This window comes from Tepidimonas sediminis (assembly GCF_007556605.1).
Lineage (GTDB): Bacteria > Pseudomonadota > Gammaproteobacteria > Burkholderiales > Burkholderiaceae_C > Tepidimonas > Tepidimonas sediminis.
The window spans coordinates 54343-109133 of the sequence record NZ_VJND01000001.1 but is presented as its reverse complement, the minus strand read 5'-3'; the positions used below and the strand labels follow the sequence as shown (position 1 = coordinate 109133).

Annotated in this window: 55 protein-coding genes and 1 riboswitch (2 of these 56 only partly in view); of the genes, 7 read left to right on the top strand and 48 right to left on the bottom strand. The window is 72.9% G+C overall.

From position 1 onward, the window contains the following. The 20 genes from Tsedi_RS00535 to Tsedi_RS00440 all read right to left on the bottom strand — a co-directional run. A protein-coding gene (locus tag Tsedi_RS00535; RefSeq protein ID WP_143892547.1) for a PLP-dependent transferase crosses the window boundary here: on the bottom strand, window positions 1-247 show its start. 935 nt of this gene lie to the left of the window's left edge; only the first 247 of its 1182 coding nucleotides appear in the window; the start codon lies at window positions 245-247; the stop codon falls past the left edge of the window. Continuing rightward, on the bottom strand, window positions 235-759 hold the full coding sequence (locus Tsedi_RS00530) for a phosphoribosyltransferase (RefSeq protein WP_143892545.1): 525 nt from the start codon (window positions 757-759) through the stop codon (window positions 235-237). Before Tsedi_RS00530 ends, Tsedi_RS00535 begins: the two co-directional genes overlap by 13 nt. Before the next feature lie 33 nt (window positions 760-792). Further along, on the bottom strand, window positions 793-2181 hold the full coding sequence (locus tag Tsedi_RS00525) for an adenylosuccinate synthase (protein ID WP_143892543.1): 1389 nt from the start codon (window positions 2179-2181) through the stop codon (window positions 793-795). Between the two features lie 70 nt (window positions 2182-2251). Further along, window positions 2252-3427, bottom strand: coding sequence for an ATP phosphoribosyltransferase regulatory subunit (locus tag Tsedi_RS00520; RefSeq protein WP_143892541.1), 1176 nt, complete (start codon window positions 3425-3427; stop codon window positions 2252-2254). A gap of 76 nt (window positions 3428-3503) precedes the next feature. Next, entirely contained in the window at window positions 3504-4412 is a 909-nt protein-coding gene (hflC, locus tag Tsedi_RS00515; RefSeq protein WP_143892539.1) for a protease modulator HflC, read from the bottom strand. A gap of 20 nt (window positions 4413-4432) precedes the next feature. Then, entirely contained in the window at window positions 4433-5806 is a 1374-nt protein-coding gene (gene hflK / locus Tsedi_RS00510; RefSeq protein WP_143892537.1) for an FtsH protease activity modulator HflK, read from the bottom strand. A 15-nt stretch (window positions 5807-5821) separates the two neighbouring features. Then, window positions 5822-7003 (bottom strand): GTPase HflX, encoded by a 1182-nt coding sequence (gene hflX / locus Tsedi_RS00505; RefSeq protein ID WP_246099124.1) that lies wholly within the window; start codon window positions 7001-7003, stop codon window positions 5822-5824. A gap of 5 nt (window positions 7004-7008) precedes the next feature. Beyond that, window positions 7009-7257, bottom strand: coding sequence for an RNA chaperone Hfq (gene hfq / locus Tsedi_RS00500; protein WP_143892535.1), 249 nt, complete (start codon window positions 7255-7257; stop codon window positions 7009-7011). A gap of 82 nt (window positions 7258-7339) precedes the next feature. Beyond that, a complete protein-coding gene (der, locus tag Tsedi_RS00495; protein WP_143892533.1) occupies window positions 7340-8692 on the bottom strand; it encodes a ribosome biogenesis GTPase Der in 1353 nt (450 codons plus the stop codon). After that, window positions 8689-9837: an outer membrane protein assembly factor BamB gene (gene bamB / locus Tsedi_RS00490; protein ID WP_143892531.1), complete on the bottom strand. Its 1149-nt coding sequence runs from the start codon at window positions 9835-9837 to the stop codon at window positions 8689-8691. The genes der and bamB overlap by 4 nt, the downstream gene beginning before the upstream one ends. Beyond that, entirely contained in the window at window positions 9834-10499 is a 666-nt protein-coding gene (locus tag Tsedi_RS00485) for a YfgM family protein (protein WP_143892529.1), read from the bottom strand. Before Tsedi_RS00485 ends, bamB begins: the two co-directional genes overlap by 4 nt. A gap of 55 nt (window positions 10500-10554) precedes the next feature. Continuing rightward, window positions 10555-11859 (bottom strand): histidine--tRNA ligase, encoded by a 1305-nt coding sequence (hisS, locus tag Tsedi_RS00480; protein WP_143892526.1) that lies wholly within the window; start codon window positions 11857-11859, stop codon window positions 10555-10557. Next, window positions 11856-13166, bottom strand: coding sequence for a flavodoxin-dependent (E)-4-hydroxy-3-methylbut-2-enyl-diphosphate synthase (gene ispG / locus Tsedi_RS00475; protein ID WP_143892524.1), 1311 nt, complete (start codon window positions 13164-13166; stop codon window positions 11856-11858). Before ispG ends, hisS begins: the two co-directional genes overlap by 4 nt. Before the next feature lie 7 nt (window positions 13167-13173). Next, the gene (locus Tsedi_RS00470) at window positions 13174-14097 is read right to left on the bottom strand and encodes a helix-turn-helix domain-containing protein (RefSeq protein WP_143892522.1); all 924 of its coding nucleotides are present in this window, start codon (window positions 14095-14097) and stop codon (window positions 13174-13176) included. Continuing rightward, window positions 14090-14902 carry a type IV pilus biogenesis/stability protein PilW gene (pilW, locus tag Tsedi_RS00465; protein ID WP_143892520.1) on the bottom strand — a complete coding sequence of 271 codons (813 nt, stop codon included), beginning with the start codon at window positions 14900-14902 and terminating at the stop codon, window positions 14090-14092. Before pilW ends, Tsedi_RS00470 begins: the two co-directional genes overlap by 8 nt. Then, window positions 14899-16053 carry a dual-specificity RNA methyltransferase RlmN gene (gene rlmN / locus Tsedi_RS00460; RefSeq protein WP_143892518.1) on the bottom strand — a complete coding sequence of 385 codons (1155 nt, stop codon included), beginning with the start codon at window positions 16051-16053 and terminating at the stop codon, window positions 14899-14901. The genes pilW and rlmN overlap by 4 nt, the downstream gene beginning before the upstream one ends. An 8-nt stretch (window positions 16054-16061) precedes the next feature. Beyond that, the gene (gene ndk / locus Tsedi_RS00455; protein WP_143892516.1) at window positions 16062-16487 is read right to left on the bottom strand and encodes a nucleoside-diphosphate kinase; all 426 of its coding nucleotides are present in this window, start codon (window positions 16485-16487) and stop codon (window positions 16062-16064) included. Between the two features lie 33 nt (window positions 16488-16520). Next, window positions 16521-17555: a pseudouridine synthase gene (locus Tsedi_RS00450; RefSeq protein WP_185970527.1), complete on the bottom strand. Its 1035-nt coding sequence runs from the start codon at window positions 17553-17555 to the stop codon at window positions 16521-16523. Continuing rightward, on the bottom strand, window positions 17552-18127 hold the full coding sequence (scpB, locus tag Tsedi_RS00445; protein ID WP_143892513.1) for an SMC-Scp complex subunit ScpB: 576 nt from the start codon (window positions 18125-18127) through the stop codon (window positions 17552-17554). Before scpB ends, Tsedi_RS00450 begins: the two co-directional genes overlap by 4 nt. A gap of 3 nt (window positions 18128-18130) precedes the next feature. Beyond that, a complete protein-coding gene (locus Tsedi_RS00440) occupies window positions 18131-19156 on the bottom strand; it encodes an RluA family pseudouridine synthase (RefSeq protein WP_246099123.1) in 1026 nt (341 codons plus the stop codon). A 44-nt stretch (window positions 19157-19200) separates the two neighbouring features. On the opposite strand from Tsedi_RS00440, the gene Tsedi_RS00435 reads away from it, so the two are divergent. Continuing rightward, the gene (locus Tsedi_RS00435; RefSeq protein ID WP_143892509.1) at window positions 19201-20022 is read left to right on the top strand and encodes an outer membrane protein assembly factor BamD; all 822 of its coding nucleotides are present in this window, start codon (window positions 19201-19203) and stop codon (window positions 20020-20022) included. Window positions 20023-20141: 119 nt separating this feature from the next. Here the strand turns inward: Tsedi_RS00435 and rplI are convergent, their stop codons facing one another. From rplI to Tsedi_RS00410, 5 genes are all read right to left on the bottom strand, one after another. Next, window positions 20142-20594 carry a 50S ribosomal protein L9 gene (rplI, locus tag Tsedi_RS00430; protein ID WP_143892507.1) on the bottom strand — a complete coding sequence of 151 codons (453 nt, stop codon included), beginning with the start codon at window positions 20592-20594 and terminating at the stop codon, window positions 20142-20144. 14 nt (window positions 20595-20608) lie between these two features. Next, window positions 20609-20887, bottom strand: coding sequence for a 30S ribosomal protein S18 (gene rpsR / locus Tsedi_RS00425; protein WP_143892504.1), 279 nt, complete (start codon window positions 20885-20887; stop codon window positions 20609-20611). Between the two features lie 9 nt (window positions 20888-20896). Beyond that, window positions 20897-21214, bottom strand: a complete 318-nt coding sequence (gene priB, locus Tsedi_RS00420; protein WP_281280117.1) for a primosomal replication protein N — start codon at window positions 21212-21214, stop codon at window positions 20897-20899. Then, window positions 21211-21579: a 30S ribosomal protein S6 gene (gene rpsF, locus Tsedi_RS00415; RefSeq protein ID WP_143892500.1), complete on the bottom strand. Its 369-nt coding sequence runs from the start codon at window positions 21577-21579 to the stop codon at window positions 21211-21213. The genes priB and rpsF overlap by 4 nt, the downstream gene beginning before the upstream one ends. A 64-nt stretch (window positions 21580-21643) precedes the next feature. After that, window positions 21644-23731, bottom strand: a complete 2088-nt coding sequence (locus Tsedi_RS00410) for a sodium:solute symporter family protein (RefSeq protein WP_246099122.1) — start codon at window positions 23729-23731, stop codon at window positions 21644-21646. Window positions 23732-23820: 89 nt separating this feature from the next. Here Tsedi_RS00410 and Tsedi_RS00405 point away from each other — a divergent pair, with 89 nt between their 5' ends. Beyond that, window positions 23821-25275 (top strand): DUF294 nucleotidyltransferase-like domain-containing protein, encoded by a 1455-nt coding sequence (locus tag Tsedi_RS00405; protein ID WP_246099121.1) that lies wholly within the window; start codon window positions 23821-23823, stop codon window positions 25273-25275. Between the two features lie 18 nt (window positions 25276-25293). Here the strand turns inward: Tsedi_RS00405 and Tsedi_RS00400 are convergent, their stop codons facing one another. The 5 genes from Tsedi_RS00400 to ppsA are packed head-to-tail and all read right to left on the bottom strand — an operon-like array spanning window position 25294 to window position 33286. Beyond that, complete coding sequence (locus tag Tsedi_RS00400; protein ID WP_143892494.1) at window positions 25294-27477, bottom strand: 3'-5' exonuclease; 2184 nt, start codon at window positions 27475-27477, stop codon at window positions 25294-25296. Then, on the bottom strand, window positions 27474-27851 hold the full coding sequence (locus Tsedi_RS00395; RefSeq protein ID WP_143892492.1) for a response regulator transcription factor: 378 nt from the start codon (window positions 27849-27851) through the stop codon (window positions 27474-27476). The genes Tsedi_RS00400 and Tsedi_RS00395 overlap by 4 nt, the downstream gene beginning before the upstream one ends. 57 nt (window positions 27852-27908) lie before the next feature. Beyond that, window positions 27909-30638: a sensor histidine kinase gene (locus Tsedi_RS00390; RefSeq protein WP_143892490.1), complete on the bottom strand. Its 2730-nt coding sequence runs from the start codon at window positions 30636-30638 to the stop codon at window positions 27909-27911. A gap of 25 nt (window positions 30639-30663) precedes the next feature. Next, window positions 30664-30873, bottom strand: coding sequence for a hypothetical protein (locus Tsedi_RS00385; RefSeq protein WP_143892488.1), 210 nt, complete (start codon window positions 30871-30873; stop codon window positions 30664-30666). A gap of 16 nt (window positions 30874-30889) precedes the next feature. After that, window positions 30890-33286 carry a phosphoenolpyruvate synthase gene (ppsA, locus tag Tsedi_RS00380; RefSeq protein ID WP_143892486.1) on the bottom strand — a complete coding sequence of 799 codons (2397 nt, stop codon included), beginning with the start codon at window positions 33284-33286 and terminating at the stop codon, window positions 30890-30892. Between the two features lie 200 nt (window positions 33287-33486). Between ppsA and ppsR the strand changes: the two genes are divergently transcribed. Continuing rightward, the gene (ppsR, locus tag Tsedi_RS00375) at window positions 33487-34305 is read left to right on the top strand and encodes a posphoenolpyruvate synthetase regulatory kinase/phosphorylase PpsR (protein ID WP_143892484.1); all 819 of its coding nucleotides are present in this window, start codon (window positions 33487-33489) and stop codon (window positions 34303-34305) included. Window positions 34306-34353: 48 nt separating this feature from the next. Here the strand turns inward: ppsR and Tsedi_RS00370 are convergent, their stop codons facing one another. The 18 genes from Tsedi_RS00370 to Tsedi_RS00285 form a co-directional block, all read right to left on the bottom strand. Further along, window positions 34354-34719 carry a hypothetical protein gene (locus Tsedi_RS00370; RefSeq protein ID WP_143892482.1) on the bottom strand — a complete coding sequence of 122 codons (366 nt, stop codon included), beginning with the start codon at window positions 34717-34719 and terminating at the stop codon, window positions 34354-34356. A gap of 82 nt (window positions 34720-34801) precedes the next feature. Then, window positions 34802-36655, bottom strand: a complete 1854-nt coding sequence (locus tag Tsedi_RS00365; protein ID WP_143892480.1) for a sodium:solute symporter family protein — start codon at window positions 36653-36655, stop codon at window positions 34802-34804. 16 nt (window positions 36656-36671) lie between these two features. After that, window positions 36672-36932 carry a DUF4212 domain-containing protein gene (locus tag Tsedi_RS00360; RefSeq protein ID WP_185970526.1) on the bottom strand — a complete coding sequence of 87 codons (261 nt, stop codon included), beginning with the start codon at window positions 36930-36932 and terminating at the stop codon, window positions 36672-36674. A gap of 195 nt (window positions 36933-37127) precedes the next feature. Further along, entirely contained in the window at window positions 37128-37679 is a 552-nt protein-coding gene (locus tag Tsedi_RS00355) for a histidine phosphatase family protein (protein WP_143892478.1), read from the bottom strand. Window positions 37680-37682: 3 nt separating this feature from the next. Next, window positions 37683-38558 carry an adenosylcobinamide-GDP ribazoletransferase gene (locus Tsedi_RS00350; RefSeq protein WP_143892475.1) on the bottom strand — a complete coding sequence of 292 codons (876 nt, stop codon included), beginning with the start codon at window positions 38556-38558 and terminating at the stop codon, window positions 37683-37685. Window positions 38559-38570: 12 nt separating this feature from the next. Next, a complete protein-coding gene (gene cobT / locus Tsedi_RS00345; protein ID WP_143892473.1) occupies window positions 38571-39644 on the bottom strand; it encodes a nicotinate-nucleotide--dimethylbenzimidazole phosphoribosyltransferase in 1074 nt (357 codons plus the stop codon). A gap of 33 nt (window positions 39645-39677) precedes the next feature. Next, entirely contained in the window at window positions 39678-41147 is a 1470-nt protein-coding gene (locus Tsedi_RS00340) for a cobyric acid synthase (protein ID WP_143892471.1), read from the bottom strand. After that, window positions 41144-42262 carry an aminotransferase class I/II-fold pyridoxal phosphate-dependent enzyme gene (locus Tsedi_RS00335; RefSeq protein ID WP_143892469.1) on the bottom strand — a complete coding sequence of 373 codons (1119 nt, stop codon included), beginning with the start codon at window positions 42260-42262 and terminating at the stop codon, window positions 41144-41146. The genes Tsedi_RS00340 and Tsedi_RS00335 overlap by 4 nt, the downstream gene beginning before the upstream one ends. After that, window positions 42259-43242, bottom strand: coding sequence for an adenosylcobinamide-phosphate synthase CbiB (cbiB, locus tag Tsedi_RS00330; RefSeq protein ID WP_143892467.1), 984 nt, complete (start codon window positions 43240-43242; stop codon window positions 42259-42261). The genes Tsedi_RS00335 and cbiB overlap by 4 nt, the downstream gene beginning before the upstream one ends. Window positions 43243-43259: 17 nt before the next feature. Beyond that, complete coding sequence (gene bioB / locus Tsedi_RS00325; RefSeq protein ID WP_143893021.1) at window positions 43260-44291, bottom strand: biotin synthase BioB; 1032 nt, start codon at window positions 44289-44291, stop codon at window positions 43260-43262. 72 nt (window positions 44292-44363) lie between these two features. Next, the gene (gene cobO, locus Tsedi_RS00320; RefSeq protein ID WP_143892465.1) at window positions 44364-44933 is read right to left on the bottom strand and encodes a cob(I)yrinic acid a,c-diamide adenosyltransferase; all 570 of its coding nucleotides are present in this window, start codon (window positions 44931-44933) and stop codon (window positions 44364-44366) included. After that, window positions 44923-45771 carry an ABC transporter ATP-binding protein gene (locus tag Tsedi_RS00315; protein ID WP_143892462.1) on the bottom strand — a complete coding sequence of 283 codons (849 nt, stop codon included), beginning with the start codon at window positions 45769-45771 and terminating at the stop codon, window positions 44923-44925. The genes cobO and Tsedi_RS00315 overlap by 11 nt, the downstream gene beginning before the upstream one ends. Further along, window positions 45768-46829 (bottom strand): FecCD family ABC transporter permease, encoded by a 1062-nt coding sequence (locus Tsedi_RS00310; protein ID WP_143892459.1) that lies wholly within the window; start codon window positions 46827-46829, stop codon window positions 45768-45770. The genes Tsedi_RS00315 and Tsedi_RS00310 overlap by 4 nt, the downstream gene beginning before the upstream one ends. Next, complete coding sequence (locus Tsedi_RS00305) at window positions 46826-47752, bottom strand: ABC transporter substrate-binding protein (protein ID WP_143892457.1); 927 nt, start codon at window positions 47750-47752, stop codon at window positions 46826-46828. Before Tsedi_RS00305 ends, Tsedi_RS00310 begins: the two co-directional genes overlap by 4 nt. Next, entirely contained in the window at window positions 47752-48315 is a 564-nt protein-coding gene (locus Tsedi_RS00300; RefSeq protein WP_143892455.1) for a bifunctional adenosylcobinamide kinase/adenosylcobinamide-phosphate guanylyltransferase, read from the bottom strand. The genes Tsedi_RS00305 and Tsedi_RS00300 overlap by 1 nt, the downstream gene beginning before the upstream one ends. After that, on the bottom strand, window positions 48308-49171 hold the full coding sequence (locus Tsedi_RS00295) for a cobalamin-binding protein (RefSeq protein WP_143892453.1): 864 nt from the start codon (window positions 49169-49171) through the stop codon (window positions 48308-48310). Before Tsedi_RS00295 ends, Tsedi_RS00300 begins: the two co-directional genes overlap by 8 nt. After that, complete coding sequence (locus tag Tsedi_RS00290; RefSeq protein ID WP_143892451.1) at window positions 49168-50517, bottom strand: cobyrinic acid a,c-diamide synthase CobB; 1350 nt, start codon at window positions 50515-50517, stop codon at window positions 49168-49170. Before Tsedi_RS00290 ends, Tsedi_RS00295 begins: the two co-directional genes overlap by 4 nt. Window positions 50518-50561: 44 nt before the next feature. After that, window positions 50562-52406, bottom strand: a complete 1845-nt coding sequence (locus Tsedi_RS00285; RefSeq protein ID WP_143892448.1) for a TonB-dependent receptor domain-containing protein — start codon at window positions 52404-52406, stop codon at window positions 50562-50564. Window positions 52407-52483: 77 nt separating this feature from the next. Beyond that, window positions 52484-52733, bottom strand: a riboswitch (cobalamin riboswitch). Window positions 52734-52770: 37 nt separating this feature from the next. Here Tsedi_RS00285 and Tsedi_RS00280 point away from each other — a divergent pair. The 4 genes from Tsedi_RS00280 to Tsedi_RS00265 form a co-directional block, all read left to right on the top strand. Then, window positions 52771-52980 (top strand): DUF904 domain-containing protein, encoded by a 210-nt coding sequence (locus Tsedi_RS00280; RefSeq protein ID WP_143892446.1) that lies wholly within the window; start codon window positions 52771-52773, stop codon window positions 52978-52980. A 14-nt stretch (window positions 52981-52994) separates the two neighbouring features. Then, a complete protein-coding gene (locus Tsedi_RS00275) occupies window positions 52995-53348 on the top strand; it encodes a cell division protein ZapA (RefSeq protein WP_143893019.1) in 354 nt (117 codons plus the stop codon). Window positions 53349-53637: 289 nt separating this feature from the next. Next, complete coding sequence (locus Tsedi_RS00270) at window positions 53638-54459, top strand: sulfite exporter TauE/SafE family protein (RefSeq protein WP_143892443.1); 822 nt, start codon at window positions 53638-53640, stop codon at window positions 54457-54459. A gap of 129 nt (window positions 54460-54588) precedes the next feature. Then, window positions 54589-54791: the beginning of an SWIB/MDM2 domain-containing protein gene (locus tag Tsedi_RS00265; RefSeq protein WP_425472706.1), read on the top strand. It continues 208 nt past the right edge of the window; the window shows 203 of its 411 coding nt (coding positions 1-203); the start codon lies at window positions 54589-54591; its stop codon lies beyond the right edge, outside the window.

Sequence of the window (54791 nt, the reverse complement as noted above, 5' to 3'; positions counted from 1 at the left end):
CGCTGGGCGCCAGCACGCAGTGGCGCGCGCCCTCCAGCGTCGCCAGCCGCTCCTCCAGCGTGAAGGTGGTGGGCGTGCCGTGCAGGCCGTAGGTATAGCCGCTCTTGTCCTGCCAGCGCCGCGTGCGCAGCGCCGCCACGTTCGGGAAGAAGACGGTGGAGGCCTTGTGCACCGCCACCGGCGCAGCGTCGAAGCCGTCCGGCGCGCGGTACGGGTGGTGGATCAGGCGGGTGCTCAGACCTTCCATTTGGCCAGCAGCTGCTCGGGCCGCAGGTTGTCGTAGCACTCGAACGGCTGGTGGATCCAGGGGTTGGTCGGCAGGTATTCGACCGAGTAGTCCGGCGTGAAGATCGACACCGCCTTGGTCCAGATGACGGCGGTGCGCAGCTCGGTGATCGGCGCGTAGTGGGTGCGCAGCAGCTCCACCACCGCCTTCAGCGTGTGGCCGGAGTCGGCCAGGTCATCGACCAGCAGCACGCGGCCGGCGATCTCGCCCTTGGGCGTGGTGATGTAGCGCGCGATGTCCAGCTGGCCGCGCACCGTGCCACCCTCGGCGCGGTAGGAGCTGGTGGACATGATGGCCAGCGGCTTGTCGAAGATGCGGCTGAGGATGTCGCCCGGACGCATGCCGCCGCGCGCCAGGCACAGGATGGTGTCGAACTGCCAGCCGGACTGGTGGATCTTGATCGCCAGCTTCTCGATCAGGTTGTGGTATTCGTCGTACGAGACGTACAGGTGCTTGCCGTCTTCGGTGAGCATGGCGCAGAGTCCTTGGCGGCCACGGGCCGGGGTTCAGGCGGCGAACGGATGCCGCAGCAGGATGGTATGGTCGCGGTCCGGGCTTGTCGAGATGACGTGGATCGGCACGCCGGTGGTGGCCTCGATCCGCTCCAGGTAGCGGCGCGCGTTGGCCGGCAGGTCCTCGTAGCGCGTGATGCCGGCGGTGGGCTCGCTCCAGCCCGGCAGCGTCTCGTAGATGGGCTCGCAGCGCGCGATCTCGTCGGCGCCGAGCGGCAGCAGGTCGATCTCGCGCCCATCCAGGCGGTAGCCGACGCAGAGCTTGAGCTCCGGCAGGCCGTCGAGCACGTCCAGCTTGGTGATGCACAGGCCCGAGAGGCCATTGACCTGCGCCGAGCGCTTCAGCAGCGCGGCGTCGAACCAGCCGCAGCGGCGCGCGCGGCCGGTGGTGGTGCCCTTCTCGGCGCCGACGGTGGCCATGTGCCAGCCGGGCGTGCCCTCGGTCTGCCAGTCGAGTTCGGTCGGGAACGGCCCGCCGCCGACGCGCGTGCAGTAGGCCTTGGTGATGCCGAGCACGTAGTGCAGCAGCCCCGGGCCGACGCCGGAGCCGGCGGCGGCGTTGCCGGCCACGCAGTTGCTGGAGGTGACGAAGGGGTAGGTGCCGTGGTCGATGTCCAAGAGCGTCCCTTGCGCGCCCTCGAACAGCAGGTTGGCGCCGGCGCGGTGCGCGTCGTTGAGCTCGCGCGAGACGTCGGCCACCATCGGCCGCAGCTGCTCGGCCTGGCGCATCGCTTCCTCGTACACCGGCTCGAAGCGCACGCGCCCGCGCTCGATGTAGGGCGCCAGCGCCGGGCTCCACTCCAGCGTCTCGGAGCCCAGCAGCGTCACCAGCACGTGGTTGTGCAGCTCCAGCAGCTCGCGCAGCTTGGCGGCGAAGCGCTCGGGATACTGCAGGTCCTGCACGCGCAGCGCGCGGCGCGCCACCTTGTCCTCGTAGGCCGGGCCGATGCCGCGGCCGGTGGTGCCGATCTTGGCCGCGCCGGCCTTTTCCTTGGCGGCCTCGCGCGCCACGTCCAGCGCGGCGTGGAACGGCAGGATCAGCGGGCAGGCCTCGCTGATGCGCAGGCGGCTGCGCACCTCGACGCCCGCACGCTCCAGGCCCTCGATCTCCTCCAGCAGCTTGGCCGGCGACAGCACCACGCCGTTGCCGATGTAGCACTTCACGCCCGGGCGCATGATGCCGCTCGGGATCAGGTGCAGCGCGGTCTTGACGCCACCGATGACCAAGGTGTGGCCGGCGTTGTGCCCGCCCTGGAAGCGCACCACGCCGTGCGCGGTCTCGGTCAGCCAGTCGACCAGCTTGCCCTTGCCCTCGTCACCCCACTGGGTGCCGACCACCACCACGTTGCGCCCCGGCTGGGGCTGGAAAGCTCGGTTCGTCATCACTCGTAGGTCCGTCTCAGGCCGCCAGGGGGCGCTCGTCTGCATGCGTGCGGGGATGGGAGGAATCTCGTCAGGGAGCGCCCAGCGGCTGCACCACCCAGGCACCATCGCGCTGCACCAGTTCGCGGTCACAGGCGAATTCGTCGACCTCGTGCTCGTGCCCGGGCAGCACGCTGACCACCGTCTCGCCCTGCGCGCGCAGCGCCGCCACGGCGGCACGCAGCGCGGCGTCGTCATGCCGCCACGGCGCCCGGATGGCGGCGCGCAGCGCCGGGGCGGGCACCAGACGCACGAGCTGCTTGACGTCGAGGCTGAAACCCGCCGCCGGGCGCTGCCGCCCGAACACCGCGCCGACCGCATCGTAGCGGCCACCGCGGGCGATCTCGTGGCGCGCCGACGCCCCTCCCAGTACCGAAAAGCGCACTCCCGTGTAGTAGGCGTAACCGCGCAGATCGGCGAGGTCGAAGGTCACCTGCACCGGCAGACCGAGTTCGCCCAGGCGGTCGTGCAACCAGCGCAGATCGGCCAGCGCCGAGCGCAGCGCCGCGCTGGGGGGCAGGCGGCGCGCGGTTTCGTCCAGCACCGCCACGTCACCCCAGAGGTCGGGCAGCGCCTGCAACGCCGCGCGCACGGCCGCCGGCAGGTCCACGGTCAGCGCCTCGAGCCCCGCGGCGTCCTTGGCTGCCAGCGCCGCGTGGATCGCGGCCACCCGTGCCGGCGTCAGCTCGCAGCCGGCCAGCACCGCATCGACCACGCGCACGTCACCCAGATCGACCTGCAGGCCCGGCAGGCCGGCGGCGCGCAGGGCATCCAGCGCCAGCTCCAGGATCTCGAGGTCTGCCTCCAGTCCGGCGTGGCCGTAGATCTCGGCTCCGAACTGCAGCGGCTCGCGCGTGCCGTGCACGCCGCCGGCGCGCGTGTGCAGCACCGGGCCGCAGTAGCACAGACGCGCCACGCCCTGGCGGTTGAGCAGATGGGCATCGATGCGCGCCACCTGCGGCGTGGTGTCGGCGCGCAGCCCCAGCATGCGGCCCGAGAGCTGGTCGACCAGCTTGAAGGTCTGCAGCTCCAGCGCCTCGCCGGTGCCGGTCAGCAGCGACTCCAGGTGCTCCAGCAGCGGCGGGATCACGAGCTCGTAGCCGTAGCGCCGCGCCGCCTCCAGCAGGCTGCGGCGCAGGTCCTCCAGGTGGCGCGCCTCGGAGGGCAGGACATCGGCGATGTGATCCGGCAGCAGCCAGGCGGACATGGCACTCGGGGCTCGGGCAGCGGGCAAAGCCGCGATTGTAGCGCGCGACCTGCCTGCGCCCGGGGCGCGCGAGGCTTCAGCGCCCGCCGGCGCCGCCACCCGCGCCGGCCGAGCCCCGGAAGGCCTTGAAGAACTCCGACGACGGGTCGACGACCAGCACGTCGCCCTTGCCGCTGAAGGTGGCCTTGTAGGCCTCCAGACTGCGGTAGAACTGCGCGAACGCCGGATCGCGCCCGAACGCCTGGTTGTAGATGCGCGCCGCTTCGGCGTCGCCCTCGCCCTTGATCTTCTGCGCCTGGCGATAGGCCTCGGCCAGGATCACCTCGCGCTGGCGGTCGGCCTCGGCGCGGATCTTTTCGCCTTCGGCAAAGCCGGTGGAGCGCAGCTCGTTGGCCACGCGCTTGCGCTCGGCTTCCATGCGGTCATAGACCGAGCGGGTGATCGACTCGGCGTAGTCGATGCGCGAGATGCGCACGTCCACCACGTCGATGCCCCAGGGCTTTTCGGCGCCGCGCACCGCGGCCAGCACCTCGCGCTGCACCGCGGCCATCAGCTCCTCGCGCTTGGTGGACAGCAGCTCGCGCAGGGTGCGCTTGTTGACCTCCTGCTGGAAGGCGTTGCGCACCACGCGGTTCAACTGGGCGGCGCCGGCGCGCTCGTCCAGTCCGACGTTGCGGATATACGCCGACGGGTCGGAGATGCGCCAGCGCACATACCAGTCGATGACGACGCGCTGCTTCTCGGCGGTCAGCGTCGGCTCGGTGTCGGTGCTCTCCAGGGTCAGCAGCCGCTTGTCGATGTAGGACACGTTCTGGAACGGCGGCGGCAGCTTGAAGTTCAGGCCCGGCTCGGTGACGACCTTGCGGATCTGCCCGAGCTGGAACACCACGCCGAACTGGCGCTGGTCGACGACGAACATGGTGGAGCTCAGCACCGCCAGCAGCACCAGCAGCGACGAGACGAAGAATCCAATGCGGTTGGCCATGGCTTTGCGCTTCCTCTCCGTCAACGCCCTTCACGGTCACGGCTGCGCGCGTCGTCGCGCGAGCGCGTGTCGCGGCCGCTGCCGCCGGCCGCGGAGGCGGCGCCGGCGGCCAGCGGCGGCGCCACCGCGGTGGCAGCGCCGCCAGCCTCGCCGGCGCTGACCTGCTGCATGATCTTGTCCAGCGGCAGGTACAGCAGGCTGGACTGCGCGCGCGTGTCGACCAGCACCTTGGTCACGTTGGCGTAGATCTGCTGCATGGTCTCCAGGTACATGCGCTCGCGCATGACCTGCGGCGCCTTGGCGTACTCGGCCTGCACGAGGGCGAAGCGCTGCGCGTCACCCTGGGCCTGCGCCACGATGCGCGCCTTGTAGCCCTCGGCCTCCTCCAGCAGGCGCGAGGCCGCGCCGCGCGCGCGCGGCACGACGTCGTTGGCGTAGGCCTCGGCCTCGTTCTTGGCGCGCTCGCGCTCCTGGCCGGCCTTGAGCACGTCGTCGAAGGCGGCCTGCACCTGCTCGGGCGGGCGCACGCCGCCGGCCTGCAGGTTGATGCCGACGATCTCGATGCCGACGTTGTAGCGGTCCAGGATGGTCTGCATCAGCGTGCGCACGCGCGGCGCGATCTGCTCGCGCTCCTCGGCCAGCGCGGCATCCATCTTCATCTTGCCGACCACCTCGCGCACCGCCGTCTCGGCGGCCTTGACCACCGCGGCGTCCGGGTCGCGGCTGTTGAAGAGGTAGGCACGCGCATCGCTGAGGCGGTACTGCACGGCGAACTTGATCTCGACGATGTTCTCGTCCTCGGTCAGCATCGCCGACTCGCGCAGCCCGGTGGCGCGCACGATGGCGTCGCGGCCGATGTCGACCGAGCGGATCTGGGTCACGAACACCGTCTCGTGGCGCTGGATCGGGTACGGCAGCCGCCAGTTGAAGCCGGCCCCCACCGTGCTGTGGTAGCGGCCGAACTGGGTGATGACGGCCTGCTGGCCCTCCTGCACGACGAAGAAACCGGTGCCGAGCCAGATCAGCACCGCCACGCCGGCGATGAGGCCGATACCGATGCCGGTGCCCTTCGGGTCGGGGCGGCGCAAGGGCTCCTCGCCCCAGCCGCCGCGTCCGCCGTCGCCGCCCTGCCCGCGTCCGCCACGGCCGCCGAACAGGCCGCCCAGCTTGCGGTTGAAGTCGCGCCAGAGCTCGTCCAGATCCGGCGGCTGCTGGGCCCCGCCGCGCGGGCGCCGCGGCTCGTCTTGGCCGCCGCCGTCGTCGCCCCGTCCCCAGCGCGGATCGTTGAGGTTGAAGACACCGCGCAGCCCGCGCCACCAAGCGCGTACGCGGCCGCCGCCACGCTGCGACGGCACGCCACCTGGCTCAAGCCCCGCCGGGGTCAGGTCGTTCATCGGCTTTCGTTCCTCTCAAGGGTACGTCAATTGTGCCCCATCGCCGCCTTCGCCGGCGGCCGCCAGCCGATGCGCCCGTGCCGCCTCGGCCAGCACCGCGCGCAGCTCGGGCAGCCCCTCACCGGTCAGGGCGCTCACGAAGACCCGAGTCACGACGCGGCCGTCGAGTTCCATCTGGTCGCGCAGCGCGTGCGGCCGCTGCGCTGCGGGCAGCGCGTCGAGCTTGTTGGCCACCAGCACCTGCGGAATGTCGCCGGCACCGATGTCGCGCAGCACGCGCAGCACGTCCTCGATCTGCTCGGGGTGCTGCGGATTGGCCACGTCGACGACGTGCAGCAGCAGGTCGGCCTCGCGCGCCTCCTGCAGCGTGGCGGAAAACGCCTCCACCAGCGTGTGCGGCAGGTCGCGGATGAAGCCCACCGTGTCCGACAGCGACACGTGAGCGGCCTCGGGCCCCAGGTAGAGCTGGCGCGTGGTGGTGTCCAGCGTCGCGAACAGCTGGTCGGCCGCGTAGGCGCGCGCCTTGACCAGGGCGTTGAAAAGCGTGGACTTGCCGGCGTTGGTGTAGCCCACCAGCGAGACGTCGAACGTGCCGCGGCGCTGGCGCTGGCGGCGCTGCGTGTTGCGCTGGCGCTTGACCAGCTCCAGCCGCTTGCGCGTGCGCTGGATCGCCTCGGCGATCATGCGGCGGTCCAGCTCGATCTGCGTCTCGCCCGGGCCGCCGCGCAGGCCGATGCCGCCGCTTTGCCGCTCCAGGTGCGTCCAGCGGCGCACCAAGCGCGTCTGCAGGTACTGCAGGCGCGCCAGCTCCACCTGCAGCTTGCCTTCGTGGCTGCGCGCGCGCTGCGCGAAGATGTTGAGGATCAGCAGCACGCGGTCGTTGACAGGCAGCTTCAGGTGCCGCTCGAGGTTGCGCTGCTGCGCGGGGCTGAGCGCCTGGTCGAACAGCACCTCGCGCGCCCCGTGCGCCGCCGCCAGCGCCTGGATCTCGTCGGCCTTGCCCTTGCCGACGAACAGCGCCGCATCGGGGGCCTTGCGCCGGCATACGACGCGGTCCAGCACGACGAAGCCGGCGCTGCGCGCCAGCTCGGCCAGCTCGGCCAGCGTCGGATCGAAATGCGGCTGCCCGAGATCGACCCCGACCAGGATCACCCCCGGCGGGGTCGCCCCGGATTCGGCGTTGGCCGCCGCGTGCACGGCGCTCAGGCGTTGCCCTCGGCGCTGGCCGCCGGCGTGAACTGCACCGGACGGCCGGGCACGATGGTCGAGATGGCGTGCTTGTAGACCATCTGCGTCACCGTGTTGCGCAGCAGCACGACGTACTGGTCGAACGACTCGATCTGGCCCTGCAGCTTGATGCCGTTGACCAGGTAGATCGACACCGGCACGTGCTCGCGGCGCAGCTGGTTGAGAAACGGGTCCTGAAGGAGTTGGGCCTTGTTGTTGCTCACGATATCTTCCGTGTTCGTGGGGGGTGAAAAAAGAAAACCGAACGGCGAAGTTACCACAATCGCCACCTGTGCGCCGGCGCGCTCAGGCGTAGGGGTTGTCCTGCGTGCGCAACTCGATGCGCAGCGGCGTGCCGACGAGGTCGAACGCCTTGCGGAAGCGCGCCTCGAGGTAGCGCCGATAGGCGTCGCCGACATGCTCCAGCGCGTTGCCGTGGATGACGATGACCGGCGGGTTGTGGCCGCCCTGGTGGGCGTAGCGCAGCTTGGGGCGGACGTTGCCGGCGCGCTTCGGCGCCTGGTAGGCCACCGCCTCGTGCAGCAGACGGGTCAGCAGCGGCGTCGGCATCTTGATCATCGCCGATTCATAGGCGCGCACGATCGAGCCCCACAGCGCCTGGATGCCCTGGCGCTGACGCGCCGAGATGAAGTGCAGCGGCGCGTGCTTGAGGAAGCCCAGCCGCGCCTCGATCGAGCGCTGCACCAGCTGGCGCTGGTAGTCGTCGGCGGCGTCCCACTTGTTGACCGCCAGCACCACCGAGCGGCCGCTGTCGAGGATGAAGCCGGCGATGTGCGCGTCCTGCTCGGTGACGCCCTCGGTGGCGTCCAGCAGCAGCAGCACCACGTGCGCGCCCTCGATCGCCTGCAGCGTCTTGACGACCGAGAACTTCTCCACCGCCTGGAAGACCCTGCCCTTGCGGCGCAGGCCGGCGGTGTCGATCAGCTCGAAGCGCCGGCCCTGACGCTCGAACGGCACGCGGATGGCGTCGCGCGTGGTGCCCGGCAGGTCGAACGCCACCAGCCGCTCCTCGCCCAGCCAGGCGTTGATCAACGTCGACTTGCCAACGTTGGGCCGGCCGGCCACCGCCAGCCGGATGACCCCCTCGTCGTCGCGTGCCTTGGCTTGCCCGGCCGCCTCTTCGTCGTCCTGCGGCAGGTCGAGCCGCGCCAGCGCCGCCTCCACCAGCGAGCGCAGCCCCTGTCCGTGCGCCGCCGACACCGGCACCACGTCGCCCAGCCCGAGCTCGTAGAACTCGGCCCACTGACCGCTTTCGCGCATGCCCTCGGCCTTGTTGGCCACCAGCACCACCGGCTTGCCGAGGCGGCGCAGATAGGCGGCGATGTCGTGGTCCTGCGCCGTCAGCCCGGCACGCGCGTCGACGACGAACAGCACCACGTCGGCCTCGGCCACCGCCTGCCGCGTCTGCTTGGCCATCTCGCGCACGACGCCCTGCTCGGCGCTCGGCTCGAAGCCGCCGGTGTCGACGACGATGAAGTCGCGTCCACCCCAGCGCGCCTGGCCGTAGTGGCGGTCGCGCGTCAGGCCCGGCAGGTCGGCCACCAGCGCGTCGCGGCTGCGCGTGAGGCGGTTGAACAGCGTGGACTTGCCGACGTTGGGCCGCCCGACCAACGCCACCACCGGCGTCGGGCGCGTCATTGCGGCCGCCAGGCGTAGACGCCGCCGTTGCGCGTGACGGCGATCAGCGTGTTGCCCACCGCCAGCGGTCCGTCGACGATCGCCGAGCCGTCGGTGGGCAGGCGGTTGAGCATGGCGCCGTCGGCGCGGGCCAGCAGGTGCACGTAACCCTGCGCATCGCCGATGGCCAGCGAGCGGCCGATCGCCAGCGGGGCGGTCAGGCCCCGGTGCAGCAACCGCTCGTTGACCCACAGGCGCGCGCCGTCGCGCCGCGCCAGCGCGATGACGCGACCGTTGGCCTCGGCCCCGTAGACACGGTCGGCATCGGCCTGCACGCCGGTGGCGCCATCCGCCGGCTGTGTCCACAACAGGCGCCCGCTGGCGGCATCCACGCAACCGATGGCGGCCTGGAACGCGCGCGCACAGAGCACGTCGCCGTCGCGCCCGGCGCGGCCGACGAGATCGACCAGCCGCTCGATCTCGGTGGCACCGCGCGTGCGCCCGATCACCGCGTCCCAGCGCACGCGACCGTCGTCCGGATCCAGTCCCACGAGGCGACCGCCGATGCCGGCCACCAGCGTGTTGCCCACCGCGGTCAGCAGCCCGGTCTGCTGCAGCACCAGCGGCTCGGTACCGCGGCTGGTGTACTGCCACAGGCGCGCGCCGGTGCGCGCGTCGAACGCGCTGACACTGCGGTCGCCGGCCAGCACGAAGACACGCTCGCCCGCCACCAGCGGCGCGGTGTAGACGCGTGCCGACAGGCGCTGGCGCCACGCCACGCCGGCTGGCGTCAGCGCCACCAGCTCGCCGTCACGCGTCACCAGCGCGGCGCGGCGGCCGTCGAAGCCGACGCCGGCGGCCATCGGCGCGCCGGCCGCGGCGCGCCAGCGCAGGCTGCCGCCCTCGCCGTCGAAGACGCTGACCTCGCCGGCCGCGTTGGCCACCGCCAGCTGGCCGTCACGCACCACCGGCACCAGCAGCGCATCGACCGGACCGACCTGCTGTCGCCAGACCTGGCGCGCCTCCACCAGTGGCACCACCGGCTCCAGCGGCGCCGGTTGCGGCTTCTTGGCGCCAGAGGCACACGCCCCCAGCAGCACGACGCCGGTCAGCAGCGCGGCCACGGCCTGCCAGCGCCGCCTGCCCCCACGTGCGAGCATGGTCATGGCTGCTGCCCTCCCTGACTGGCGCCCGGATCGACGCCGAGCGCGTTGAGCTTGGCTTCGACGATGCCGCGCCAGCCGACGTCACCGTCCAGGCCGCGCCAGGCCTTCAGCCAGGCCTCGCGCGCCGCCTCGGCCTGGCCCTGGCGCTGGCGCAGGTCGCCCAGCCGGTCGGCGCGCCACGGCTCGAAGGCCGCCGGCACCGGGGCATCCAGCAGGCGCTGCGCCTCCTCCAGCTGACCGGCATCGAGCGCCAACCCCGCCAGGCGCAGCCGCGCCACCGCGGCGATCTCGTCATCGTCGCGCCGCCCGATCACGAAGCGCAGCGCCGCGCGCGCCTCATCGGCCCGTTCGGCCTCGGCCAACGAGCGCGCGGCCACGAGCGCCCCCAGGCGCGCCTGCGCGGTGCGCCCGGCCTGGGCCTGCAGGTCGGCCAGCGCGCGCTGCACGCGCGCCGCGTCGCCCGCCTGGGCGCCCTGTTCCAGCTCGTCCAGCAGCGCCGCGGCCTGCAACGCCTGCCGGTTCTGCCAGTATTGCCAGCCCTGCCAACCGGCGTAGGACAGCAGCGCGGCCGTCAGCGCCCAGGTGATGAGGCCACCCCACCGGGCCCAGAAGGCCTTGAGCTGGGCGAGCTGTTCCTGTTCTTCGAGATCGTAGGCGGCCATGGATCGTCCGTCACGTGCGTTGGCGCCGCATTGTAGGGGGTGCGCGGCGCGCCGCTCAGGCGCCGCGGCTGAGCAGCTCGCCCGCCCAGGCGGCCACGCCGTCCAGCGGGCGCAGCACCTGCTGCACGATGGCGCCCGCGGCCTCGGCGCGCAGCGGCTTGACCGCCACCATGCCCTGCGCCAGCTCGTCGGCGCCGAAGATCAGCGCGTAGCGCGCACCGCTGGCGTCGGCCTTCTTGAACTGCGCCTTCATGCTGGCCAGCCCCTCGGGGGTGCTGGCGTGCATCAGCACCTGCACGCCGGCGGCGCGCAGCGCGCGCAGCGCCGGCAGCACGCGCGGCCAGGCCGCCGCATCCGGCACGATCGCGTAGGCATCGGGCACCGGCGCCGCGGGCAGGCGCTGCTGCGCCTCCAGCAGCGCCAGGATCCGCTCCACGCCCATCGCCCAGCCCACCCCGGGCGCGGGCTTGCCGCCCAGCTCGGCGATCAGCCCGTCGTAGCGCCCGCCGGCGCAGACCGTGCCCTGGGCGCCCAGCGACGTGGTGACGAACTCGAACACCGTGTGCTGGTAATAGTCGAGCCCGCGCACCAGCCGCGGGTTGACGCGGTAGCCGATGCCCAGCGCCTCCAGCAGCGCACAGACGGTCTCGAAGTGTGCGCGCGAGGCCGACCCCAGGTGGTCCAGCAGCCGCGGCGCGCCCTCCACCAGCGCCTGCATCGCCGGGTTCTTGGTGTCGAGGATGCGCAGCGGGTTGGTGTGGAGGCGACGGCGCGCGTCCTCGTCGAGCTGATCGCGGTGCCGCTCGAAGTAGGCGATCAGCGCTTGCCGGTGCGCGGCACGCTCGGCCGGCTGGCCCAGCGTGTTGAGCTCCAGCGTGACGTCCTGCAACCCGAGCTCGCGCCACAGGTCGGCCGCCATCGCGATCAGCTCGGCATCCACCTCCGGCCCGGCCAGGCCCAACGCCTCCACCCCGATCTGGTGGAACTGGCGGTAGCGCCCGCGCTGCGGCCGCTCGTGCCGGAACATCGGCCCCATGTAGTAGAAGCGCTTCGGCCCGTCGTAGAGCAACGAATGCTCCACCACCGCGCGCACCACGCCGGCCGTGCCCTCCGGCCGCAGCGCCAGCTGCTCGCCGTTGAGCCGATCCTCGAAGGCGTACATCTCCTTCTCGACGATGTCGGTGACCTCGCCCAGCCCGCGCACGAACAGCGTCAGCGGCTCCACGATCGGCGTGCGGATGTTGCGGTAGCCGTAGCGCTGCAGCACGGTGCGCACGCGCGCCTCCAGCCACTCCCAGTGCGCCGACTGCGGCGGCGCGATGTCGTTCATGCCCTTGACGGCGGTGATGCGTTCGCTCATGCGTTGCCTTGTGCCTCGGCACGCCGGCCCCAGCGGCGCGCCACGTAATCCTCGACGATCTGGCGGAAGTCCTCGGCGATGCGCTCGCCGCGCAGCGTGGCCACCTTCTGGCCGTCGACGTACACCGGAGCGGCGGGCGCCTCGCCGGTGCCGGGCAGGCTGATGCCGATGTCGGCATGCTTGCTCTCGCCCGGGCCGTTGACGATGCAGCCCATCACCGCCACTTTCAGGTTCTCGACGCCGGGGTAGCGCCGGCGCCATTCGGGCATGGCGGCGCGCAGGTGGTCGTCGATCTGCTTGGCCAGCTCCTGGAACACGGTGCTGGTGGTGCGGCCGCAGCCCGGGCAGGCGGTGACGCTGGGCACGAAGGCGCGCAACCCCAGCGCCTGCAGGATCTCCAGCGCCACCACCACCTCCTGCGTGCGCGGCTCACCGGGCTGCGGCGTGAGGCTGACGCGGATGGTGTCGCCGATGCCCTGCTGCAGCAGCACCGCCAGCGCCGCGGTGGAAGCCACCACGCCGCGCGCGCCCATGCCGGCCTCGGTCAGACCCAGGTGCAGCGGGTGGTCGCAGCGGCGCGCCAGCTCCTGATAGACCGCGATCAAATCCTGCACGTGCGACACCTTGCACGACAGCACGATATCTTCGGGCTTCATGCCGAGCTGCTGCGCGCGCTCGGCCGAGGCCAGCGCGGAGGTGATCAACGCCTCGTACATGACCTGCCGCGCATCCCACGGCCGCGCGCGGCGCGCGTTGGCGTCCATCAGCTCGGCCAGCAGCTCCTGGTCCAGGCTGCCCCAGTTGACGCCGATGCGGATCGGCTTGCCCCAGCGCAGCGCCGCCTCCACCATCAGCGCGAACTGCCGGTCCTTCTTGTCGCCGCGGCCCACGTTGCCGGGGTTGATGCGGTACTTGGACAGCGCCTGCGCCATGTCCGGGTGATCGTGCAGCAGCCGGTGGCCGTTGAAGTGGAAGTCGCCGATCAGCGGCACCGGCACGCCCATGCGGTCGAGCTGCTCGCGGATGTGCGGCACCGCGCGCGCGGCCTCGTCGTGGTTGACGGTCAGGCGCACCAGCTCCGAGCCGGCCTGCGCCAGCTCCTTGACCTGGATCGCGGTGGCGATGGCGTCGGCGGTGTCGGTGTTGGTCATCGACTGCACGCGCACCGGCGCATCCCCCCCGAGGGTGACGCGGTGCGCGCCCCAACTCACCACCCCCTGGCGCGAGCGGCGCGGCGCGGCGGCCGGCAGCGGGATCGGGCGATCGTCGGCGGCCGCTCGATCGGCGGCCCTGGTCTTGGCGTCCATGGATGCGTCAGCGAACCTCGAAGCGGGCCACGTTGTTGCGCGCCAGTGCCGCCAGATCCAGCGGCCGGCCGCGCACCTCGGCCTGCGTGGCGTCGGCCCGCCCGACCACCACCGCCAGCGGCAGATCCTCATCGAAGCGCAGCGTCTCGCCGGGCGCCACGTTGCGCTGCAGCAGCACGCGGCCGGAGGCGCCGGTGACCTGGATCCAGCTGGAAGCCGACGCGCGCAGCAACAGCGCAGCCGGCGCCGCCTCGGCGGTCTGCCCGCCGGCAGGGGCGGCGGCGCCGGCCGCGCCCGGCGCTGGCTCACGGGCGGCGGGCTCCGATGCGGCTGGCGCAGGGGCCGAGGAAGGGAGGGCGTCGGACACCGCCACGCCGCCGGCCACGGTGCCACTCGGCCCGGAGCCGGCCGGCGCAGGCTGGGCCGGCATGGCCGCGGGGGACGTGGCCACCGGCTCGGCCACGGAGGACGCGGCGGGTGCCGGCACCGGGTCGAGCAGCCCGGCGGGCAGACCCCACCACGCCAGCGCCGCCGCCAGCAACAGCAGCAGGGCCAGCAGCAACGGGCCGCGCCGCGCCGTGGCGGCGGCCGCATCGGAGAAGGCCGGCACCGCCCCCTTGCGCGGCATCGGTGTGTCCAGATCGCCGCTGGAGGGTGTCAGCCGGGGCGCCTCACTGGTCGGCAAGGCCGCCAACACCGGCGCCGGATCGATCTTGAGCGCCCGGCACACCGACAGCGCCAGCGCGCGCGTGAAGGTGGCGTCGGGCAGCGCGTCGTAGGCACCGTCCTCCAGCGCCTGCAGGCGCTGCACCGGCACCTTGAGCATGCCGGCCAGCGTGGCGATGTGCACGCCGGCGCGCTCGCGTGCCTGGCGCAGCAGCGCGCCGGCGTCTTCGGCACGAGCCGGCGGCGACACCTCGGGTTCACTCATCGAACGCCCCCCGCTCCAGCGCGCCGGCCTCGCGCGAGGCCGGGAAGCGCCGCCGCAGCTGCTCACCCAGCTGCGCGGCCGCCTCGCGGTTGCCCAGCCGCCGCTCGATCTTGACGCCGAGCCACAGCGACTCGGCGTTGGCCAGCTCCGAGTTGTTGAGGCGGCGCGCGTAGAACTGCGCGCGCGCGTCGTCGCCGCGCTGGTGCAGCAGCAGCGCCAGGTTGTACATCGTGATCGGGTTGCCGGGGTCGAGCTCGAAGGCGCGCGCCAGCGTGCGCTCGGCTTCGGCCGGCTGACCGGCGCGCGCCTGACACACGCCCCAGGCCAGCCAGGTGCGTGGCTGCCCCCGGTAGGCGGGCGCCTCCAGCGCACGGCGGAAGGCGTCGAACGAGGCCGGGTAACGCCCGTCCTGGCAGTACATCCAGCCCAGGTTGTGCCACGTGTCGCCATCGCGCGGGTCGAGCCGCAGCGCCTGCTGAAAGCTGTCCTCGGCCAGACGCTGGTCACGCAGCGCGGTGTAGATCAGGCCGCGCAGGTTGAAGGCCGCGGCGTAGGTGGGATCGATCTGGATCGCCTGCTTGACCTCGTCCAGGGCCACCGTCAGCTGCCCTTGCTCGAAGTAGCCGGCGGCCAGCTCCACGCGCGTGCGGGCACGCTTGCGCTGCGGCGGCTCGTCGGATTCGGTGATCCAGTCCTGCCCTGCCCCGCCCGGACGCGGTCCGCCCGCGCAGCCGGCCAGCACCGCCGCCAGCAGCAGCGTCAGCAGCCACGGCACGGTGTGCCGCCCCGTCGGCCCGACGATCATGACGACGCCACCTCCGGCGCGGACGTGCGCCCCCGCTCCGGGCGCAGCGGCAGCACACGCCGCCGCGCCAGCCGCTCGGCGGCGCGCGTGCGATCGCGCACGTCGCCGGCCAGCTGGCCGCAGGCCGCATCGATGTCGTCGCCGCGCGTCTTGCGAATCGTCGTGACGATGCCGGCGGCGTTGAGCCGGTCGGCGAACGCCTTGACTGCCTCCCGCGGCGAGCGCCGCAGGCCCGACTGCGCAAAGGGGTTGAACGGGATCAGGTTGACTTTGCACGGCACGCCGCGGCCGCGGTGGCCGCGCAACAGCGCGATCAGCCGCTCGGCGTGCGCCGGCGTGTCGTTGACGCCGTCGAGCATGCAATATTCGAACGTGATGAAGTCGCGCGGCGCCGCCGGCAGGTAGCGCAGGCAGGCGTCCAGCAGCTCGGCCAGCGGGTACTTGCGGTTCAGCGGCACCAGCTCGTCGCGCAGCGCATCGTCGGGGGCGTGCAGCGACACCGCCAGCGCCACCGGACAATCCTGCGCCAGGCGCTCCATCATCGGCACCACGCCGGAGGTGGACACCGTCACGCGCCGCCGCGACAGGCCGTAGCCGTGGTCGTCCAGCATCACGCGCAGCGCCGGCACCAGTGCGGCGTAGTTCTGCAGCGGCTCGCCCATGCCCATCATCACCACGTTGGAAATGACGCGCTCGGAGGTACCGAAGCGGCGCCGCAGCGCGTGCTCGGCGTGCCACAGCTGGGCGATGATCTCGCCGGTGGTGAGGTTGCGGCTGAAGCCCTGGTGCCCCGTGGAGCAGAAGCGGCAGCCGACCGCGCAGCCGGCCTGGCTGGACACGCACAGCGTGCCACGGTCGTCCTCGGGGATGTAGACCGACTCGACGGCGTTGCCGTCGCCGACGTCGAACAGCCACTTGATGGTGCCGTCGGCCGAGACCTGCTCGGCCAGCACCGGCAGCGCGCGCACCGTGGCCACCTCAGCCAGCTGCTGGCGCAGGTCGCGCGCCAGGTCGGTCATGTCCTCGAAGCGCGCCACCCCCTTCTGGTGGATCCAGCGAAACAGCTGCACCGCGCGGAAGCGCTTGTGGCCCAGCCGCTCGCAGAAGGCGGCCAACCCCTCGAGGTCGAAGTCGAGCAAATTGGCCGTCATGACATGGTTCAGCGCGAGTAGATCGCCATGCCGGGGAAGAAGAACGCGATCTCGGCGGCGGCGGTTTCCGGCGCGTCGGAACCGTGCACCGCGTTGGCGTCGATGCTCTCGGCGAAGTCGGCGCGGATCGTGCCGGGGGCGGCCTTCTTCGGATCGGTGGCACCCATCAGCTCACGGTTCTTCGCGATGGCGTTCTCGCCTTCCAGCACCTGCACCATCACCGGACCGGAGACCATGAAATCGACCAGGTCCTTGAAGAACGGACGCTCGCGGTGCACGGCGTAGAAGGCTTCGGCTTCACGGCGCGACAGGTGCACCATCTTGGCCGCCACGATCTTGAGACCGGCCGCCTCGAAGCGGCTGTAGATCTGGCCGATGACGTTCTTGGCGACGGCGTCGGGCTTGATGATGGAAAGGGTGCGTTCGATGGCCATGGTATTCGTTCAAGGATTACAAAACCCGGCATTTTAGCCTTTGCGGCGCTTGCGCGGTGCAACCGTCGCTGCGGCGGCGGGTGCCGCCGCCCGTCTGCCGTCCTTCGCCACAGCCTCTTTCGCCGCCCCGGACTTGCCGGAAGCTGCCGCCGAAGCGGCCGTCCTGGTGGCGCCAGCCGGCGGCCTGGGCCGGCTGGGACGGGGGCCTGCCCCGCGCCCCGCGGCGCCGCGGCGCCGCGGGGCGGCGGGGCGCTGCGGCGGCGCCATGCCGGCCTGTGCCATCAGCTCCAGCACCGCCGCCGGCTCCAGCTCGACCCAGGCCCCGCGGCGCAGGCCGCGCGGCAGCAGCACCGTGCCGTAGCGCACGCGGATGAGGCGGCTGACGACGTGTCCGACCGCCTCGAAGAGGCGCCGCACCTCGCGGTTGCGTCCCTCGGCCAGCGTGACGCGGTACCAGCGGTTGGCGCCGCTGCCACCGGCCTCCTCCAGCGCCAGCACGCGCGCCGGCCCGTCCTCCAGCGTCACCCCCTCCAGCAGGCGCTGCCGCTCCTCGGCCGCAAGCGGCCCGAGCACCCGCACCGCGTACTCGCGCTGCAGGCCGAAGCGCGGGTGCATCAGCCGGTTGGCCAGCTCGCCGCTGTCGGTGAACAGCAGCAGCCCCTCGGTGTTGAGGTCGAGCCGGCCCACCGCCATCCACTTGCCGCTGCGCAGCCGCGGCAGCCGCCCGAACACGGTCGGGCGGTTCTGCGGATCGTCCAGGGTCACCACCTCGCCTGCCGGCTTGTGGTAGGCCAGCACGCGCGGCAGCCGGGTGGGCTGTGGCTGCCAGCGCACCGGCCGGCCGTCGACCTTGATGACGTCGCCGGCGGCGACCCGCTGGCCGACGTGCGCCGGCTGGCCGTTGACGGTGACGCGGCCGGCGGCGATGGCCTGCTCCATGTCGGCGCGCGAGCCGAGCCCGAGCTGGGCCAGCACCTTGTGCAGCTTGACGGAGACGTCGGCCCCCGCGGAGGCGCGCGGCCGACGCGCCGGCGGCGTCGCGGAAACGGGAGGGCGGGAAGCGGTCATGTCGTGGTCTCGGAAAGGGGGTCGGCCGCAGCCAGCCCGGGCAGTTCGGGGGTGGGGTCGGCGTCAGCCTCCAGCGCCGGCAGCGACGCCAGCGACGCCAGACCGAGGTCGTCGAGGAACTGGCGCGTGGTGGCGTACAGCGCCGGGCGCCCCGCGGTGTCGCGGTGTCCGACCACCTCGATCCAGCCGCGCTCCTCCAGCTGCCGCAGGATCGGCGTGCCCACCGTCACGCCGCGGATGGCCTCGATGTCGCCGCGCGTGACCGGCTGCCGGTAGGCGATGACCGCCAGCGTCTCCAGCACCGCGCGGCTGTAGCGCGGCGGCTTTTCGGGGTTGAGGCGCTCGAGGAACGGGTGTACGTGCGGCCGCGTCTGGAAGCGCCAGCCGCCGGCCACCTGCACGAGCGCGAGCCCGCGGCCATCCCAGGCGCGCTGCAGCGCCTGCAGCGCCGCCTGCACTTCGGCGCCCGGCAGGGCGCCGTCGAACAGCGCCGTCAGCTCCGCCAGCGTCAGCGGCCGGCCAGCGCACAACAGCGCGGCCTCCAGCACCTGCTGCGCCTCGTCACGGTCCATGCGCTACTCCTGCTCTTCCTGCGCCGGCCAAAGGAGCGCGGGATTGTAGTGCAGCGCCAGCGCCTGCACGGCCGCGCCAAGGTCGTGCGGCAGCGCGCTGTCGAACGCCAGCCAGCCACCCCCCACCGGGTGGCGCAGCCCGAGCCGCGCCGCATGCAGCCCCTGACGCTGCAGACCGGCCAGCGGACGGCCGCCGTAGAGCGCGTCGCCCACCAGCGGATGGCCGAGCCAGGCCAGGTGCACGCGGATCTGGTGCGTGCGGCCGGTGTGCAGCCGGCAGCCGATCAGCGTGGCCGCCGCGGCGCGGTCGAGCACGCGCACATCGGTGCGCGCCACGCGCGCCGCGGGGCTGCCGGACGGATGCACGGCCATGCGCAGCCGCTGGCGCGGATCGCGCCCGATCGGCGCCTCCACGCGACGTTCGGCCGCCCCGCTCCAGGCCCCTTGCGCCAGCGCCACGTAGATGCGCCGCACGCGGCGCGCGGCGATCGCCGCCACCAGACCCTCGTACGCGCGTGCGCTCTTGGCCACCACCATCAGCCCGCTGGTGTCCTTGTCCAGCCGGTGCACGATGCCGGCGCGCGGCAGCGCGGCCGCCCCGGCATGATGCGCCAGCAGCCCGTTGAGCAGCGTGCCGCTCCAGTGCCCGGCGCCCGGGTGCACGACCAGACCAGCCGGCTTGTCCAGCACCAGCAGGTGCTCGTCCTCGTACACCACCGGCAGCCCCATCGGCTGCGGCGCGTACGCCTGTGCCTGCGGTGTGGGCCGCAACTCGACGGCCACCGTCTCGCCCGCGCGCAGCCGGCGTGCGCACTTGGTCACCGTGGCGCCGTCGACCTGCACCGCCCCCTGCATGACGAGCTGCTGCAGGTGGCTGCGCGACAGCCCGTCCAGCGCCATCGCCAGCCATCGGTCCAGCCGCTGTCCGTGGCCCGCCGCGTCCACCGCCAGCGTGCGCCACTCGACCGCAGCGTCGGCCTCCTCGTCGGCGCCGTCGTCGGGCCGGTCGACCTCTATAATTTTTTCCATCTTGTCTAGCTGGCGCGGCTGCGCGCCGTCTGGGGCGCCACCCGATGAAATCCCGCACATTATCCGCCGCCTTCCTGCGTCGTCCGCTGCTGGGGACGGCCCTGCTTGTTGCGCTGCTGGGCGGCTGCGCCAGCGGCCCGGAGAAGGACGTCACCGCTGGCTGGAGCCCCAACAAGCTCTACGCCGAGGCGATGGACGAGCGCGCCGCCGGCAACTACGACAAGGCGATCCAGTACTTCGAGAAGCTGGAGGGCCGCGCGGCCGGCACGCCGCTGGCGCAGCAGGCGCAGCTGGAGAAGGCCTACGCGCACTACAAGAACGGCGAGCCGGCGCAGGCGATCGCGACGCTGGAGCGCTTCATGCGCCTGCACCCCGCCAGCCCGGCGCTGGACTACGCGCTGTACCTGAAGGGCCTGGTCAACTTCAACGACAACCTGGGCCTGTTCGGCTTCCTGTCGCAGCAGGATCTGTCGGAGCGCGACCAGAAGGCGGCCAAGGATTCGTTCGAGGCCTTCAAGGAGCTGGTGGAGCGCTTCCCCGACTCGCGCTACGCCCCCGATGCGCGCCAGCGCATGGTCTACATCGTCAACGCGCTGGCGCAGTCGGAGGTGCACATCGCCCGCTACTACCATCGGCGCGGCGCGCACGTGGCGGCCATCAACCGCGCCCAGCAGGCCATCCGGGACTATCCCAACGTGCCGGCCGTCGAGGAAGCGCTGTACATCCTGTACAAGTCCTACGAGGCGCTGGGCATGGAGGAGCAGGCGCGCGATGCGCGCCGCGTGCTGGAGGCCAACTTCCCCGGCAGCGTATTCCTGACGCGCGGCCTGCAGCGCGACAGCGGTCCGTGGTGGAAGCTGTGGTGAGCCGCCAGCGGCGCGCCCCGCACTGACCGCCCGCGCCCTCCAACGCATGAGGCCACCCGCACGGGTGGCCTCGTCTCCCGGATGGCGGCAGGCATGACCCGCCGCCCTGGACGCACGGCTCAGACCGTTTCGCCCAGCACCTGCACGTTGACGTCGACCACGACGTCGGTGTGCAGGCCGATCTGCACCGTGTAGTCGCCGACGTTCTTGAAGACGCCGTTGGGCATGCGCACCTGCGACTTGTGGATCGGGAAGCCGGCCTTGGTCAGCTCGGCGGCGATGTCGTGGTTGGTCACCGAGCCGAACAGGCGGCCGTCCACGCCGGCCTTCTGCGTGATGCGCACGGTGTGGCCGGCCAGCTTCTCGGCCAGCGCCTGCGCTTCGGCCAGCTTGGCCGCGGCGGCCTTCTCCAGCTCGGCGCGGCGGGCGTTGAACTCGTCGATGGCGGCCTGGGTGGCGCGGCGCGCACGGCCGGTCGGAATCAGGTAGTTGCGGGCGTAGCCGTCCTTGACCTTGACGATGTCGCCGAGGTTGCCCAGGTTGACGACCTTGTCGAGCAGAATGACTTGCATGGTGGCGGGCTCCTTCAGACGCGGTGCTGGTCGGTGTACGGCAGCAGGGCCAGGAAGCGCGCGCGCTTGATGGCGGTGGCCACCTGGCGCTGATAGATCGCGCGCGTGCCGGTCAGGCGCGCCGGAATGATCTTGCCGTTCTCGGCGATGAAGTCCTTCAGCGTGTCGATGTCCTTGTAGTCGACCTCCTCGACGCCGGCGACGGTGAAGCGGCAGAACTTCTTGCGCTTGAACAGCGGGTTGTTGCTGGTGCGCTTGGGGCGGTTGCCCGTGTTGCGTTGCGGTGCAGCCATGATGGATTCCTACTGCGTTTCGAATGTCTGGATGTGGAAGACGACGCCGTGACCCCGGCGCGTGGAGACGAGAAAGCCGCGGCACGCCAGCTCCTGCCCCGGGACGATGCGCGCCAGCCGCTCGGCCAGCTCCCCGAAGGCCACCGCCCTCAGGCGCAGCGTCACCACGCGCCGTCCGTCCGCCTCGGCCTGCAGCGACTGGTGCTCCAGCACCACGTCCTGCGCGGCCACGCCGGCGGGGGTATAGCGCAGCGGGGCCCGCTCGGCCAGCCGCGCCATCAGCTCCAGCCGGTTGACGGCGTCCGCGGACGCGCCAGCGCGGCTCAGGCCGCGGCCTCCTGCTGGGCCTGGGCCTTGCGGGCCTCCTCGCGCTCGACCGCCTTCATCATCGCGGAGGGCGCGGTCTCGGCCTTCTTCTTCTGCACCACCAGGTGGCGCAGCACGGCGTCATTGAAACGGAACGCCGTCTCGAGCTCGGCCATGACCTCCTTGCCGGCCTCGATGTTGAGGCACAGGTAGTGGGCCTTGGACAGCTTGTTGATCTGGTAGGCCAGCTGGCGGCGACCCCAGTCCTCGACGCGATGGATGATGCCACCGCCGGCGGTGATCATGCCCTTGTAGCGCTCCAGCATGGCGGGCACCTGCTCGCTCTGATCCGGATGGATCAGCATCACGATCTCGTAGTGACGCATGGACTCTCCTTGTGGAATGAACTGCCGCCCCGGCGTCAGACGGGTGCAGCAAGGAAGCCTTTCATTATAACTCGGGCCCACCCGGCATGCGCAGGCGCCGCACCCAGGCGCGCCGCGCCGCCGATGGCGCCGGCGTCAGCAGGCTGACCACCACCAGCGCGGCCGCGCCTGCCGGCACGCCGAAGACGCCGGCGGCGATCGGCTCGATGCCCCACCACAGCCACGGTCCACCTTCCAGGCCCAGCAGGCCGCGCAGCCAGGGCTGGTTGAGCGCCACGTAGCCGAGCGTCACGCCCATGCCGACCAGCATGCCGGCCACCGCGCCCGGCCCGTTGGCGCGCGACCAGAAGATGCCCAGCACCAGCGCCGGGAAGAATGCCGAGGCCGCCAGCGAGAACGCCGCCGCCACCAGCAGCAGGATGTCGGCGGGCTTGTGCGCGGCCACGTAGGCGGCCAGCAGCGCCACCACCAGCAGCACCACCTTGGACAGCGTGACGCGGCGCGCCGTCAGGGCCGCCGGAGCCAGCGTCTTGTAATAGACATCGTGGCTGAGCGCGCTGGTGATGGCCAGCAGCAGCCCGTCGGCGGTGGACAGCGCCGCGGCCATGCCGCCGGCGGCCACCAGCGCGGCGATGACGTATGGCAGGCCGGCGATCTCGGCGGCGGCCAGCACGATCACGTCCGCCCCGAGCGTGATCTCGCCCAGCTGCAGCACGCCGTCGCGGTTGACGTCGCGCACCGACAGCAGGGCCGGATCGACCTTGCTCCAGGCCGCCACCCAGGCGGGCAGCTCGTCGAAGCGCGTGCCGACGAGCTGCGTGAACACCTCGTGCTTGACCAGCACCGCCAGCGCCGGCGCCGTCAGGTACAGCGCGGCGATGAAGACGATGCCCCAGGCCACCGACTGCCGCGCCTGCGCGACGCTGGGCACGGTGTAGAAGCGCACCAGCAGATGCGGCAGCGCCGCCGTGCCCACCACCAGACAGAACACCAGCGCCAGAAAGTTGCGTCGCGAGACCTCGAATGCGGCGCGCTGCGCCGGCTCGCCATCGGGCGCACCGGCAAAGGGCTGGGCGTGCGGCGGCAGCCCCCCCAGTGGCTGCGCGCGCGCCTGTGCCTGCGCCAGCTGCTGGCTCCACAGCATGCGCGCGGCCTCGGCGTCGCGCGGCAGGCGCGCCAGCGCCCGCTCGGCCGCGGCGATCTCGCCTGCCTCCGCCCCCAGCAGGCGCAGCGCCTCCAGGTGCCCCTCCAGCTGCGCGCGCTCGCGCTGCAGCGCCGCGGCCGGGTCGCGCAGGCGCTCGGCCAGCACGTGCGCGTGGTGCGCCCAGACGCGCTGCACGTGGCGCTCGTCGGCGGCTTCGCGCAGCGCCTGCTCGCGCGCGCTGACCTGCTGCAGCTGCGCCACGTAGCCGAGCTGCGGCAGCAGCGAGCCGGTCTGCTTCAGCGACAGCCACAGCACCGGCGCGACGAAGGCCACGATCAGCACGATGTACTGCGCCACCTGCGTCCACGTGATGGCGCGCATGCCGCCGAGGAACGAGCACACGAGGATGCCGCCCAGGCCGAGGAAGACACCGACCTCGAAGGCCAGCCCGGTCAGCCGCGAGGTGATCAGCCCGACACCCACGATCTGCGCCACCACGTAGATGAACGAGCACAGCACCAGCGCCACCACCCCGATCAGGCGCGGCACCGCCCCGCCGTAACGCTCGGCCAGGAAGTCCGGGATGGTGAACTGGCCGAAACGGCGCAGGTACGGCGCCAGGAACACCGCCACCAGCACGAAGCCGCCCGACCAGCCCAGCACGAACGCCAGCCCGCCGTAGCCCTGCAGGTACAGCGTGCCGGCCAGCCCGATGAAGGACGCCGCCGACAGCCAGTCGGCCGCCAGCGCCATGCCGTTGAACGGCGCCGGCACGCGCCGCCCGGCCACGTAGTACTCGACCGGATCGACCGTGCGCGTCAGGATGCCGATGGTGGCGTAGACCGCCAGCGTCGCCAGCAGGAACACCACGCCGATCAGGGTGCGCGACCAGCCCAGTCGCTCCAGCGCCGCCAGCAGCAGCGTGAAGGCCAGGAACGCCAGCGTGAAGCGCGCGTACAGCCGCACCAGCTGGCGGCGGTAGGCGGCGTCGTCGGCGTTCGTTCGCATCGGCATTCGGCAGGGTGCCCCGCCGCGGAGCGCGGCGGCGCCGTCAGCGAGGTGTACGATGCCGATGTTAGCGTGTCGCCATGCGCCCGATGTCCGACCCCGCCCCTGCCCTCGACGACAGTCTGACGCTGAGCACCACGCCGGTGCGCGCGCTGCTGCGCCGCGCGCCGGTGTGCGTGCCGCCGGAGCTGCCGATCCGCGCCGCCGCCCAGCGCATGCGCGAGCACGGCGTCTCCTCGGTACTGGTGACGCAGGACGGGGCGCTGCTGGGCATCGTCACCGACCGCGACCTGCGCAACCGGGTGCTGGCCGTCGGGCTGGATCCGCAGCGACCGGTGATCGAGGTGGCCACCACCGCGCTGCAGACGGTGGACATCGGCGATGCGGCCTTCGATGCGCTGCTGCTGATGGCGCGGCTCAACATCCACCACGTGCCGGTGACCGACGGCGGCCGCGTGGTCGGGCTGATCTCCAGCACCGACCTGCACCAGCGCCAGAGCGACTCGGCGGTGGTGCTGGCACAGGCCATCCACCAGCAGGACGACGTGGAGGATCTGCGGCAGGTGGCCAGCCGCATCGGCGCGCTGCAGCGCCAGCTGGTCGCCGCCGGCACCAGCGCGCACGCCATGGGGCGGGTGGTGTCGGCGATGACCGACGCCCTGACCGTGCGGCTGCTGCAGCTGGCCGAGCGCAAGCTGGGGCCGGCGCCGGTACCCTACGCCTGGGTGGCTGCCGGCTCGCAGGGTCGCAACGAGCAGACCGCCAAGAGCGACCAGGACAACTGCCTGGTGCTGGACGACGCCTACGACGAGGCGCGCCACGGCGCCTACTTCGAGGCGCTGGCGCGCTTCGTCTGCGACGGCCTCAACGCCTGCGGCTACGTCTACTGCCCGGGCGAGATGATGGCGATGACGGCGCAGTGGCGCCAGCCGCTGGCGCGCTGGCGCGAGTATTTCCGGCGCTGGATCGACACGCCCGACCCCAAGGCGCTGATGCTGACCTGCGTGTTCTTCGACCAGCGCTTCGTCGCCGGCGAGCGCAGCCTGCTGGAGACGCTGCGCGCCGAGGTGCTGGCGCGTACGCCGTCGCAGCGCATCTTCCTGGCGCACATGGTCGGCAATGCGCTGACGCACACGCCGCCGCTGAACTGGCTCGGTCACCTGCAGACCATCCGCCACGGCGAGCACGCCGGCACCATCGACCTCAAGCACGGCGCCATCGTGCCGATCATCGACTTGGCGCGCGTTTACGCGCTGGCTGGCGGCATTGCCGCCGTCAACACGCGCGAGCGGCTGCTGCACAGCGCCGAAAGCGGCGAAATCAGCGCCGCGCGCGCACGCGACCTGGTCGATGCGCTGGAGTTCCTGACCACGCTGCGCGTGCAGCACCAGGCGCGGCTGCTCGAGGCGGGGCACGCCGCCGACAACCACCTGCGTCTGGAGGAGTTGTCGGATCTGGAGCGGCGCCACCTGAAGGACGCCTTCGCGGTGGTCAAGGACCTGCAGGGCGTGCTGGAAAAGCGCTACCTGGCCGGGCGGCTGTGACGACGCCGCGCCTGCTCCTCAGTAGGTCAACCGCGCGTAGAAGGTGCGCTCGGCGGCGCGACGCGCCTGGCCGAGCGTGACGATGCCCTGCTGCGCCAGCAGCGGGATCAGGCGCAGGAACACCTCGGCGGTGACGAAGGCGTCGCCCAGCGCGGTGTGGCGGCCCAGCACCGGAATGCCGAAGCGCGCCGCGATCTCCTCCAGGCTGTGCGACGGCTGCTCCGGATGCACCACCGCCGACAGCAGCAGCGTGTCCAGCACCGGCTGATCGAACACGACGCCGACGCTGCGCTCCTTGAGCTGCAGGAAGCGCATGTCGAAGGCCGCGTTGTGCGCCACCAGCACGGTGTCGCGCGCAAACGCATGGAACGCCGGCAGCACCTGCGTGATGTCGGGCTGGCCGCGCACCATCTCCGGCGTGATGCCGTGGATCGGGATCGTCGCGCGCGGGATCGGGCGACGCGGATCGACCAGCTGCTCGAAGCTCTCGTGCCGCAGCAGCCGGCCATTGACGATGCGCGTGGCGCCGATCTGGATGATCTCGTCGCCATCGGACGGGTTCAGGCCGGTGGTCTCGGTGTCGAAGACGGTGTAGGTCAGCTGGGCCAGCGGCATGTCGTCCCACGCCTGCACGGCCGGCGAGACACGGAACAGGTCGAAGTCGTAGAACTCCGGCCGGCTCTCGGCCCGCACCACGGCCTGCGGCTCGGCACCGGCGCTGGCGGCCAGCGCCGGCAGCCACAGGCACAGCCGCCCGCCACCGCCAGGGGCCTCCTCCAGCCAGCAGGCGCCGCCGTGCCGCTCGGCGACCTCGCGCAGGCTGGTGCCGCCGACGCCGTCGTCGTCCTCGAGCCAGCGGCCCTCGCGCGCCACGGCGGCCGACCCCGACCAGCTCAGCGCCAGGTGCACGCGGCGCGCGCCGCCGCCGTCCTGCGGCTGCTGCAGCGCCAGCGTCAGCTCATGCACCCCGGCCTGCCGCGCCAGCCGCACCGCCAGCCGCTGCAGCCCCTGCGACAGCGCAAAGCTCTCCACGCGCACCCACACCGAGGGGTCACACGGCTCCACCGTCACCTGCAGGCCTTCGACCTCGCCCAGGCGGCGCTGCAACACCGCCAGCAAGTCGGCCCCCAGCATGTCCTCCAGCGGCCAGTGCGTGGCCGGCTGGGCCAGCCCTTCGCGGGCCGCCTCCTGCACCCGCTGGCCCAGCCCCAGCACCTCGTCGTGCACCACGGCCAGCAGGCGCTGGCGCATGGCGTCGTCCACGTCGGGCAGCTGCAGCACCTCCAGCGCCGCGCGCACGTTGGCCAGCGCGCGCCGCCCGCCCTCGGTCAGCTCGGTCCACAGCCGCTCCTGGCGCGCCGCCTGCTCGTGTTCGCGCGTGATGTTGTCCAGCACCAGCACGAAGCCGGCCATCGCCGCCGGATCGGCCTGCCGTCCGCCCTCCTCGTCGCCGACCTCGCGCACCGGTGCCACCTGCACGCGCAGCAGCTGCCCGCCGCGCGTGGCGGTGACGAACTGCGTGCTGGGCTGCGCCGCGCCCTTGCGCAGGCGCTGGCGCAGCTCCTCCAGCGCGTGGGCGATGAGCGCGCGGTCCAGCACGGTGTAGATCGAGCGCCCCAGGCCCAGCAGCTCGGCTCCCCCCAGCCCGCCGGGCGCCTGCGACAGCGCACGCACCTGCAGCCGCGCGCGGTTGTTGTAGAGCAGCACGCGCCCGTCGAGGTTGCAGACGATGACGCTTTGCGTCAGCTCGGCCATCAGCGCGGCCAGGCGGCGCTTTTCCTGCTCGATGGCGCGCGCCCCGGCGCGCACGCGCTCGTCCACCTCGGCGCGCCAGCGCTCGCGCTGCTGCACCAGCTCATTGAACAGCCGCGCCACGCGGCGCACGTCGGCCGGTCCGCGCTCGCGCAGCGTCGGGGCGGGCTCGGCAGTGAGCAGCACCGCCGCCTCCTCCGCCAAGCGCCGCCAGGGATGCACGCCGACCTCGAAGGCCTTTTGCAGTCCCCAGGCGATGGCGACCATGCCCAGCAGCCACATCAGCAGCACGAAGCCCCAGCGGTCGCCGAGCAGCTCGAGCATGTGCTGCCGCGCCTGCTGCTCCAGGGTAACGGCGATCAAACCCACCGTCACCGCCAGCCACGCCAGCGACACCGCTGCCGCCCCGGCCAGCAGCCACCACAGGCGCGGGTCGACGCGCCGCCTCATCGCGGCCGCTCCAGCAGCTCGCGCACGCGCTGCACCAGGTCCTGCGTGGCGAACGGCTTGGTCAGGTAGGCGTCGGCCCCGAGCGCCAGCCCCTTGGCGACGTCGGCGTCACGGCCCTTGGCGGTCAGCATGACCACGCGCACCGGCGCCAGCTGCGGGTCGGCGCGGATCGCCTGGCAGACCTCGAAACCGTCGCGGCGCGGCATCATGACGTCGAGCAGCACGAGGTCGGGACGCCACTCGCGCACCGCCCGCAGCCCCTCCTCGCCGTCGTGGGCGCAGCGCACCTCGTAGCCCTCGCGCTTCATCAGGAACTCCAGCGGCACGAGGATGTTGGGCTCGTCGTCGACGATCAGCACGCGCTTGGCTGCCATGGCGCCGGTCTCCTCTGCATCGTTTCGGCCCCGCCACCGCACGGGCCGTCTCGCTCTTCAGTGTACGCCGGGCGGCTGACGCTGCGCCAACAGGGGAAGCTCGAACACGAAGCAAGCCCCACCCTCGTACGCCTCGTCGAGCCAGAGGCGGCCGCCCAGGTGCTCGACGATGCGGCGGCTGATCGGCAGCCCCAGCCCGGTGCCTCCCGGGCGCGCGCCGTCGCCACCCTGGCGGAACTTTTCGAAGATCGCCTGGCGCTGCGCCGGCGGTACCCCGGGGCCGTTGTCGATCACCGCCACGCGCACGCGCTCGCCCTGCGGCGCCGGCTCCACCACCACGCGCACGCAGCCGCGGCCGTCGTCCGGCACGAACTTGGCGGCGTTGGACAGCAGGTTGAGCAGCACCTGCTGCAGTCGATCCGGGTCGGCGCGCACCCAAGCCTGCTCGACGGCAGCCTCCACCACCAGCATGGCGCGGCGCGCCTCCAGCAGCGGCTGCGCGGCGGCGGCCGCGTGCCGCACCGCGGCCACCACGTCCACGTCGGCGCTGGCCCACTCGGCCTGGCCGGATTCGATCTTGGCCATGTCCAGCACCTGGTTGACCAGCCGCGACAGCCGCTGCGCCTCGTCGACCATGATGCCGAGAAACTGCCGGCGCTGCGCCGCTGGCAGGTCGGGGTCGTCGCGCAGGATCTCGGCCAACGCGCGGATCGAGGTCAGCGGCGTGCGCAGCTCGTGCGTCACCGACGACATGAAGTCGTCCTTGAGGCGGTCGAGCTCCTGCAGCCGCTCGTTGGCCGCGCGCAGCTGCTGCGTGGCTTCCTCCAGCGAACGCGACTTTTCCTCCAGCGCCCGCGACAGCGCGCGCAGCCGGCTGGTTTCCTGCAGAATGTCGAGCACGTCGTCCAGATGCAGCGGCTGCTCCTGCACCACCGAGGCCACCAGCCGCCGCGCCGAGGCACTGCCGACGGTGCCGGCCAGCTGCGTCTCCACCCACTGCACCAGCGCGGCGTCGGGCACCAGCGCCGCCGGGGCCACCCCGCGCGCCTGCGCCTGCTGCGCCAGCAAGGCCTCGGCGCGCGCCTCGCCGACGATGCGCGCCAGCAGCGCGCGCAGCGCCGGCAGCGAGGCTTGGCCGCGCCACAGCACCGGCGCGGTGCCGTCGCCGCCGGTGAACAGCAGCGCCTGCGCCGCCTCCGCCGCACCTGGCGGGCGCGCCAACGACACGCCGACATAGAGCGCGACGTTGACCAGCAGGCTCCAGAACAGCCCGTGGGTGAGCGCATCGAAGCCCTGCAGGCCCAGCAGCGCCTCCGGCCGCAGCAGCGCCACGCCCCAGGGCCCCTGCTCCACCCACGCGCGCGGCAGCCAGCCGGACTTGGCCAGCGACGGCAGCATCAGCGTGTAGGCCCACACCGCAAAGCCGCCCAGCAGCCCGGCCAGCGCCCCGGCGTGACTGGCCCCGCGCCACCACAGGCCGCCGAAGAAGGCCGGCGCGAACTGAGCCACCGCCGCGAAGCTGATCAGCCCGATGCTGACCAGCGCGTAGGCGTCGCCGGCGACGCGGTAGTAGGCGTAACCGAGCAGCAGCAGCCCGACGATGGCCAGCCGGCGGATGCGCAGGATCAGGCCGGTCAGGTCGGCCCCGGGCGCTGCGCGCGCGTGCCGGCGCAGCCACCAGGGCAGCACGAGGTCGTTGCAGACCATCGTGGCCACCGCGATCGACTCGACGATGACCATGCCGGTGGCGGCCGACAGCCCGCCGAGGAACACCAGCAGCACCAGCGCGTCGGCGCCGGCGGCCTGCGGCAGCCGCAGCACGAACAGCTCGGCCTGCGGTGCCGCCTCCGGCCCCCAGACGAGCAGGCCCGCCAGCGCCAGCGGCAGCACGAACAGGTTGATCAGCCACAGGTAGAGCGGAAACACCCAGGCCGCGCGCCGCAGATGGCGCTCGTCCTCGGCCTCCACCACCATCACCTGGAACTGCCGCGGCAGCAGCAGCACCGACAGCGCGGCCAGCAGCGTCAGCGCCAGCCAGCTCGACCAGGCGAACGAACCCGCATCGCCCAGCGTCAGCAACCGCGCCAGGGCCGGCTCGGCGCGTGCGCGCGCGAACAGCTCGCCCGGCCCGCCCATCATGCCCCAGGTGACGTAAGCCCCCGCGGCGAGGAAGGCCACCAGCTTGACCAGCGACTCGAAGGCGATCGCGCTGACCATGCCGGCGTGGCGCTCGGTGCCGTCCCAGTGGCGCACGCCGAAGACGATCGTGAACGCCGCCAGCCCGAGCGCCAGGTACAGCGTGCTGTCCTGCCACCAGGCCAGGCCCGCGCCGGCGTCCCGCGGCTGGCCGGTGATCACCGCGGTGGCCACCGCGATGCCCTTGATCTGCAGGGCGATGTACGGCACGATGCCGACCACCGTGATCAGCGTCACCCAGCCGGCCAGCACCGGGCTCTTGCCGTAGCGGCTGGCGATGAAGTCGGCGATCGTGGTCAGGCGCTGGGTGCGCGCCAGCCGCACGATGCGGCGCAGCACCACCCAGCCCAGCACCATCGCCAGCGTGGGGCCGAGGTAGATCGGCAGGAACCACAGCCCGCCGCTGGCGGCGCGGCCGACGCTGCCGAAGTAGGTCCAGGCGGTGCAGTACACCGCCAGCGACAGCGCGTAGACCCAGGGGCTGCGCGTGGGGGAGCGGCCGGCGCGCGCGCGTCCGTCGGCCCAGTGCGCCACGCCGAACAGCAGCGCCAGATAGGCGAAGGCGGCGCTGGCGACGACGGCGGTGGACATCGCAGGCCCCTGCGGCCGTGCCGGGTCAGTCCGGCGCGCCCTCCAGCACCCAGGCCAACAGCGCGATCAGCCCGGCCCAGACGACGAACAGCGCCACCGCCCAAGGGGCGGCCGCGCCGGCCTGCTCGGCCAGCGCGGCCCACACCGCCAGCAGCGGAAAGTTGAACGCCGCCACGCCCAGCGCGAACAGCGCCCACAGCCGGGCCTGGGTCGGGGCGTGCGGTGGGCGCGACATGGCGGCGCAGCCTGCGTCAGCCCTGTCCGGCCAGCCGGTGCCAGGTGTCGACCACCGTGTCCGGGTTCAGCGAGATCGAGCTGATGCCTTTGTCCATCAGCCAGCGCGCGAAGTCCGGATGGTCGCTGGGCCCCTGGCCGCAGATGCCGATGTACTTGCCCTGCGCGCGGCAGGCCTGGATGGCGCGCTCGATCAGCGCCAGCACCGCCGGGTCGCGCTCGTCGAAGTCGTGCGCCAGCAGCTCCAGCCCCGAGTCGCGGTCCAGCCCGAGCGTCAGCTGCGTCAGGTCGTTGGAGCCGATCGAGAAGCCGTCGAAGAACTCGAGGAACTGCTCGGCCAGCACCGCGTTGCTCGGGATCTCGCACATCATGATGAGCTTGAGATCGTTGTCGCCGCGCTTCAGGCCCATCGAGGCCAGCAGCTCGGTGACGCGCCTGGCCTGCGCCAGCGTGCGCACGAACGGCACCATCACCTGCACGTTGGTCAGGCCCATCTCGCCGCGCACGCGCTTGATCGCCTCCACCTCCATCGCGAAGGCCTCGGCGAACTCGGCGCTCAGGTAGCGCGCCGCGCCGCGGAAGCCCAGCATCGGGTTTTCCTCGTCGGGCTCGTAGCGGCTGCCGCCGATCAGCTTGCGGTACTCGTTGCTCTTGAAGTCCGACAGCCGCACGATGACCGGCTTGGGCCAGAACGCCGCGGCGATCGTGGCCACGCCCTCGGCCACCTTGTCGACGTAGAAGGCGCGCGGGCTGGCGTGGCCGCGCGCGGCCGATTCCACCGCGCGCTTGAGGTCCGCATCGACGTTGGGGTAGTCCAGGATCGCCTGCGGGTGCACGCCGATGTTGTTGTTGATGATGAATTCCAGCCGCGCCAGGCCGACGCCGCCGTTGGGAATCTGCGCGAAGTCGAACGCCAGCTGCGGGTTGCCGACGTTCATCATGATCTTGACCGGCAGCTCCGGCATCTCGCCACGCTTGACCTCGGTGACCTCGGTCTCCAGCAGTCCCTCGTAGATGTGGCCGGTGTCGCCCTCGGCGCAGCTGACGGTGACGAGCTGGCCGTCCTTGAGCGCCTCGGTGGCGTGGCCGCAGCCGACCACCGCGGGGATGCCCAGCTCGCGCGCGATGATGGCCGCGTGGCAGGTGCGCCCGCCGCGGTTGGTGACGATGGCGCTGGCGCGCTTCATGATCGGCTCCCAGTTGGGGTCGGTCATGTCGGTGACCAGCACGTCGCCGGGCTGCACCTTGTCCATCTCGGCGATCGAGTGCACGATGCGCACCTTGCCGGTGCCGATCTTCTGGCCGATGGCGCGGCCACTCACCAGCACCGGGCCCTTGGCCTTGAGCTTGTAGCGCAGCTCCACCTGGCCGGCGGCCTGGCTCTTGACGGTCTCCGGCCGCGCCTGCAGGATGTAGATCTGGCCGTCGACGCCGTCCCTGCCCCACTCGATGTCCATCGGACGGCCGTAGTGCTGCTCGATGACCAGCGCGTAGCGCGCCAGCTCCAGCACCTCGGCATCCGTCAGGCTGTAGCGGTTGCGCTGCTCCACCGGCACGTCCACCGTCTTGACCAGCTTGCCGCCGGCGGCCTTCTCCTCCGGCGTGGCGAACACCATCTGGATCAGCTTGCTGCCGAGGTTGCGGCGGATGATGGCGTGCTTGCCGGCCTTGAGCATCGGCTTGTGGACGTAGAACTCGTCGGGGTTGACGGCGCCCTGCACCACCGTCTCGCCCAGGCCGTAGCTGGCGGTGATGAAGACGACGTCCTCGAAGCCGCTTTCGGTGTCGATCGTGAACATGACGCCGGAGGCGCCCAAGTCCGAGCGCACCATGCGCTGCACGCCGGCCGACAGCGCCACCTCGCTGTGCGCGAAGCCCTTGTGCACGCGGTAGCTGATCGCGCGGTCGTTGTAGAGGCTGGCGAAGACCTCCTTGATCTTGTGCAGGATCTGCTCGATGCCGACGACGTTGAGGAAAGTCTCCTGCTGGCCGGCGAACGAGGCATCGGGCAGATCCTCGGCGGTGGCCGAGGAGCGCACCGCGTAGCTGGCGTTCAGGCCCCCGTCCAGGCGCGCGTAGGCGTCGCGGATCGCGGCTTCCAGCTCGGGCGGGAACGGCTGCGCCTCGACCATGGCGCGGATCTCGGCGCCGGTGGCCGCCAGCGCCTTGACGTCGTCGGCGTCGAGCCTGGCGAGCATCGCGTGGATGCGCTCATCCAGCCCGCCGTGCTTCAGGAACAGACGGAACGCATGCGCCGTGGTGGCAAAGCCGGTGGGCACGCGCACGCCCTGCGGCAGCTGCGAGATCATCTCGCCGAGGCTGGCGTTCTTGCCGCCGACGATTTCGACGTCGGCCATGCGCAGCTGCTCGAAGGGAACGACCAGTGCGTCGGGGGGAAAGCGGTTGTCGGACATGGTGGCAACACTCCAGATGGTGGAAAAACCGGTCCGCGGCGCCGCCGGCGCGGCGGGGCCTTGTCGTCGTTGTTCGTTCGTGGCCCGCGCGTCGCGCGGCGCGGACGGCCATGCGAACCGCTCGCGCCACGCCGCGATAATGTCCGGGATTGTACGTCCGGGGCGCCTGCGCCCCCACCCATTCCGCCAGCCTGCGCCCCATGCCCAACCGCACCGCCTTCTTCGTTTCCGACGGCACCGGCATCACCGCCGAGACGTTTGCCGACGCGCTGCTCAAGCAGTTCGAGATCCACCCCAAGCGCGTGCGCCTGCCCTTCGTCGACGACGTCGACAAGGCGCATCAGGCGGTGCGCCAGATCAACCATGCCGCCGAGGTCGACGGCAAGCGGCCGCTGGTGTTCACGACGGTGGTCAATCTGGAGGTGCTGGAGGTGCTGCGCCAGCACTGCCAGGGCATGCTGATCGACATGTTCGGCACCTTCATCGCGCCGCTGGAGCTGGAGCTGGGCATGAAGTCCAACCACCGCGTCGGGCGCTTCTCCGACGTGACGCGCAGCCGCGAGTACCACGACCGCATCGAGGCGATCCACTTCACGCTGGAGCACGACGACGGCCAGACCGACGCCAACCTCGAACAGTCGGACGTCATCCTGGTGGGGGTCAGCCGCAGCGGCAAGACGCCCACCTCGCTCTATCTGGCGCTGCAGTTCGGGCTGAAGGCATCCAACTACCCGCTGATCCCCGAGGACTTCGAGCGCGGCCAGCTGCCCCCGGCGCTGCTGCCGCACAGGAGGAAGCTGTTCGGCCTGACGATCGATCCGGTGCGCCTGAGCGAGGTGCGCCACGAGCGGCGGCCGAATTCGCGCTACGCCAGCCTGGAGCAGTGCCGCTACGAGGTGCGCGAGGCCGAGGCGCTGATGCGCCGCGCCGGCATCCGCATCCTGTCGACGACGCACAAGTCGATCGAGGAGATCGCCACGATCATCCGCCAGGATCTGGAGGCGCAGTCCGCCCGCTGAGGACGGACGCGCCGGAGCGCGAGGTTCGCTGCGCGCGACCTGGCGGGTTCAGTCGCGCGGCGCGGCGCGGCGGGTGCGTCCCGGGCCGAAGCCGTGCGCGTGGCGCGCCAGCGCGAACGACAGGAAGATCTTCATCCACAGCGTCGAGCCGGCGATCGCGACCCAGTCCTCGTAGGCGAGCCAGCCCAGCAGCACCGACACGATCACGCCGACCAGCACGCCGCCGGCGACGAGGTTGAGCGCGAGTTCGTACGGCGCCCAGCGCGCCGGATCCGCGGGAGGCTCGCCCTTGCGCAGCGCCACCTCGGAGAAATCGTGCCGCACGGCGATGCGCCAAGCGCGCCGCAGCCAGAAGAATGCCACGGGGAAGAGCACCAGGAAAAACAGAATCTTGATCGGGTAGACGGTGACCATTGACAACCCATCGGGGATGGCAAAAAGGCCCCGCCGGCGCTGTCGTCCGGCGGGGCCCGCCTAGTGTGTCAGAAAACCGGGATCAGTGGCCGACGGCCGCGCCCGCCCCCTTGGGCACGCGCACCGACTCCACCAGCTCCTGGATGTGCGCCGGCACCGGCTTGGACACGCTGCTGACCGCGAACGCCACGACGAAGTTGACGATCGCGCCGACGGTACCGAAGGCCTCCGGCGTGACGCCGAAGAAGCTGTTGGCGCCGCCGATCAGATCCAGGTACTCGGTGCCCTTGACGAAGAAGATGCCCTTGTGCGCGAACACGTAGAACAGCGTCACGAACAGGCCCGACAGCATGCCGGCGATCGCACCGGAGCTGGTCACCTTCTTGCTGAAGATGCCCATCATCAGCGCCGGGAAGATGGTGGAGGCGGCAATGCCGAACGCCAGCGCCACCGTGCCGGCGGCAAAGCCCGGCGGGTTCAGGCCCAGGTAGCCCGCGACGACGATGGCGCCCGCCATCGCGATCTTGCCGGCCAGCAGCTCGCCCTTCTCGCTGATGTTGGGGTTGATCGCGCCCTTGATCAGGTCGTGCGAGATCGCCGACGAGATCGCCAGCAGCAGGCCCGCCGCGGTGGACAGCGCCGCGGCCAGACCACCGGCGGCCACCAGCGCGATCACCCAGTTGGGCAGCAGCGCGATCTCGGGGTTGGCCAGCACGATGATGTCGGCGTTGACGGTCAGCTCGTTGCCCTTGAAGCCGGCGGCCTCGGCCTTGGCCTTGACGGCCTCGTTCTTGGTCTTGTCGTTGTAGAACTGGATGCGGCCGTCGCCGTTCTTGTCCTCGAACTTCAGCAGGCCGGTCTTCTCCCAGCGCTTGAACCAGTCGGGGCGCTGCTCGTACGGCAGCGAGGCCTCGGCGCTGATCAGGTCGCCGCCGGCCTTGACCTTGTCGGCGTTGATGCGCACGCCACCGGCCGGATCGGGCTCGACGCCGACGGCGGTGTTGACGGTGCCGATCAGGTTCAGGCGCGCCATCGCGCCCACCGCCGGGGCGGTGGTGTAGAGCAGCGCGATGAACACCAGCGCCCAGCCGGCCGAGGCGCGCGCGTCGGCCACCTTGGGCACGGTGAAGAAGCGCACGATGACGTGCGGCAGACCCGCGGTGCCGATCATCAGCGACACGGTGTAGAAGAACATGTTGAGCTTGTTGCCGGCGACCTGCGTCGTGTACTCGCCGAAGCCCAGATCCACCAGCACCTGGTTGAGCTTGTCCAGCAGCGCCACGTCGGTGCCGCTGAGGTTCGAGCCCAGGCCCAGCTGCGGAATGACGTTGCCGGTCAGCGCCAGCGAGATGAAGAACGCCGGCACCAGGTAGGCCAGGATCAGCACGATGTACTGCGCCACCTGGGTGTAGGTGATGCCCTTCATGCCGCCGAACACCGCATAGGCGAACACGATGGCCATGCCGATGTAGATGCCCATGTCGCTGGAGACGCCCAGGAAGCGCGAGAACGTCACGCCGACACCGGTCATCTGGCCGATGATGTAGGTGATCGAGGCCACCAGCAGGCAGATCACGCCGACGTTGCGCGCGGTCTGCGAGTAGTAGCGGTCACCGATGAACTCGGGCACGGTGAACTTGCCGAACTTGCGCAGGTACGGCGCCAGCAGGCAGGCCAGCAGCACGTAGCCGCCGGTCCAGCCCATCAGGAACACGGCGCCGCCGTAGCCCATGTTGGAGATCAGGCCGGCCATCGAGATGAACGAGGCCGCGCTCATCCAGTCGGCCGCGGTGGCCATGCCATTGGTGACCGGGTGCACGCCGCCGCCGGCGACGTAGAAGTCGGAGGTGCTGCCGGCGCGCGACCACACCGCGATGCCGATGTAGAGGGCGAAGGTCGCGCCGACGACCAGGTAGATCCAGAGTTGCAGGCTCATGGTGGTGCACTCCCGGTCAGTCTTCGGCCATGCCGAACTTGGCGTCGATCTTGCGCATCTGCGCCGCGTACCAGAAGATCAGCGCGATGAAGACATAGATCGAGCCCTGCTGGGCGAACCAGAAGCCCAGCGGATAGCCGCCCAGCTTGATGGCGTTGAGCGCGTCGGCGAACAGGATGCCGGCGCCGTACGACACCAGGAACCAGATGACCAGCACTTTGGCCAGCAGCCCCAGCGTCGCGGACCAGTAGGCCCGTGCGTTGTCGTTCAGGGACATGGATGCTCCTCGGATGGTTGGTGCGAATCGGCGGCGCGCAGGCCGCCCTACCCGCATCACCGGCGGCGATGCGTCGCGGTCCACTATCCGCGTGCACGCTTACAGCCCGCTGAATGAAACCGGGTTTCAGCCCCAAACCTAGGGAAAACACCGAGACCATCCGTCCGGCCGTAACCGCCGGTCGCCCCACCGCGATCAGGCAGGCCAGTCGAGGACTGTCCAGGCCCCCCAGTGCGGCGCCTCGCGTGGCCACTGCGCCGCGGTGGGCAAACGCGCGCCCTGTGCGCGCAGCCACTGCACGGCGCGAATGACGCCGGCGTGCGTGATCCAGACGACATCCGTCGCTGCGGACGCGGCAGCCTCCGCCAGCGCGGCCTGCACGCGCGCCAGCAGCTGCGCCACCGACTCGCCGCCGCCGGCGCGGTGGTGCGCGAAGTCGGCCACCCAGGCGTCCAGCGCCGCCGCGCCGATCGCGTCCCACGCGCGCCCCTCCCAGGCGCCGAAGTCGAGTTCGTCCAGCCGGGCGTCCTCGCGCCACGTCCCGGCCGGTGGTCCGCCCAGCGCCGCGGCCAGCTGGCGGCAGCGCGCGCGCGTGGAGTGCCAGCCGGCCCAGCGTGGCGGCAGCGCCGCGCGCAGCGCCGCGGCGGCGGCCTGCGTGGCGGCCGCGTCCGCCACGACGTCGAGCCGCCCGTAGCAGCGCCCCGGCTCGATGCGCGGGGCCGCATGCCGCACCAGCCACAGCCGCATCGCTCAGCCCCGCGCCCCCAGCGCCGCGCCGAGGAGGAAGGCGGCCAGCACCACCTGCTGCGTGGCGCCGAGCGCATCTCCGGTGAAGCCCTGCAGCCGCCGCGCCAGCCACGCGCGCACGCGCCACGTCGCCAGCGCCGCCAGCGCCAGCGCCCCGCCCCACACCGGCGCCGCCAGCGGCACGAGCGCCGCCAGGGCCGTCAGCAACGACACGGTCTGCACGCCCGCCCACGCCAGCGCCCGGTCGTCGATCGCGTCGGCCAGCGGCTTGGCCTTGCGCCCGTCGGCTTCGCCGACATAGGGCAGCGTGCGCATGACCACCAGCGGCGCCAAGCGCGAGGCCACGTGCGCCGCGACCAGCAGCGCCGCCGCCGCAGCCGCCCCCAGCGCCTGCGCCAGCAGCGCCAGCAGCGCCGCCTGCAAGAGGGCCATCAGCGCCAGCGCCAGCGCTCCGTAGCTGCCGATGCGCGAATCCTTCATGATCGCCAGCGCCCGCTCGCGCGGCACGTGGCCGCCGAGCGCGTCGCAGGTGTCGGCCCAGCCGTCCTCGTGGAAGGCGCCGGTCAGCCATGCGCTGGCCATCAGCGTCAGCCCCGCCGCCACCCAGGCCGCCGCCGGCTGCGCCGGCAGCAGCGCGAGCGCCGCCGCCAGCACCGCGCCGGCCCAGGCGCCGACCACCGCGCCGACGAGCGGAAACCACACGGCGCTGGCGCGCAGCATCGCCGGCGAATAACCGACCCACGCCGCCAGCCTCCCGGTGACGGGGATGCGGGTGAAGAACTGCAGCGCGAGCAGCAAGTGCCGCAGCGCCAGCGCGCGCCGCGGCGCACCGGCAGCGTCATCACCCTGCCCGACGTCGGGGCCGTGCCGATCCGTCATCCCCCGGCATCCTCAGACCGCCACGGTTGCGGCCACCGCGCTGGCGCGCGCCACCCCGGCCGCGCCGAAACTGGCCATCTCGCGCAGGATGGCGCAGGCCGACACCAGCAGCGGCCAGGCCAGCGCCGCACCCGACCCCTCCCCGAGCCGCAGACCGAGGTCCAGCAGCGGCTCGGCCTTCAGGTGCGCCAGCAGCAGCGCGTGGCCGCGCTCGCCGGAGCGGTGGGCGAACACGCAGCGCTGCAGCACGTGCGGGCGCAGCCGCACCGCCACCAGCACCGCGGCGGTGGTGATGAAGCCGTCCACCACGATGATGCGCCGCTCCGCGGCGGCCTGCAGCACGGCGCCGGTCATGGCGGCGATCTCCAGGCCCCCCAGCGCCGCCAGCGCCTGCAGCGGCTCGGTGGCCTGCGCATGGCGCGCCAGCACCCGCCGCAGCACGTCGATCTTGCGCTGCACGCCGGCGGCGTCGAGCCCCGTGCCGGCGCCGGTGCAGTCGGCGATGTCCAGACCCGTCAGCCGGCTCATCAGCAGCGCCGCGGCGGAGGTGTTGCCGATGCCCATCTCGCCCAGCAGCAGCACGTTGCCGGGCAGCCGCCGCACGAGGTCGATGCCGTGTCGCAGCGCCTGCGCGCATTGCGCGTCGGTCATCGCCGGTTGCTGCAGCGCGTCCGCCGTGCCCCAGGCCACCTTGGCGTCCACCAGGCCGGGCCGCGGGGCAAAGGCATGGCGCACGCCGCAGTCCACCACGGTCAGCGCCAGCGCGTGCTGGCGCGCCAGCACGCTGACCGCCGCGCCGCCGGCGAGGAAGTTTTCCACCATCTGCCAGGTGACGTCGCTCGGGTAGGCCGACACGCCGTGCGCGGCCAGGCCATGGTCGGCGGCGAAGACCACCAGCTGCGGCTCGCGCAGCGCGGGCGCCTCGGTGCCGAGGATCAGGCCGAGCCGCTGCGCCAGCGCCTCCAGCCGGCCCAGCGACCCGAGCGGCTTGGTCTTGTCGTCCAGCAGCGCCTGCAAGCGCGCGGCCAGCGCCGCGTCGTGCAGGTCGGGCACGGCGGGCAGGTCGTCGGGGTTCAGGGTCGTCATCGGGGGACTCCTCATCGATGGGGTGTGGAAGGGTCAGGGCCCGGCCAGCGCCGCCAGCGCCCCGGGGGCGAAGTGCGCCTCCACCAGGTCGGCCAGGCCGTCGAACACGTCCGCCAGCGGCCGGGCGCGCGCACCCAGCAGCGCGCGCAGCGCGGCTTCGTCCTCGAACAGGCCGTGCAGGTACAGGCCCAGCACGTTGCCGGCGGTGTTGCACCACGCCAGCCCCGGCAGCACCTCGTGCGCCACTTCGCCACGGGCGACGAGCGCCGGGTGCGGCACGGTGCGGCCGTGGTGGATCTCGTAGCCGCGCACGCGCACGCCGCCCAAGGCCGCCCACGGGCCGGGCGGCAGCGCGGCGAACGTCGCCGTGGTGCGGCGCACGGTCTTGTCGCGCTCGAAGGCGGTGACCAGCGGCAGCAGGCCCAGCCCCGGGGCGTTGCCGTCCACGCCGTGCGGATCGACCAGCGCTTCGCCCAGCATCTGCAGCCCGCCGCAGATGCCCAGCACCGCCCCGCCGCGCGCCGCGTGCGCGGCAATCGCCGCGTCCAGCCCCTGCGCGCGCAGCCACGCCAGGTCCGCCGCCGTGGCCTTGGAGCCGGGCAGGATGATCCAGTCGGCCCCGGCGCAATCCGCCGGCGTGCGCGCCCACACCAGCCGCACGCCGGCGGCGTTCTTCAGCGGCTGGAATTCGTCCAGGTTGCTCAGGCGCGGGTAGGCCACCACCGCCACCGTCGTGCGCACCGGGCCGCCGCCGTGCACGGTACGGTCGTCGAACACGCCGTCCTCCTCGGGCAGGCCGTGCCCCCAGCGCAGCGGCAGGGTGGCCAGCGTCGGCACGCCGGTAAGCTGCAGCAGCCGCTGCGGCGCCGGCTCCAGCAGCGCCGCGTCGCCGCGGAACCTGTTCAGCACGTAGCCGCGCAGCGCGCCGCGCACGTCAGGGGGCAGCAGCGCCCAGGTGCCGTACAGGTGCGCGAACGCCCCGCCGCGGTCGATGTCGGCCACCAGCAGCGCACGCGCCTGCGCGTGGCGCACCGGCGCCAGATTCACGATGTCGCTGTCCTGCAGGTTGATCTCCGCCGGGGAGCCGGCGCCTTCCATCACGATCAGGTCGTGCTGCGCGCGCAGTTCATCGAGCGCCTGCCGCACCACCGGCCCGACGCGGGCCGAGCGCTGCCGCCACGGCAGCGCGGTCAGCTCGGCGTCGACGCGGCCCAGCAGCACCACCTGGCTGCGCGTGTCGGCCTCGGGCTTGAGCAGCAGCGGGTTCATGCGCACGTCCGGCTCCACGCCGGCGGCCAGCGCCTGGAAATACTGCGCCGCGCCGATCTCGCCTTCCGCGCCGTCGGAGGTGGCCACCACGCGCGCGTTGTTGCTCATGTTCTGCGCCTTGAACGGCGCCACGCGCAGGCCCTGGCGCGCGTACCAGCGGCACAGCGCGGTGGCGAGCCAGCTCTTGCCGGCGCCGCTGCTGGTGCCCCAGACCATCAGGCAGCGCGCGGTCATCGCGGCGCCCTCCTCCGGGGGGCCACGGGCGGGCTTGCCGCGGGCGCATCCAGCGCCTCGGCCAGCGCCTGCAGCGCCTCGGGCGGCTGCGCCGACAGACGCCACCAGCCCGGCAGGCCGAACGACGCCGCCTCGCGCAGCTTGACGCCGCGCGCGCGCAGCGCCGCCGCCTCCAGCGGCTGCGGCGGGCGGGCGCAGAGAAACGGCGTGACGCTCGCGGCGACGTCCCAGCCGCGCGCCTGCAGCGTCTGCACGAGCGCCGCCTTCCACTGCGCGAGCGTCCCTAAGGTCGCCTGCAGCCAGCGCTGCGTCGAAGGCTCCACCCACGCGGCCAGCAGCGCCACGCCGTCGGCCCCGATCGGCCACGACGGCGCCAGCGCCTCCAACTCGGCGAGCTGGCCAGGCTCGGCCTCTTCGGGCGCGATCACGTAGGCCGCGCGCACGCCGGTGAGGCCCAGCGCCTTGTTGGGACTGTGCAGCTGCCAGCAGTGCGCGCGCTGCGCCTCGGTCAACGCGGCGCCGCCCTGCAGCCGCAGCGGCGCGTAGGCCAGGTCCAGTGTCACCGGCGCCCCGGCGGTCAACAATGCCTCGGCCACGGCGGCATCCTCCGGCTGGCCGAGCGGGCTGCCGGGGTCGCACAGCCAGCCGGCACGCGCCTGCGCCGGGCCGGGCGCGCGCGCCAGGCCCCAGACCGCGGCGGCGTGCGCGTAGTCACCGTAGCCGGGCATCGGCCACCAGACGCGCGTCAGCCCCCGCCGTGCGCACCAGGCGGCAAAGCGCAGGATCCATTCGCTGCCGCTGGCGGCCAGCAGCACGCGCGCCGGCGCCACACCGTGCGCGTCCGCCAGCCGCCGGCGCAGATCCGTGTAGGCGGGATCCGGATAGTGACGCCGCACCGCCGCCTGCACCCGCGCCCAGGCGTGCGGGCACGGCCCGCAGGCGTTGGCGTTGGTGGAGAAGTCCCACGGCGGCACACCGTCGGCGTCGGGGCCGCCGTGGGGGCGCGCCGGCAGCGCGGCAGACGTTCGCTTCGACGCCGCGCGCGGCCCGTGCCCGGCCTGTGGGCCTGGCCCGCCGGCCTCGACAACGGGGTGATCCAGCCGCTCCTCCTTCATGACGGCCTCCCGAAGACCTCCAGCGCCGCCAGCCCGGCCACCAGCAGCGCACCGCACCCGGCGACCACGCGCCCGCACCATGCCAGGGCACGCGCGGTGTCGGCCCGCTGCGGCAACCGCCCGTCTTCGTGGAGCGCGTACACACCGGGCTTGACGAGCCGCACCCCCAGCCGCAGCGCCAGCGCCCCCATCGGCCAGCCGCCGTTGGGCGACGGCGTGCGCCGCGCCTGTGCGCGCAGCGCACGCCACCGCACGCCGCGGCCCGAGGCGGCCAGCAGCAGCCCCGCAGTCAGCCGCGCCGGCAGCCATGAGAGCGCATCGTCGGCGCGCGCGGCCCAGCGCCCGGCCCACGTCCAGTCGCGCCCGCCGCGCACGCCGCTATAGCCCCACATCGCATCGGCGGTGTTGGCCCAGCGGTACAGCGCCGCCCCCGGCAGGCCCGCCAGCGCAAACCAGAACAGCGGCGCCACCACCGAGTCGTTGAGGTTTTCCGCCAGGGTGGACAGCGCCGCCTGCCGTACGCCGGCCTCATCCAGCGCCTGCACGTCGCGGCTGACCAGCCGCGCCACCTGCGCGCGCCCGGGCTCCAGCCCCTGCGCCAGCGCCGCCTCCACCGCGGCCACCTCGTCGCGCAGCATCCGCCAGGCCAGCAGCGGCTTGAGCAGCACGCCCAGCGCCAGCCCCTGCGCCCACCACGGCGTGCCGCTCAGCAGCGCCTGCGCGCCGCCGGCCAGCGCCACCACCGCCACCGCCCCCAGCGTCCACGCCAGCGCCCCGGCGGCGAAGTCCCGCCTTGGCCGCTGCGCCTCATCCGCCCGCGGCGCCACCCACCGGCCCAGCGCCGCCAGCACCCGTCCCATGCCGACGACGGGGTGCAGGCGCGGTGGCGGCTCGCCGAAACGCGCGTCCCACGCCAGCGCCACCGCGATGGCCAGCGCCAGCGCAGCGGGTACGGGCCAACCGAGGACGTCGGGCTGCATCGGCGGATCCGTCGGCCTCAAGCCTGTGCCGCGCGCGTGCGCATCCCTACCCGCGCCAGCAAGGCACGGTCGGCCTCCACGTCGGGGTTGCCGGTCACCAGCAGCCTGTCGCCGTAGAAGATCGAGTTGGCGCCGGCCAAGAAGCACAGCACCTGGGTCGATTCGTCCATGTCGCGCCGGCCAGCCGACAGCCGCACCTTGGCGCGCGGCATCGTGATGCGCGCCGCGGCGATCGTGCGCACGAACTCCAGCGGGTCGAGGTCGGGCTGGTCGGCCAGCGGCGTGCCGGCCACCTTGACCAGGTGGTTGATCGGCACCGACTCCGGATAGGGGTCGAGGTTGGCCAGCTGCGCGATCAGCCCAGCGCGCTGCAGGCGCGACTCGCCCATGCCGACGATGCCGCCGCAGCAGACCCGGATGCCGGCCGCGCGCACGTGCTCGAGCGTGCGCAGCCGATCCTCGTAGTCGCGCGTGTGGATGATGGCGCCGTAGAACTCCGGCGCGGTGTCGAGGTTGTGGTTGTAGTAGTCCAGGCCCGCCTCGCGCAGCCTCTGCGCCTGCCCGGCGCTCAGCATGCCCAGCGTGCAGCAGGCCTCCAGGCCCTCCTCTTTCACGACGCGCACCAGCTCGGCGACCTTGTCGAGATCGCGGTCGGTCGGCGCGCGCCACGCCGCGCCCATGCAGAAGCGCTGGGCACCAGCCTGCCGCGCGGCGCGCACGGCCGCCCGCACGTCCTCGGGCGTCATCAGCTTGGTGGCCTTGACCCCGGTGTCGTGGTGCACCGACTGCGGGCAATACGCGCAGTCTTCCGGGCAGCCGCCGGTCTTGACCGACAGCAGCGTGGCCAGCTCCATCTCGGTGGGATCGTGGTGCTGCCGGTGCACCTGCTGCGCCTGAAACAAAAGTTCCGGCAGCGGCTGCTCCAGCAACGCCAGCACGTCGGCCGGCGTCCATGCAGGGCGCTGCGCGGTGTCTGCGGTTCGTTGCACGGCCGGGGCTGCATCCACCTGCCGCTCGCGCGGCGAGGCAACGGCAATCTCGAGGTTCATCGACATGACATGCGAAGGTTGAGGGAGGACAACGAAGGCCGGATCATGGCACGGGGACACCCCCATCTGCGTTCAATCCTCAATGCCGCGCTGGGCCGGGATGCCGGCCTGGAAGGCGTGCTTGACGAGCCGCATCTCGGTGACGGTGTCGGCCAGCGCGATCAGCTCCGGCGGGCAGCCCCGCCCCGTCAGGCAGACGTGCACGTCGCGCGGGCGCGTCTGCAGCGTCTGCAGCACCTCCTGCAGCGGCACCCAGCCGTAGCGCAGCGGGTAGGTGATCTCGTCGAGCACGACGAGGAAGTGGCGCCCGTCCAGGATCGCTTCGCGCGCACGGCGCCAGCCCTCGGCGGCCAGCCGGGCGGAGTGGTCGAGGTCACGGCTCTTCCAGCTGAAGCCGTCGCCCAGGCCCTCGATCGGCACGCCCAGCGCCTCGAAGGCGCGGTGCTCGCCGAAGCGCGCCGTGGGCACCTTCATGAACTGGAAGATGCGCACCGCCTTGCCGCGGCCGTGCGCCCGCAGCGCCAGCCCGAACGCCGCCGTGCTCTTGCCCTTGCCGTCGCCGGTGTGCACGATGACGAGGCCGCGGCGCTCGCCCTGCGGCTTTTCGTACGGCCTGGTGGTCGGCGGCGACTCAGGCGGCATGGGTGGCCTCCAGCGGTGGCACGCACGGCAGCGCGACCCAACGCGACGCCGTGCCGTCGCTGCAGGTGGCCTCGGCGGCAAGCGGCCGCACCGCGATGCGCTGCTCGAACACCTGCTCCAGCGCGCGGTGCGTGGCCGGCTCGGCCGCCGGCCCCTGGTGGCGCACGCGCCCGCCATCCAGGATCAGCAGCTCGTCGGCGTGCAGCGCGAGGTTGAGCTCGTGCAGCACGGTCACCACCGTGTGGCCCTGGCGCGTCAGCGCGCGCACCAGCGCCAGCCAGTCGGCCTGGTGCGGGGGGTCCAGATGCGCCAGCGGCTCGTCCATCAGCAGGACCGGCGCCTGCACCGCCAGCAGCCGCGCCAGCAGCACGCGCTGGCGCTGACCGCCGGAGAGCTGCCCCAACGGCCGCCCGCGCCAGTCCCACGCCTGCATCAGGCGCAGCGCCTGCTCCACCGCCGCGCGGTCGGCGGCGCTGGGGGTGGCCAGCCACGGCTGGTGCGGCAGCCGGCCCAGCATCGCCACGTCCCAGGCGATCAGGTCGTCGGCCGCCGGCTCGGCCTGACCGAGCCACGCCACCGTGCGGGCGCGCGCCCGGCGCGGCCAGTCCTGCAGCGCCCGCCCCAGCAGCTCGATGCGGCCGCCCTGCAGCGGCAGCAGGCCCGCCAGCGCCTTCAGCAGCGTGGATTTGCCGGCGCCGTTGGGGCCGACGAGGCACGTCCAGCGCCCGCGCGGCAGCGCCGCCGTCACGCCGTGCAGCACCGGGCGGCCACCGAGCGCGACGCGGACCCTCTGCGCGGCCAGCGCGATGTCGGTGGCGGGATGCACGGTGCCCGTCATGCCCCTTGCCCCCGCAGCCGCCCCCGGTGCATCAGCCACAGCAGGTAGCCGCCACCCAGCACCGCCGTCAGCACGCCCACCGGCAGCTCCTGCGGCGCCAGCCACCCGCGCGCCAGTGTATCGGCCGCCAGCAGCAGCACGCCGCCCATCGCCGCCGCCAGCGCCATCAGCCAGCCGTGCGTCGTCGGCACCAGCGAGCGCACCAGATGCGGCGCCGCCAGCCCCACGAAGGCGATCAGCCCGGTCTGTGCCACCGCGCTGGCGGTGGCCAGCGCCAGCACCGCCACCAGCGCCGTGCGCAACGCCCCGAGGGGCAGGCCCAGGCTCGCGGCGGTGGCCTCCCCGAGCGCGAGCGCATCCAGCGCGCGCGCCAGCAGCGCCGCCGCCGCCGTGCACAGCACGGCGGCCACGAGCATCAGCCCGGCCGACGGCCAGCCGACGAACGCCGTGGAGCCGAGCAGAAACGCCTGCATCGCCTGCAGCGCATCCGGCGCCAGCAGCAGCACGAACTGCGTGCCGGCCCCCAGCACCACGCCGACCACCACCCCCGCCAGCAGCAGCCGCAGCGTGTGCTGCACGCCGCGCGCCAGCGTCAGCGTCAGCAGCACCGCCGCCAGCGCCCCGACGAACGCCGCCCCGGTCAGGCCGAGCCGCACCCAGAGACTGGAGGACAGCACGCTCCAGCCGGGTGTGCCGGCGCCCCCCAGCATGCCGGCCGCCCCGCCCAGCGCCACCAGGGCGAGCGCCACCGCCAGCGACGCCCCCGCCGCGCTGCCGAGCAGGAACGGGTCGGCCAGCGGGTTGCGGAACAGCCCCTGCGCCACCGCGCCGGCCACCCCGAGCAGCGCCCCGGCGGCCCAGGCGCCGAGCGCCCGCGGCAGGCGGATCTCCCACACGATCTGCGCCGCCAGCGCCGCCTGCCCGTCGTCGGACGACGAGGCGAGCGCCCCCCACACCGGTTCGAACCCCAGGCTGCCGACGCTGACCGCCAGCACCAGCAGCGCCGCCGCCGCCACGAGCAGCGCCAGCAGCACCCCGGCGGCACGGCGCGCGTTCACGGGCGACCTCCCGCCGCCGCTGCCGTCGGGCGCGCCGGCGCGGCGGCGCGCGCCAGGCAGTCGGCCATCAGCCGTGCCGCCTCGGCCATGCGCGGTCCCGGCCGCACCAGCACGTCGGACTGCGCGGCGTCGAACGCGCACACCCGCCCCTGCCGCACCGCGCGCAAGGCCGCCCAGCCGGGCCGCTGCGCCAGCGCCTCGGCGGCCCGGCTGCTGACCAGGATCACGTCCGGGTCGGCGCGCACGACGAACTCCGGGTTCAGCTTCGGGAAGGGGCCCAGCGAGGCCGGCACCACGTTGCGCGCCCCCAGGCGCCGCAGCGTCTGGCCGATGAACGACGCCTCCCCCGCCGCGTAGGGCCCGGGGCTGACCTCGACGTAGACGCGCAGCCCGCGCGCCGCCGGCGGCAGCGACTGCGCCGCCGCCGACACCGCCGCGTCGATCGCGCGCCAGACGCGCGCCGCATCCGGCACCTCCAGCAGCGCGCCCAGCGTCAGCAGCACGCGCTGCACGTCCTGGTGCGTGCGCGGCTCCAGCGCCACCACCTTGAGGCCCAGCGCGCGCAGCCGCTCGATCGCGCGCGAGGAGGTGGCCGCCAGCACCACGTCGGGCCGCAGCGCCACGATCGCCTCGATGTTCGGATCCAGCCCGCCGCCGACGCGCGGCACGCCCGCGAGCGCCGGCGGCCAGTTGGTGTAGCGGTCCACGCCCACCAGCCGGTCGCAGCGGCCCAGCTCGCACACCGCTTCCGACAGCGACGGCAGCAGGCTGACGATGCGCTTTGGCGGCTGCGCCAGCCGCACCTCCACGCCGTGGTCATCGGTGAGACGCACCTCGGCGCGCGCCGGCCAGCCGGCCAGCAGCGCGCCGGCCAGCAGCAGCGCCCGCCCCCAGCCGAGCCGTGCCAAGCGCCGGATGGCCATCAGACCGCCCCCTTCACGGTGAGCGGACAGCCCGCCACCATCAGCGTGACGCGCTCGCAGCGCGCCGCCACGCGCTGGTTCAGCGTGCCCAGCGCATCGACGAAGGCGCGCACCTCGCTCCCGAGCGGGATGACGCCCAGGCCGATCTCGTTGCCGACCAGCACCACCGGGCCGCTTGTGGCCTGCAGCGCCTGCTCCAGCGCCTGCATGGCCGCCTCCAGCGCTTCGGGCTCCACCGCCGCCGCCCGCCCCGGCGGCCACGCCAGCTGCGTCAGCCACAGCGTCAGGCAATCGACCACCACCAGCGCCTGCGGCGAGCTCTGGCGCTGCAGCGCCTGCGGCAGCTCGGCGCCGGCCACCTCCAGCGTCTCCATCCCCGGCACGCGCGCGGCGCGCTCGCGCCGGTGGCGCTCGATGCGCGCACGCATCTCCGCATCGCGCGGCTGGGCGGTGGCCAGCAGCACCGCGCGGTGGCGCGCGTCCGCCGCCAGCCATTGCGCCGCGCGCCCCTCGGCCCAGCGCGACTTGCCGCTCTTCTGCCCGCCCAGCACCAGCTCACGCATCGCCGCCCTCCCGCAGGCGCTCGCCTTCCGCGGCCCGTCCCGGCCCGTCCATCCAGGCCAGGATGAGGCGGTGCAGCTGCGCCACGCCGTCCGTCAGCGCCGCCGGGCCGGGCTGCAGGATGTCGGCGCTCTTGATCTCGTGCAGCTGACCGTCGCGCACCGCCGGCACGTCCTGCCAGCCGGGGCGCGCGGCCACGCGCTCGGGCCGGAACTTCTTGCCGCACCACGAGCCGATGATGAGGTCCGGGGCGCGCCGCACCACCTCCTGCGGATCCGGCAGCACGCGGTCCTTGCCGAGCGGCTCGCGCGCGCGTTCAGCGAAGATGTCCTGCCCGCCGGCCAGCTCGATCAGCTCCGAAACCCAGCGGATCGCGGTGATCGGCGGGTCGTCCCACTCCTCGAAATAGACGCGCGGGCGCCGCGCGCCCTGCTGCAGCCGCCGTTGGATCTCAGCGCGCATCGCGGCGTGCCGCGCCTCGATCGCCGCCAGCCACCGCTCGCCCTCGTGCGCGCAGCCGACCAGCGCCGCCACCTGCCACAGCATCGCCCGGATCTCCTCGACGCTGCGCTGGTTGAACACCGTCACGGCCACGCCCGCGCGGATCAGCGCGGCAGCGATGTCGGCCTGCAGGTCGGAAAAGCCGAACACGTGATCCGGCCGCAACGCCAGGATCTTGTCGATCTTCGCGCTCAGAAAGGCGCTGACGCGCGGCTTTTCCTGCCGCGCCTGCGGCGGGCGCACCGTGTAGCCGCTGATGCCGACGATGCGGTGCTGCTGCCCAAGCAGGTAGAGCCACTCGGTGGTCTCCTCCGTCAGGCAGACGATGCGCTGCGGGCCGAAGTCGGGCCGGGTCATGCGGCGGCCTCCTGCGACACGGCTGGCACCCGATCATCCTGCGGCGAAAGGAGCTGCGCCACCGCCCGCGGGGCCGAGGCGAACCACGCGTGGAAGTAACTCGCCAGGATGGGCCCGTGGCGCCAGATGGCCTCGGGCCGGCCATGCGCCCGCGCCGGGGTGGTGTGCGCGACGGGCGCCAGCGGGATCTGCGCCTCCGAATAGTGAAAGGTGTGCCCGCGCAGCTCGCCCCACGGCGTGGCCCAGGCGTGCGGCCCGAGCGCCGCCAGCCGCGGGCGCATGACGGCCTGCCCGGGCAGCAGCCCCCACATCGGCACGCGCCGCCCATCCACCAGCGTCAGCGCCTCCAGCAGCGCCAGCATCCCGCCGCACTCCGCCCACACCGGACGGCCCGCCTGCACGTGGCGCTGCACGCTGGCGCGCGTGCGACCCGCGGAGGCGAGACGGTCGGCGTGCAGCTCCGGGTAGCCCCCGGGCAGCCACAGCGCGTCGGCCTCGGGCAGCGGCTCGTCCGCCAGCGGCGAGAAGAACACGACCTCCGCTCCCAGCGCCTGCAGCGTCTCCACGTTGGCGGGGTAGAGGAAGCCGAACGCCGCATCGCGCGCCACCGCGATGCGGCGCCCGGCCAGCCACGGCCCGGTCGCCGGCGGCGCGTCGCCCGGCTCCAGCGCCACCGCCCAGCGCTGCCATTCGGGCCAGGCGAGCCGGCCCAGCGGCGTGGCCTGCAGCGCATCGGCCAGCCGGTCCAGCCGTGCCCGCGCATCCGGCAGCTCGCCGGCCTGCGTCAAGCCCAGGTGGCGCTCGGGCAGGGCCATGCCCTGGTCGCGCGGCAACGCCCCCCACCACGGGCCGTCGCCGTCGCGCAGGGCCGCCTGCAGCATCTGCGCATGCCCCGCGCCGGCCACGCGGTTGGCCAGCACCCCGGCCCACGGCAGCCCGGGCCGGTAGTGGCGCAGCCCGTGCACCAGGGCGCCAAAGGTGCCTGCCATCGCCCCGGCGTCCACCACCGCCAGCACCGGGATGCCCAGCCGCTGCGCCAGCTCGGCGGCACTGGGCTCGCCGTCGTAGAGGCCCATGACACCCTCGATCAGGATCAGGTCGGCCTGCTGCGCCGCGCGCGCCAGCCGCGCGCGCACGTCGGCCTCGCCGTTCATCCAGAGGTCGAGGTTGTCCACCGGGTGGCCGCTGGCCAGCGCCAGCCACTGCGGATCGAGAAAATCCGGCCCGCACTTGAACACCCGCACGCGCCGTCCCTGGCGCGCGTGCCAGCGCGCCAGCGCCGCGGTGACGCTGGTCTTGCCCTGACCGGAGGCCGGGGCGGCGATCAGCAGCGCGGGGCAGCGCATGGCAGCGGCGTCGAGATGGCGGCCTCGGTGGCCATGACCCGGCCTCAGCGCGGGGCCCAGCTCAGGCCGACGAACAGGGTCCGGCCCGGCGTCGCGTAGCCCGCCACCGTCTCGTAGGCGCGATCGGTGGCGTTGTCGAGGCGCGCGAGCAAGCGCCAGTCGCGCCCCAGCGGCCGCTCGGCCGTCAGGTTGAGCAGGGTGTAGGACGCCAGCCGCTGGGTGTTGGCCGCGTTGTTGTAGCGCTCGCCCACCACCTGCACTTCGCCTCCCAGGCGCCAGCCCGCGGCAACGGTGTCGGCCGTCAGCGTCGCCTGCGTGCGCGGCCGCCGGGCCAGCCACTTGTCCGTCAGCTCGTTCTTGGGTCGCATCACGTCCCACGAGCCGCCCAGGTTGACCGCGCCGAGGCGGGTGCCGCCGCTCAACGTCACCCCGGTGATGCGGGCCCGGCCGACGTTGTCGTAGCAGCCGGCGTACGGTCCCACGCCGTTGACGCAAGGTCCGGGGCCGCTGACGTAGTCGATCAGGTCGCGCACGCGGTTACGGTAGGCCACCACCGACAGCCGGTCCGCCCCGGACTGCCAATGCAGGCCGGCCTCCACGTTGCGGCCCTTCTCGGCCTTGAGGTCGGGCTTGCCGTAGATGCTGAAGCGCTGGAACAGCGTCGGCACCCGGAACGCCGTGCCCGCCGACGCCGTCACGCGCAGCGTGCGGCTGACGTCATGGCCATAAGCCAGCAGCCCGGTGGACTGGCCGCCGAACTCGCTGTCGTCGTCGTGGCGCGCGTTGACCTGCAGATGGTGCGGTCCCGAGCGCCAGCCGTAACCCACGGCCACGGCGTTCTGGTGGCGGTCGGTGCGGGGCGGCGTCGTGCTGCGGTTGTCCAGCGCATCCTCGCGCCGCTCCAGATCCACCGTCATCAGGCCCGGACCCAGCCGCAGTTCGTTGCGCAGCAGGGCGGTGGTCACGCGCGTTTCGGTCAGGTACGGCGACGGCGTCGTCTCGTAGCGGTCGGTGCCGCGCGTCAGACTGGCGCGGGTGGTCCAGACCTCGCTCCACTGCGCGGTCCAATGCAGCCCGGCCGTGCGCAGGCGGTGCAGGCTCTGGTCGTCCAGTCCGGGCGTGAAGCCGTCGTAGCCGGCGCGCTGGCGGCTGTCCAGCAGCGTCAGCTCCAGCCTGTGCCCCGGAGCCACCCGCCAGCCCAGACGTCCGGAGAGGTTCTCGTTGCGGTAGCCGTCGCGGTCCGGATTGCCCTGCAGGCGGGCGTTGAAGCCGTCGCTGCGCTCCGCACCGACCCCGAACGCATAGTCCACACCCTCAGCGCCACCGCGCAGCGACACCCCGAGCGTGCGGGTCTGGTGGCTGCCCAGCCCCATCCGCACCGAGGGGAAGAATCCTTCCTCGCCCTCGCGCGTGAAGATCTGCACGACCCCGGCCAGCGCGTCCGAGCCGTAGATGGCCGCGGCCGGCCCGCGCAGCACCTCGATGCGCTCCACCTGCGACAGCGGGATCGCATTCCAGGTCGCCCCGCCGGTGGACTGCGAATCGATGCGCACCCCGTCGATGAACACCGCGGTGAAGCGCCCCTCGGCGCCGCGCAGGTAGACGTTGGTCGTCGTGGCCGGCCCGCCGTTGCGGCTGATCGTGACACCCGGCACCCGCGCCAGCACGTCGGCGACGGCAGCGGCGCCGCTGCGCTCGATCGTGTCGCGGTCGATCACCGTCACATCGGCGATCACGTCGGTGATGGGCTGCTGCGAGCGGGTGGCGCTGACCACCACCGCATCCAGCATCGGTTGAGACTGGGCCATCGCCCAGGGCGACACGGCGCCGGCGCACAGGCAGGCCAGCGCCACCGGCCGCAGGCGGCCGGCAAGAGCGGAATGGATCATATCGGATCGAAGGACATCGACGAGCCCTCACCGCCCTCCCCGACGGTGTCTGGGCGACACGGCGCCGCGGCCGAGACCCCGGCGCCACCCCGTTGGCCGGTATCCGGGCTGGTGGAGACGACCGCCGGCGCCTTCCCGGGTGGCGCAGCACCCAGTGGCATGGAGCCGGCAGCGGCCACCGCGCCGCGGGGCGCGGCGACGTCCACTTACCGTTGCGGGGGCAGCGCTGGTTAGGCGGTATGCCGCACGGCGTACCACCCCCCAGCTTCCCGTTTAACTGCGCCGCCACGGACGGACGGCGCGAGCACCAACGCGGAGATCATTGTAGCGCCGGCCCGGACGGCGGCCCTACAATCGCCGGACGATGGATGCCACCCTGATCGACGACCTCGCCCGGCGCGTGGAGCGGCTGCTGCTGCGACACGAGGAGCTGCGTCGCACCCAGGCGCTGCTGGAGCAGGAAGTGCGGCGGCTGACCGAGGAGCGCGACCACCTGCTGGCGCAGTGCCGGCAGGCGCGTGCCCGGCTGGCGGCGCTGGCCGCGGCGCTGGACGACGCGCAGGAGGCCGTATGACGACGCGCGCACCGATCAAGCAGGTCGAGGTGCAGATCATGAGCCAGACCTACGTGCTGGCCTGCCCGGCCGATGGCGAGGAGGCGCTGCGTGAGGCGGTGGCGCAGGTGGATGCGGCGATGTGCCGCATCCGCGACGCCGGCAAGGTCAAGGCGCGCGACCGCATCGCGGTGCTGGCGGCGCTCAACATCGCCTTCGACGCCGCCCACCGCGACCCGGCGCTGGCATTCCGCAACTCCTCGTTCGGCACGCCCGAGGGCGAGCCGGCCGCCGACGCCGCCGCCTTGCCGCCGCAGGCCGAGCAGCGCCTGCGCGCGCTGATCGCGCGCCTGGACGAGGCGCTGGCGGCCGACGACCGGCTGCCGTGACCTCGCCGCCCGGGCACCCGGCGGGGTACAATCGGGCCGTCTGCCATCCGTCGGGCCCTACATTCCTTGAACCAATGCTCGTAGAGCCCGGGCTTGGTACATCGCGCGGCGGGCGCGATCGTCTCGCGTCAGACGAACCCGAAGCCGCGCTGCCCTCGCCCACCTGAACCTCCGCGTTCAGGATGCCGGTCCGGCGGTTTGGCAGACACCCTCCTCTGCCCCTCCATCCCGGCCGTCTGCCGCGCAGTGCCCGCGCGCCCCGGCGTCGCGCAGCCTGCCTCGTCATCTCATGCTCGAACCGTTGCTGATCGCCGAACTGGTCGCGCTGGGCATCGCCACCGGTTTCCTGGCGGGACTGCTCGGCATCGGGGGCGGCATGCTGATGGTGCCCTTCCTCACCTTCATCCTCGCGCAGCGCGGCGTTGCCGGTGACCTGGCGGTCAAGATGGCGATCGCCACCTCGATGGCCACGATCGTCTTCACGTCGCTGTCGAGCGTGCGCGCGCACCACCGCCGCGGCGCGGTACGCTGGGATCTGGTGCGCCGGCTCGCGCCGGGCATCGTGCTGGGCGCGCTGCTGGCCGGCGCCGGTGCGTTCCGCGTGCTGTCGGGTCGCTGGCTGGCGCTGCTGTTCGCGGGCTTCGTGGCCTTCTCGGCCACGCAGATGCTGCGCTCGGCCGCCAGGCCGCAGGGCGGCACGGGGCGGGGTCTGCCCGGACCGGCGGGACAGCTGGCCGCCGGCGGCGCGATCGGCTTTCTCTCCGGCCTCGTGGGCGCCGGCGGGGGGTTCATCAGCGTGCCGTTCATGACGTGGTGCGGCGTGGTCATGCATCAGGCGGTGGCCACCAGCGCCGCGCTGGGCTTTCCGATCGCGCTGGCCAACGGCTTGGGATACCTGTGGTCCGGAGCGGGCGTGCCGGGGCGGCCGGCCGGCGCGCTGGGCTACGTGTTCCTGCCGGCGCTGGCGGTGATCGCCAGCGCCAGCGTGCTGATGGCGCCGGTGGGCGTGCGCGTGGCGCACGCGCTGCCGGTGGCCACGCTCAAGCGCGTGTTTGCGCTGCTGCTGTACGGCCTGGCGGCGGCCATGACGTGGAAGGCGTGGCGGGGCTGAGCGCCGCCGCGTCTGCGCCACGCAACGCCCGCGCCGCCGCGCCTCCGGGAAAACCCCGTCCAAGGGGCCTCGGGGCGTGCGGACGCTGGAAAAAGCGCCTTCTTGGCAGTACGATGCAGCCATCCATGCGTGCGCCCGCGTGGCGCTGCGTGGCGAGCTTGCAACCAACCCAAGGATCGACTCATGGCCACTGCGAAGAAAGCTGCCTCGCCCAAGTCCACCTCCGCGGCCAAGACGGCCAAGCCTGCGGCCGCCAAGCCGGCCGCGGCCAAGGCCACCGCCGCGCCGAAGCGCACGCCCAACGCGGCGTTCATGAAGCCGATGACCCCCAG

Bases quoted from the DNA above. Each gene is read 5' to 3' on its own strand.
- Tsedi_RS00530 (WP_143892545.1), bottom strand. From the start codon at position 759: ATGCTCACCGAAGACGGCAAGCACCTGTACGTCTCGTACGACGAATAC.
- Tsedi_RS00525 (WP_143892543.1), bottom strand. From the start codon at position 2,181: ATGACGAACCGAGCTTTCCAGCCCCAGCCGGGGCGCAACGTGGTGGTG.
- Tsedi_RS00520 (WP_143892541.1), bottom strand. From the start codon at position 3,427: ATGTCCGCCTGGCTGCTGCCGGATCACATCGCCGATGTCCTGCCCTCC.
- hflC (WP_143892539.1), bottom strand. From the start codon at position 4,412: ATGGCCAACCGCATTGGATTCTTCGTCTCGTCGCTGCTGGTGCTGCTG.
- hflK (WP_143892537.1), bottom strand. From the start codon at position 5,806: ATGAACGACCTGACCCCGGCGGGGCTTGAGCCAGGTGGCGTGCCGTCG.
- der (WP_143892533.1), bottom strand. From the start codon at position 8,692: ATGACGCGCCCGACGCCGGTGGTGGCGTTGGTCGGGCGGCCCAACGTC.
- bamB (WP_143892531.1), bottom strand. From the start codon at position 9,837: ATGACCATGCTCGCACGTGGGGGCAGGCGGCGCTGGCAGGCCGTGGCC.
- Tsedi_RS00485 (WP_143892529.1), bottom strand. From the start codon at position 10,499: ATGGCCGCCTACGATCTCGAAGAACAGGAACAGCTCGCCCAGCTCAAG.
- hisS (WP_143892526.1), bottom strand. From the start codon at position 11,859: ATGAGCGAACGCATCACCGCCGTCAAGGGCATGAACGACATCGCGCCG.
- ispG (WP_143892524.1), bottom strand. From the start codon at position 13,166: ATGGACGCCAAGACCAGGGCCGCCGATCGAGCGGCCGCCGACGATCGC.
- Tsedi_RS00470 (WP_143892522.1), bottom strand. From the start codon at position 14,097: ATGAGTGAACCCGAGGTGTCGCCGCCGGCTCGTGCCGAAGACGCCGGC.
- pilW (WP_143892520.1), bottom strand. From the start codon at position 14,902: ATGATCGTCGGGCCGACGGGGCGGCACACCGTGCCGTGGCTGCTGACG.
- rlmN (WP_143892518.1), bottom strand. From the start codon at position 16,053: ATGACGGCCAATTTGCTCGACTTCGACCTCGAGGGGTTGGCCGCCTTC.
- ndk (WP_143892516.1), bottom strand. From the start codon at position 16,487: ATGGCCATCGAACGCACCCTTTCCATCATCAAGCCCGACGCCGTCGCC.
- Tsedi_RS00450 (WP_185970527.1), bottom strand. From the start codon at position 17,555: ATGACCGCTTCCCGCCCTCCCGTTTCCGCGACGCCGCCGGCGCGTCGG.
- scpB (WP_143892513.1), bottom strand. From the start codon at position 18,127: ATGGACCGTGACGAGGCGCAGCAGGTGCTGGAGGCCGCGCTGTTGTGC.
- Tsedi_RS00440 (WP_246099123.1), bottom strand. From the start codon at position 19,156: ATGGAAAAAATTATAGAGGTCGACCGGCCCGACGACGGCGCCGACGAG.
- Tsedi_RS00435 (WP_143892509.1), top strand. From the start codon at position 19,201: ATGAAATCCCGCACATTATCCGCCGCCTTCCTGCGTCGTCCGCTGCTG.
- rplI (WP_143892507.1), bottom strand. From the start codon at position 20,594: ATGCAAGTCATTCTGCTCGACAAGGTCGTCAACCTGGGCAACCTCGGC.
- rpsR (WP_143892504.1), bottom strand. From the start codon at position 20,887: ATGGCTGCACCGCAACGCAACACGGGCAACCGCCCCAAGCGCACCAGC.
- rpsF (WP_143892500.1), bottom strand. From the start codon at position 21,579: ATGCGTCACTACGAGATCGTGATGCTGATCCATCCGGATCAGAGCGAG.
- Tsedi_RS00410 (WP_246099122.1), bottom strand. From the start codon at position 23,731: ATGCGAACGAACGCCGACGACGCCGCCTACCGCCGCCAGCTGGTGCGG.
- Tsedi_RS00405 (WP_246099121.1), top strand. From the start codon at position 23,821: ATGTCCGACCCCGCCCCTGCCCTCGACGACAGTCTGACGCTGAGCACC.
- Tsedi_RS00400 (WP_143892494.1), bottom strand. From the start codon at position 27,477: ATGAGGCGGCGCGTCGACCCGCGCCTGTGGTGGCTGCTGGCCGGGGCG.
- Tsedi_RS00395 (WP_143892492.1), bottom strand. From the start codon at position 27,851: ATGGCAGCCAAGCGCGTGCTGATCGTCGACGACGAGCCCAACATCCTC.
- Tsedi_RS00390 (WP_143892490.1), bottom strand. From the start codon at position 30,638: ATGTCCACCGCCGTCGTCGCCAGCGCCGCCTTCGCCTATCTGGCGCTG.
- Tsedi_RS00385 (WP_143892488.1), bottom strand. From the start codon at position 30,873: ATGTCGCGCCCACCGCACGCCCCGACCCAGGCCCGGCTGTGGGCGCTG.
- ppsA (WP_143892486.1), bottom strand. From the start codon at position 33,286: ATGTCCGACAACCGCTTTCCCCCCGACGCACTGGTCGTTCCCTTCGAG.
- ppsR (WP_143892484.1), top strand. From the start codon at position 33,487: ATGCCCAACCGCACCGCCTTCTTCGTTTCCGACGGCACCGGCATCACC.
- Tsedi_RS00370 (WP_143892482.1), bottom strand. From the start codon at position 34,719: ATGGTCACCGTCTACCCGATCAAGATTCTGTTTTTCCTGGTGCTCTTC.
- Tsedi_RS00365 (WP_143892480.1), bottom strand. From the start codon at position 36,655: ATGAGCCTGCAACTCTGGATCTACCTGGTCGTCGGCGCGACCTTCGCC.
- Tsedi_RS00360 (WP_185970526.1), bottom strand. From the start codon at position 36,932: ATGTCCCTGAACGACAACGCACGGGCCTACTGGTCCGCGACGCTGGGG.
- Tsedi_RS00355 (WP_143892478.1), bottom strand. From the start codon at position 37,679: ATGCGGCTGTGGCTGGTGCGGCATGCGGCCCCGCGCATCGAGCCGGGG.
- Tsedi_RS00350 (WP_143892475.1), bottom strand. From the start codon at position 38,558: ATGACGGATCGGCACGGCCCCGACGTCGGGCAGGGTGATGACGCTGCC.
- cobT (WP_143892473.1), bottom strand. From the start codon at position 39,644: ATGACGACCCTGAACCCCGACGACCTGCCCGCCGTGCCCGACCTGCAC.
- Tsedi_RS00340 (WP_143892471.1), bottom strand. From the start codon at position 41,147: ATGACCGCGCGCTGCCTGATGGTCTGGGGCACCAGCAGCGGCGCCGGC.
- Tsedi_RS00335 (WP_143892469.1), bottom strand. From the start codon at position 42,262: ATGAAGGAGGAGCGGCTGGATCACCCCGTTGTCGAGGCCGGCGGGCCA.
- cbiB (WP_143892467.1), bottom strand. From the start codon at position 43,242: ATGCAGCCCGACGTCCTCGGTTGGCCCGTACCCGCTGCGCTGGCGCTG.
- bioB (WP_143893021.1), bottom strand. From the start codon at position 44,291: ATGAACCTCGAGATTGCCGTTGCCTCGCCGCGCGAGCGGCAGGTGGAT.
- cobO (WP_143892465.1), bottom strand. From the start codon at position 44,933: ATGCCGCCTGAGTCGCCGCCGACCACCAGGCCGTACGAAAAGCCGCAG.
- Tsedi_RS00315 (WP_143892462.1), bottom strand. From the start codon at position 45,771: ATGACGGGCACCGTGCATCCCGCCACCGACATCGCGCTGGCCGCGCAG.
- Tsedi_RS00305 (WP_143892457.1), bottom strand. From the start codon at position 47,752: ATGGCCATCCGGCGCTTGGCACGGCTCGGCTGGGGGCGGGCGCTGCTG.
- Tsedi_RS00300 (WP_143892455.1), bottom strand. From the start codon at position 48,315: ATGCGTGAGCTGGTGCTGGGCGGGCAGAAGAGCGGCAAGTCGCGCTGG.
- Tsedi_RS00295 (WP_143892453.1), bottom strand. From the start codon at position 49,171: ATGACCCGGCCCGACTTCGGCCCGCAGCGCATCGTCTGCCTGACGGAG.
- Tsedi_RS00290 (WP_143892451.1), bottom strand. From the start codon at position 50,517: ATGCGCTGCCCCGCGCTGCTGATCGCCGCCCCGGCCTCCGGTCAGGGC.
- Tsedi_RS00285 (WP_143892448.1), bottom strand. From the start codon at position 52,406: ATGATCCATTCCGCTCTTGCCGGCCGCCTGCGGCCGGTGGCGCTGGCC.
- Tsedi_RS00280 (WP_143892446.1), top strand. From the start codon at position 52,771: ATGGATGCCACCCTGATCGACGACCTCGCCCGGCGCGTGGAGCGGCTG.
- Tsedi_RS00270 (WP_143892443.1), top strand. From the start codon at position 53,638: ATGCTCGAACCGTTGCTGATCGCCGAACTGGTCGCGCTGGGCATCGCC.